Source organism: Spirillospora sp. NPDC029432 (genome assembly GCF_040703975.1).
In the GTDB taxonomy this organism is placed as follows: domain Bacteria; phylum Actinomycetota; class Actinomycetes; order Streptosporangiales; family Streptosporangiaceae; genus Spirillospora.
In genome coordinates this window covers 1-57367 of sequence record NZ_JBEZWH010000002.1, presented here as the reverse complement: position 1 = coordinate 57367, position 57367 = coordinate 1, and the positions used below count along the sequence as shown (strand labels likewise).

General features: G+C 73.0%; 51 protein-coding genes and 2 pseudogenes (1 of these 53 cut by a window edge). 18 read left to right on the top strand and 35 right to left on the bottom strand.

The window, feature by feature from the left end; genetic code table 11:
* On the top strand, positions 1-710 hold the end of the coding sequence (locus AB0881_RS01710) for an LLM class flavin-dependent oxidoreductase (RefSeq protein ID WP_366613514.1). It extends 997 nt beyond the left edge of the window; only the last 710 of its 1707 coding nucleotides appear in the window; its start codon lies beyond the left edge, outside the window; its stop codon occupies positions 708-710.
* Here AB0881_RS01710 and AB0881_RS01705 read toward each other — a convergent pair.
* Positions 707-1219 carry a pyridoxamine 5'-phosphate oxidase family protein gene (locus tag AB0881_RS01705; RefSeq protein ID WP_366613513.1) on the bottom strand — a complete coding sequence of 171 codons (513 nt, stop codon included), beginning with the start codon at positions 1217-1219 and terminating at the stop codon, positions 707-709. The genes AB0881_RS01710 and AB0881_RS01705 overlap by 4 nt on opposite strands.
* A gap of 190 nt (positions 1220-1409) precedes the next feature.
* On the opposite strand from AB0881_RS01705, the gene AB0881_RS01700 reads away from it, so the two are divergent.
* The 6 genes from AB0881_RS01700 (at position 1410) to AB0881_RS01675 (ending at position 7129) form a co-directional block, all read left to right on the top strand.
* Entirely contained in the window at positions 1410-2345 is a 936-nt protein-coding gene (locus AB0881_RS01700; RefSeq protein WP_366613512.1) for a DUF1152 domain-containing protein, read from the top strand.
* A gap of 45 nt (positions 2346-2390) precedes the next feature.
* Positions 2391-3329, top strand: coding sequence for a deoxyribose-phosphate aldolase (gene deoC / locus AB0881_RS01695; protein ID WP_366613511.1), 939 nt, complete (start codon positions 2391-2393; stop codon positions 3327-3329).
* Positions 3330-3331: 2 nt separating this feature from the next.
* Positions 3332-4762, top strand: coding sequence for an aldehyde dehydrogenase family protein (locus AB0881_RS01690; RefSeq protein WP_366613509.1), 1431 nt, complete (start codon positions 3332-3334; stop codon positions 4760-4762).
* Positions 4755-5612, top strand: coding sequence for an aldehyde dehydrogenase family protein (locus tag AB0881_RS01685; RefSeq protein ID WP_366613507.1), 858 nt, complete (start codon positions 4755-4757; stop codon positions 5610-5612). Before AB0881_RS01690 ends, AB0881_RS01685 begins: the two co-directional genes overlap by 8 nt.
* Positions 5613-5695: 83 nt before the next feature.
* Positions 5696-6796 (top strand): hypothetical protein, encoded by a 1101-nt coding sequence (locus tag AB0881_RS01680; RefSeq protein WP_366613505.1) that lies wholly within the window; start codon positions 5696-5698, stop codon positions 6794-6796.
* Between the two features lie 87 nt (positions 6797-6883).
* Positions 6884-7129, top strand: coding sequence for a DUF2630 family protein (locus tag AB0881_RS01675; protein ID WP_366613503.1), 246 nt, complete (start codon positions 6884-6886; stop codon positions 7127-7129).
* Positions 7130-7145: 16 nt separating this feature from the next.
* On the opposite strand, the gene argS is transcribed toward AB0881_RS01675, so the two are convergent.
* The 6 genes and pseudogenes from argS to AB0881_RS01645 form a co-directional block, all read right to left on the bottom strand.
* Positions 7146-8891: an arginine--tRNA ligase gene (gene argS / locus AB0881_RS01670; protein ID WP_366613501.1), complete on the bottom strand. Its 1746-nt coding sequence runs from the start codon at positions 8889-8891 to the stop codon at positions 7146-7148.
* 217 nt (positions 8892-9108) lie between these two features.
* A pseudogene (gene plsX, locus AB0881_RS01665) lies at positions 9109-10164 on the bottom strand (phosphate acyltransferase PlsX); the annotation flags it as partial.
* 123 nt (positions 10165-10287) lie between these two features.
* Positions 10288-10695 carry a hypothetical protein gene (locus AB0881_RS01660; RefSeq protein ID WP_366613499.1) on the bottom strand — a complete coding sequence of 136 codons (408 nt, stop codon included), beginning with the start codon at positions 10693-10695 and terminating at the stop codon, positions 10288-10290.
* A 78-nt stretch (positions 10696-10773) separates the two neighbouring features.
* Positions 10774-11145, bottom strand: coding sequence for a hypothetical protein (locus AB0881_RS01655; protein WP_366613498.1), 372 nt, complete (start codon positions 11143-11145; stop codon positions 10774-10776).
* Positions 11142-12011 (bottom strand): alpha/beta hydrolase, encoded by an 870-nt coding sequence (locus AB0881_RS01650; protein ID WP_366613496.1) that lies wholly within the window; start codon positions 12009-12011, stop codon positions 11142-11144. Before AB0881_RS01650 ends, AB0881_RS01655 begins: the two co-directional genes overlap by 4 nt.
* Positions 12008-12736, bottom strand: a complete 729-nt coding sequence (locus AB0881_RS01645) for a DUF998 domain-containing protein (RefSeq protein ID WP_366613494.1) — start codon at positions 12734-12736, stop codon at positions 12008-12010. Before AB0881_RS01645 ends, AB0881_RS01650 begins: the two co-directional genes overlap by 4 nt.
* Positions 12737-13009: 273 nt before the next feature.
* Here AB0881_RS01645 and AB0881_RS01640 point away from each other — a divergent pair, with 273 nt between their 5' ends.
* Complete coding sequence (locus AB0881_RS01640) at positions 13010-14326, top strand: lysine 2,3-aminomutase (protein ID WP_366613492.1); 1317 nt, start codon at positions 13010-13012, stop codon at positions 14324-14326.
* Between the two features lie 93 nt (positions 14327-14419).
* Positions 14420-15028, top strand: a complete 609-nt coding sequence (locus AB0881_RS01635; RefSeq protein WP_366613491.1) for a YHS domain protein — start codon at positions 14420-14422, stop codon at positions 15026-15028.
* A 9-nt stretch (positions 15029-15037) separates the two neighbouring features.
* Here the strand turns inward: AB0881_RS01635 and AB0881_RS01630 are convergent, their stop codons facing one another.
* The 13 genes from AB0881_RS01630 to AB0881_RS01570 form a co-directional block, all read right to left on the bottom strand.
* The gene (locus AB0881_RS01630; RefSeq protein WP_366613489.1) at positions 15038-15832 is read right to left on the bottom strand and encodes a protein phosphatase 2C domain-containing protein; all 795 of its coding nucleotides are present in this window, start codon (positions 15830-15832) and stop codon (positions 15038-15040) included.
* Positions 15833-15903: 71 nt separating this feature from the next.
* Positions 15904-16269 carry a hypothetical protein gene (locus AB0881_RS01625; protein WP_366613487.1) on the bottom strand — a complete coding sequence of 122 codons (366 nt, stop codon included), beginning with the start codon at positions 16267-16269 and terminating at the stop codon, positions 15904-15906.
* A gap of 177 nt (positions 16270-16446) precedes the next feature.
* The gene (locus AB0881_RS01620; RefSeq protein ID WP_366613485.1) at positions 16447-18330 is read right to left on the bottom strand and encodes a cutinase family protein; all 1884 of its coding nucleotides are present in this window, start codon (positions 18328-18330) and stop codon (positions 16447-16449) included.
* Between the two features lie 135 nt (positions 18331-18465).
* Positions 18466-19638, bottom strand: coding sequence for a serine hydrolase domain-containing protein (locus tag AB0881_RS01615; protein ID WP_366613483.1), 1173 nt, complete (start codon positions 19636-19638; stop codon positions 18466-18468).
* Positions 19639-19850: 212 nt separating this feature from the next.
* Positions 19851-21785: a BTAD domain-containing putative transcriptional regulator gene (locus AB0881_RS01610; protein WP_366613481.1), complete on the bottom strand. Its 1935-nt coding sequence runs from the start codon at positions 21783-21785 to the stop codon at positions 19851-19853.
* A gap of 184 nt (positions 21786-21969) precedes the next feature.
* On the bottom strand, positions 21970-22698 hold the full coding sequence (locus tag AB0881_RS01605; protein ID WP_366613479.1) for a TetR/AcrR family transcriptional regulator: 729 nt from the start codon (positions 22696-22698) through the stop codon (positions 21970-21972).
* Between the two features lie 117 nt (positions 22699-22815).
* Positions 22816-23337 carry a YbhB/YbcL family Raf kinase inhibitor-like protein gene (locus AB0881_RS01600; RefSeq protein WP_366613477.1) on the bottom strand — a complete coding sequence of 174 codons (522 nt, stop codon included), beginning with the start codon at positions 23335-23337 and terminating at the stop codon, positions 22816-22818.
* Positions 23338-23399: 62 nt separating this feature from the next.
* Positions 23400-24275 carry a carbohydrate ABC transporter permease gene (locus tag AB0881_RS01595; protein WP_366613475.1) on the bottom strand — a complete coding sequence of 292 codons (876 nt, stop codon included), beginning with the start codon at positions 24273-24275 and terminating at the stop codon, positions 23400-23402.
* Complete coding sequence (locus AB0881_RS01590) at positions 24272-25183, bottom strand: sugar ABC transporter permease (protein WP_366613473.1); 912 nt, start codon at positions 25181-25183, stop codon at positions 24272-24274. The genes AB0881_RS01595 and AB0881_RS01590 overlap by 4 nt, the downstream gene beginning before the upstream one ends.
* Positions 25180-26241, bottom strand: coding sequence for an ABC transporter ATP-binding protein (locus AB0881_RS01585; protein WP_366613471.1), 1062 nt, complete (start codon positions 26239-26241; stop codon positions 25180-25182). The genes AB0881_RS01590 and AB0881_RS01585 overlap by 4 nt, the downstream gene beginning before the upstream one ends.
* An 8-nt stretch (positions 26242-26249) precedes the next feature.
* On the bottom strand, positions 26250-27650 hold the full coding sequence (locus AB0881_RS01580; protein ID WP_366613469.1) for an extracellular solute-binding protein: 1401 nt from the start codon (positions 27648-27650) through the stop codon (positions 26250-26252).
* Positions 27651-27795: 145 nt separating this feature from the next.
* Complete coding sequence (locus AB0881_RS01575) at positions 27796-28593, bottom strand: ABC transporter ATP-binding protein (protein WP_366613717.1); 798 nt, start codon at positions 28591-28593, stop codon at positions 27796-27798.
* A gap of 25 nt (positions 28594-28618) precedes the next feature.
* Positions 28619-29593, bottom strand: a complete 975-nt coding sequence (locus tag AB0881_RS01570) for an ABC transporter permease (protein ID WP_366613467.1) — start codon at positions 29591-29593, stop codon at positions 28619-28621.
* Positions 29594-29747: 154 nt separating this feature from the next.
* Here AB0881_RS01570 and AB0881_RS01565 point away from each other — a divergent pair, with 154 nt between their 5' ends.
* The 3 genes from AB0881_RS01565 to AB0881_RS01555 all read left to right on the top strand — a co-directional run bounded on the left by AB0881_RS01565 (position 29748) and on the right by AB0881_RS01555 (position 32205).
* Positions 29748-31331: a phosphatase PAP2 family protein gene (locus AB0881_RS01565; protein ID WP_366613465.1), complete on the top strand. Its 1584-nt coding sequence runs from the start codon at positions 29748-29750 to the stop codon at positions 31329-31331.
* Positions 31332-31399: 68 nt separating this feature from the next.
* Entirely contained in the window at positions 31400-31624 is a 225-nt protein-coding gene (locus AB0881_RS01560; protein WP_366613463.1) for a DUF6158 family protein, read from the top strand.
* A 32-nt stretch (positions 31625-31656) separates the two neighbouring features.
* Positions 31657-32205 (top strand): YceI family protein, encoded by a 549-nt coding sequence (locus tag AB0881_RS01555; RefSeq protein WP_366613461.1) that lies wholly within the window; start codon positions 31657-31659, stop codon positions 32203-32205.
* On the opposite strand, the gene AB0881_RS01550 is transcribed toward AB0881_RS01555, so the two are convergent.
* Entirely contained in the window at positions 32202-33818 is a 1617-nt protein-coding gene (locus AB0881_RS01550) for an ATP-binding cassette domain-containing protein (protein ID WP_366613459.1), read from the bottom strand. The two genes, AB0881_RS01555 and AB0881_RS01550, sit on opposite strands and share 4 nt — an antisense overlap.
* 133 nt (positions 33819-33951) lie before the next feature.
* Between AB0881_RS01550 and AB0881_RS01545 the strand changes: the two genes are divergently transcribed.
* Positions 33952-34686, top strand: coding sequence for a hypothetical protein (locus AB0881_RS01545; protein WP_366613457.1), 735 nt, complete (start codon positions 33952-33954; stop codon positions 34684-34686).
* A gap of 90 nt (positions 34687-34776) precedes the next feature.
* Positions 34777-36225, top strand: coding sequence for a proline--tRNA ligase (proS, locus tag AB0881_RS01540; protein WP_366613455.1), 1449 nt, complete (start codon positions 34777-34779; stop codon positions 36223-36225).
* A gap of 58 nt (positions 36226-36283) precedes the next feature.
* Here proS and AB0881_RS01535 read toward each other — a convergent pair whose 3' ends face one another.
* The 7 genes from AB0881_RS01535 to AB0881_RS01505 all read right to left on the bottom strand — a co-directional run bounded on the left by AB0881_RS01535 (position 36284) and on the right by AB0881_RS01505 (position 45439).
* The gene (locus AB0881_RS01535; protein WP_366613454.1) at positions 36284-36841 is read right to left on the bottom strand and encodes a DUF6328 family protein; all 558 of its coding nucleotides are present in this window, start codon (positions 36839-36841) and stop codon (positions 36284-36286) included.
* A gap of 62 nt (positions 36842-36903) precedes the next feature.
* On the bottom strand, positions 36904-38997 hold the full coding sequence (locus AB0881_RS01530) for a SpoIIE family protein phosphatase (RefSeq protein WP_366613452.1): 2094 nt from the start codon (positions 38995-38997) through the stop codon (positions 36904-36906).
* Positions 38998-39105: 108 nt separating this feature from the next.
* Positions 39106-39870: an ANTAR domain-containing protein gene (locus AB0881_RS01525; RefSeq protein ID WP_366613450.1), complete on the bottom strand. Its 765-nt coding sequence runs from the start codon at positions 39868-39870 to the stop codon at positions 39106-39108.
* 143 nt (positions 39871-40013) lie between these two features.
* The gene (locus AB0881_RS01520; RefSeq protein WP_366613448.1) at positions 40014-40424 is read right to left on the bottom strand and encodes a CBS domain-containing protein; all 411 of its coding nucleotides are present in this window, start codon (positions 40422-40424) and stop codon (positions 40014-40016) included.
* A 106-nt stretch (positions 40425-40530) separates the two neighbouring features.
* Positions 40531-40947, bottom strand: a complete 417-nt coding sequence (locus AB0881_RS01515) for an SSI family serine proteinase inhibitor (RefSeq protein WP_366613446.1) — start codon at positions 40945-40947, stop codon at positions 40531-40533.
* A gap of 171 nt (positions 40948-41118) precedes the next feature.
* On the bottom strand, positions 41119-41712 hold the full coding sequence (locus AB0881_RS01510) for a sigma-70 family RNA polymerase sigma factor (RefSeq protein WP_366613444.1): 594 nt from the start codon (positions 41710-41712) through the stop codon (positions 41119-41121).
* A gap of 544 nt (positions 41713-42256) precedes the next feature.
* Complete coding sequence (locus AB0881_RS01505) at positions 42257-45439, bottom strand: M14 family zinc carboxypeptidase (protein WP_366613442.1); 3183 nt, start codon at positions 45437-45439, stop codon at positions 42257-42259.
* A 304-nt stretch (positions 45440-45743) separates the two neighbouring features.
* Here AB0881_RS01505 and AB0881_RS01500 point away from each other — a divergent pair, with 304 nt between their 5' ends.
* On the top strand, positions 45744-46652 hold the full coding sequence (locus AB0881_RS01500; RefSeq protein WP_366613440.1) for a hypothetical protein: 909 nt from the start codon (positions 45744-45746) through the stop codon (positions 46650-46652).
* 70 nt (positions 46653-46722) lie between these two features.
* Positions 46723-48261: a hypothetical protein gene (locus AB0881_RS01495; protein WP_366613438.1), complete on the top strand. Its 1539-nt coding sequence runs from the start codon at positions 46723-46725 to the stop codon at positions 48259-48261.
* A 39-nt stretch (positions 48262-48300) separates the two neighbouring features.
* On the opposite strand, the gene AB0881_RS01490 is transcribed toward AB0881_RS01495, so the two are convergent.
* From AB0881_RS01490 to AB0881_RS01465, 6 genes are all read right to left on the bottom strand, one after another.
* Positions 48301-49233 (bottom strand): hypothetical protein, encoded by a 933-nt coding sequence (locus tag AB0881_RS01490; protein ID WP_366613436.1) that lies wholly within the window; start codon positions 49231-49233, stop codon positions 48301-48303.
* A gap of 104 nt (positions 49234-49337) precedes the next feature.
* Positions 49338-50936 carry a sporulation protein gene (locus tag AB0881_RS01485; RefSeq protein WP_366613434.1) on the bottom strand — a complete coding sequence of 533 codons (1599 nt, stop codon included), beginning with the start codon at positions 50934-50936 and terminating at the stop codon, positions 49338-49340.
* A 153-nt stretch (positions 50937-51089) separates the two neighbouring features.
* The gene (locus AB0881_RS01480; RefSeq protein WP_366613432.1) at positions 51090-52481 is read right to left on the bottom strand and encodes a pitrilysin family protein; all 1392 of its coding nucleotides are present in this window, start codon (positions 52479-52481) and stop codon (positions 51090-51092) included.
* Positions 52478-53737 carry a pitrilysin family protein gene (locus tag AB0881_RS01475; RefSeq protein ID WP_366613430.1) on the bottom strand — a complete coding sequence of 420 codons (1260 nt, stop codon included), beginning with the start codon at positions 53735-53737 and terminating at the stop codon, positions 52478-52480. The genes AB0881_RS01480 and AB0881_RS01475 overlap by 4 nt, the downstream gene beginning before the upstream one ends.
* Positions 53738-54006: 269 nt before the next feature.
* Positions 54007-54399, bottom strand: a complete 393-nt coding sequence (locus AB0881_RS01470) for an STAS domain-containing protein (protein WP_366613428.1) — start codon at positions 54397-54399, stop codon at positions 54007-54009.
* Positions 54400-54538: 139 nt separating this feature from the next.
* Positions 54539-55105 carry an ATP-binding protein gene (locus AB0881_RS01465; protein ID WP_366613426.1) on the bottom strand — a complete coding sequence of 189 codons (567 nt, stop codon included), beginning with the start codon at positions 55103-55105 and terminating at the stop codon, positions 54539-54541.
* A 387-nt stretch (positions 55106-55492) separates the two neighbouring features.
* Between AB0881_RS01465 and AB0881_RS01460 the strand changes: the two are divergent.
* Together AB0881_RS01460 and AB0881_RS01455 are read left to right on the top strand one after the other, a co-directional pair.
* Positions 55493-56308, top strand: a pseudogene (locus AB0881_RS01460) (helix-turn-helix transcriptional regulator); the annotation flags it as partial.
* Complete coding sequence (locus AB0881_RS01455) at positions 56309-56599, top strand: DUF397 domain-containing protein (RefSeq protein ID WP_366613716.1); 291 nt, start codon at positions 56309-56311, stop codon at positions 56597-56599.
* Between the two features lie 175 nt (positions 56600-56774).
* On the opposite strand, the gene AB0881_RS01450 is transcribed toward AB0881_RS01455, so the two are convergent.
* Positions 56775-57275 (bottom strand): hypothetical protein, encoded by a 501-nt coding sequence (locus AB0881_RS01450; RefSeq protein ID WP_366613424.1) that lies wholly within the window; start codon positions 57273-57275, stop codon positions 56775-56777.
* Positions 57276-57367 lie beyond the last annotated feature (92 nt).

Here is a 57367-nt window from a genome sequence, read left to right as displayed (position 1 = left end):
ACGAGTCGGTCGGCATCGACCAGATCTCGTTCGTCCTCCAGGCCGGCCCCAACCGGCACGAGCACATCTGCGAGTCGCTGGAACTCTTCGGCCGTGAAGTGCTCCCGCGTTTCACCGAAGGGCGCGAGGAAAGGGAGGCGGAGAAGGCCGAACGCCTGGCCCCGGCGATCGAGGCGGCCCTCGCCCGCCGCGCGGCGCCGCGTTCGCTGCCGCGCGGCTACCGGATCGACGAGGACGCCGAAGTGGCACGGGCCGAAAAGGGCTCCCGCCGCCGCGCGCCACTGGACGACGCCCGCGCCGCGGGCCGGCGCCGCATACGGCAGGGCCTCTACCGCCTGGTCGGCGACCGCCCGGACGCGCAGCTGGAACGCCGCTTCGGCGCGAACGCGCAGCGCGTCTTCTTCGCCGGAATGGCCCGCGCGTACGATCCGGACGCCGGAATCGAGGGCGAGCTGGAATTCCGGCTGTCCCGCCCCGGAATGGTCCACTACTGGACCATCGAGATCCGCGACGGCCGCGCCCGCGCCCGTACCGGACGGGCACGCAAGCCCGCCCTGACGGTCACCACGGGGACCGCCGACTTCCTCCGCATCCTTTCGGGCCGCGCGAATCCGGCCGTGCTCCTGATGGACGGCCGCCTGAAGCTCAGCGGCGACGTGGAACTGGCCCCGAAACTGAGCGAGATGTTCGGCGGCCCCTCCCCGTACTAGGGCACGTAGGCCGTCTGGCTGAAGGGCCCCTTGCCGAACGCGAGGATCTTGGTCGCCTCGACGGCGAAGACGTGCGCCACCCCTTCCCCGTCCGCGGGGCGGTGGGCGCGGCCGTCGTCGGTCACCTCGTACCGCCACTGGCCGTCCCACTTGCCCGCCCACGCGGCGGCGAGCCGTTCGAGCGTGGCGCGGTCGGTGACGCGCCTCGCCTCGCCCTCGACGCTCACGTCCAGGCCGTGCCGCCACTCGTCGGTGCCGGTGGTCAGGACGACGTGCGGATTACCGGCGATGTTCACCGCCTTCTGCTCCTCCGGGCCGGTGCTGAAGTGGAGGGCCCCGTCGAGCCAGACGGCCACCAGCGGCGTGACGTGGGGCCGCCCGTCGGCGCGGACGGTGGTGATCCAGAACATCTGCGCGGACTCCAGCACCGCGCGGGCGGCCGCCCAGGGCGTCGCCTCGGCGCCGGCCTCGCTGAACCGGCCGTCGAACCGTACTTTCGGATCCTGCATGGTCGCTCCCTGAGGTCAGGACGGCACGCGCCTTCATCCAGGCCCGTACCCACCGTCAGCCGCCCGGGACGCCCAGCGGCTCGGCATGCTCGGGGACGCTACCGGCCGGGTGTGACATTCCAGGGAAGCGCTGGCGGGCCGATCTTGGGGAACGTACGGTCGCGGGATGTTCTCCCTCCCGGAACCACCCTTGTTCGCGCGCCTGAAGAAGGCGGAACGGATCCTGATCGCCGGGGCCGGCGGCGGGTTCGACGTGTACGCGGGGCTGCCCCTCGCGCTGGCGCTGAGGGCGCAGGGCAAGGACGTCCATCTGGCGAACCTGTCGTTCAGCCACCTGGCCGGCCTGGACGCCGAGGTCTGGTGGGCGCCGGACGTCGCCAGGATCGGGCCCGGAACCCTGGGGCCCGAGTCGTACTTTCCGGAGGGGGTGCTGGCCCGCTGGCTGGAACGGCACGGGCAGCCCTCGACGGTCCACGCGCTCGGGTGGGTGGGCGTGCGGCCGCTCAGGGAGGCCTACCGCTTCCTCGTGGAACGGCTCGGCATCGACGCCATCGTGCTCGCGGACGGCGGTACCGACATCCTGATGCGCGGCGACGAGCAGGGCCTGGGAACGCCTGAGGAGGACATGTCGAGCCTTGCGGCCGTCCACGGGCTCGACGTACCGGAGAAACTCGTCGTGTGCCTGGGGTTCGGCGTGGACGCCTATCACGGTGTCAACCATTCGCACGTCCTGGAGAACCTCGCCGCGCTGGACAGGGAGGGCGCCTATCTGGGCGCGTTCTCCATTCCGCGCGACAGCAGGGAGGGCGCCCTGTACCTGGACGCGGTCGCGTACGCCCAGGAGCTGACCCCGGTCCGTCCGAGCATCGTGAACGGTTCGATAGCGGCGGCCCTGCGGGGCGAGTTCGGGGACGTGCGGTTCACCGCGCGCACGAGCAACAGCGAGCTGTTCATCAATCCGCTGATGTCGATGTACTTCGCGGTGGATCTGGACGGCCTGGCCCGCAGATCCCTGTATCTGGAGCGGATCGAAGAGACCGTCCAGATCCGCGAGGTCATCTCCATCATCGAGGGTTTCCGCCACGACCTGGGCGCCCCGCGTCCACCGCGCCAGTATCCGCACTGAACCGGTCGTTTGGTTCCGGGGGCGCGCGTGGGTGATGCTTAGCTCGTGTCAACGGAGACTCTGAACGCGGTTGGCGGAGCGGCTGAGCTGCGCGCCTTCCTGCACGGGCTGCCCGGGGTGGACCAGGTCGGCGCCGAGGAGCGGGCGGCGCGGCTGGCCACCCGGTCGATCAAGACCACGGCCAAGGCGCGGGCCATCGATCTGGCGATCTCCATGGTGGATCTGACCACCCTGGAGGGCGCCGACACGCCCGGGAAGGTGCGGGCGCTGTGCGCGAAGGGCGCCCAGCCGGACCCCGGCGATCCGGACGTGCCCAGGGTGGCGGCGATCTGCGTGTATCCGGACCTCGTGGGGGTCGCGGTGGAGGCGCTCAAGGGGACCGGGATCGGGGTGGCGAGCGTGGCCACGTCGTTCCCGTCCGGGCGGGCGCCGCTGGAGGCGAAGCTGGCCGACACCCGGGCCGCGGTGGCGGCCGGGGCGAGCGAGATCGACATGGTGATCGACCGCGGCGCGTTCCTGGCCGGCGACTACCTGAAGGTGTACGAGGAGATCGTCGCGGTCAAGGAGACCTGCGGCGACGCCCATCTGAAGGTCATCTTCGAGACCGGCGAGCTGGTCACCTACGACAACGTGCGGCGCGCGTCGTGGCTGGCGATGCGGGCCGGGGCCGACTTCATCAAGACGTCCACCGGCAAGGTGAGCCCGGCGGCGACGCTGCCGGTCACGCTGGTGATGCTGGAGGCGGTGCGCGACTTCCGCGACCGGACGGGGCGGCAGGTCGGCGTCAAGCCCGCCGGCGGCATCCGGACGACCAAGGACGCGATCAAGTACCTGGTGCTGGTGAACGAGACCGCCGGGCCCGACTGGCTCGGCCCGGAATGGTTCAGGCTCGGCGCGTCCAGCCTGCTGAACGACCTTCTGATGCAGCGCCGCAAGCTGGCCACCGGCGTCTACTCCGGTCCCGACTACTTCACGGTGGACTAGAAATGATCTTCGAGTACGCGCCGGCGCCCGAGTCCCGGGCGGTGGTGGACATCCGGCCCTCGTACGGGCTGTTCGTCGGCGGCGAGTTCACCGACGGCCACGGCGAGCCGTTCAAGAGCATCAACCCGGCGAGCGAGGAGACCCTGGCCGAGATCGCGACCGCGGACGCGGCGGACGTGGACCGCGCGGTGGCGGCCGCGCGCACCGCGTACGACAAGGTCTGGGGGCCGATGCCGGGCCGGGAGCGGGCCAAGTACCTGTACCGGATCGCCCGGATCGTCCAGGAGCGCTCGCGCGAGCTGGCCGTCCTGGAGTCGATCGACAACGGCAAGCCGATCCGCGAGTCGCGGGACGTGGACCTGCCGCTGGTCGCCGCCCACTTCTTCTACTACGCGGGCTGGGCCGACAAGCTCGGGTACGCGGGCTTCGGCCCGGATCCCAGGCCGGTCGGGGTGGCCGCGCAGGTCATCCCGTGGAACTTCCCGCTGCTGATGCTGGCCTGGAAGATCGCCCCGGCGCTGGCGGGCGGCAACACGGTGGTGCTCAAGCCCGCCGAGACGACCCCGCTGACCGCGCTGGCGTTCGCCGACATCTGCCGCCAGGCGGAGCTGCCGCCGGGCGTGGTCAACATCGTGACGGGCGCGGGCGAGACCGGCCGGCTGCTGGTGGAGCACGACGGCGTCGACAAGGTCGCGTTCACCGGCTCCACGGACGTGGGACGCCGGATCGCGCGGTCCGTCGCGGGCACCCGCAAGCGGGTCACGCTGGAGCTGGGCGGCAAGGCCGCGAACGTGATCTTCGATGACGCGCCGCTCGACCAGGCCGTCGAGGGCATCGTGAACGGGATCTTCTTCAACCAGGGCCACGTGTGCTGCGCCGGGTCCCGGCTCCTCGTCCAGGAATCGGTGGCCGAGGAGCTGCTCGACCGGCTCAAGACGCGCATGGCCACGCTGCGCGTCGGCGACCCGCTCGACAAGAACACCGACATCGGCGCGATCAACTCCGCCGAGCAGCTGGAACGGATCCGCACCCTCTCCGAGATCGGCGAGCGGGAGGGCGCGGTGCGCTGGTCGCCGGCCTGCGAGCTGCCGCAGCGCGGCTTCTGGTTCGCGCCGACGCTGTTCACGGACGTGGCGCAGTCGCACCGCATCGCCCGCGAGGAGATCTTCGGGCCGGTGCTGTCGGTGCTGACCTTCCGCACGCCCGCCGAGGCCGTCGAGAAGGCCAACAACACCCCGTACGGCCTGTCGGCCGGCGTCTGGACCGAGAAGGGCTCGCGCATCCTGTGGATGGCCGAGCGGCTGCGCGCGGGCGTGGTGTGGGCCAACACGTTCAACAAGTTCGACCCGGCGTCGCCGTTCGGCGGCTACAAGGAGTCCGGCTACGGCCGCGAGGGCGGCCGGCACGGTCTGGAGGCTTACCTCGATGTCTGAGTCCCGTTTGGCCGTGCGGAAGACGTACAAGCTGTTCATCGGGGGCGCGTTCCCCCGTTCCGAGTCCGGCAGGTCGTACATCGTGAACGACGCCAAGGGCCGCTTCCTGGCCAACGCCTCGCAGGCGTCCCGCAAGGACGTCCGGGACGCGGTCGGCGCCGCGCGCAAGGCCGCGGGCGGCTGGGCGGGCCGGACGCCGTACAACCGCGGCCAGATCCTCTACCGGATCGCCGAGATGCTGGAGGGGCGGAGCGCGCAGTTCGCGGACGAGTTGCGCGCCGCCGGGCTCGGCAAGAGCGCCGCGGCCGCCGAGGTGGACGCGGCGGTCGACCGGTGGGTCTGGTACGCGGGCTGGGCCGACAAGCTGGGCGCCGTGCTCGGCTCGGCCAACCCGGTCGCGGGGCCGTTCTTCAACTTCTCGACGCCGGAGCCGACCGGCGTCGTCGGGATCGTCGCGCCGGACTCGCCGCTGCTCGGGCTGGTGTCGGTGGTGGCGCCGGCGATCGTGTCCGGCAACGCGTGCGTGGTCGTCGCGTCCGAGCCGGCCCCGCTGCCCGCGATCACGCTCGCGGAGGTGCTGGCGACGTCCGACCTGCCGGGCGGTGTCGTGAACGTCCTCACCGGCCGCCGCGACGAGCTCGCGCCGTGGCTCGCGTCCCACATGGACGTGAACGCGCTCGACCTCGCCGGCGTGCGGGACGAGGCCGTGCGCGAGCTGGAGGAGGCCGCCGCGGAGAACCTGAAGCGAGTGTTCCGTCCCACTGGTGATGACTGGTCCCGGGAGCCCGGAACGGCGCGGATGACCGCGTTTCTGGAGACGAAAACCGTGTGGCATCCGGTGGGCGTCTGATCCCTCGATAGCCCGAGTGTGTGTAGACCGTCACTTTCTGTGGAATAGACCTCCCGAAGCTGATCATCACGGGGGGTAGATCAGTGCCTACCAAGACGACATCGCGTACGACGTCGAGCCGAGGTACGGCCGCGCGTACGAACGGCACGAAAAGCAAGCGGTCGACCACGTCCAAGAGCTCGCCGGCCAAGCGCACCAGCGCGGCGTCGCGGAGCACTTCGGGCCGGACCACGGCCACGGCCCGCCGGACCACCGGCACCGGGACGCGGTCCTCGACCACCGCCAAGCGCGGCACCACCGCGCGCAAGAGCACGACGGGAACGACCGCGCGGAAGAGCACGAGCGGCACGACCGCGCGGAAGAGCACGACCGGGACCACCGGCCGGACGAGCGCGGCGACCAGCCGTACCTCGAAGGCCGCGGCGACCAAGGTCACCAAGGCGGCGACCGAGGCCAAGACGGCGGCCACCAAGATGAAGTCGGTGGCCACCAAGGCGACGGCGTCGGCCAGGTCGATGACGGCCATGACCAAGGCCATGACCACGGCGACGAAGGCGATGACCGACGCGTCCAAGGCCATGAACCAGGCGGCCAAGGCCATCACCACGTCCGCCAAGGCCACGGCCAAGAGCACCGGCACGACTTCGCGGAGCACGACGTCGCGGAGCACGGGTTCCCGGAGCACGGGCACGCGGGCGGCCGGCTCGCGGAGCACCGGCACCAGGAGCACGACGTCCCGGAGCACGGCTTCGCGGAGCACGGGCGCCAAGAGCACGGGCGCGAAGAGCACGGGCACGCGCGGCACGGCCTCGCGGAGCACGGGCACCCGGAGCACGGGCACCCGCAAGACGTCACCGGCGACGAGCCGGTCGCGGTCCACGACCTCGCGGTCCACGACCACGTCCCGGACGACCCGGCCGCGGACCGCGGCGGCGCGCAAGACCGCCGGCGCGTCCACCGGTACGGCGCGCAGGTCGTCGTCGGCCGGAAGGAGGTCGTCGTCGTCCGCGACGTCCGGACCAGCCGCCCGGCCCGCGGCCGCGGCGTCCCGGGGGACGGCCGAACCGGCGGCCCGGCCGGCGGCGATGGTCGAGCCCAAGACCGACATGGCGCCGGCGGGACGTCCGATGAGGGCCGAAGGTCCTCTTTACTCGAGCGTCGGCCGGGGTACGAACGGCGGCTGAGGCCGGTTCCGGCGGCGAGGCCCCTTCCCGTAGCAGAATGGGGAGGGGGCTTCGCCTGGTACGCCCACGATTGCGCGGAGGTTCGGGATGGACGACAAGCAGATCCTGGCGCGGATCAGCGAGTACGTGACCGACGAGCAGGAGCTGCGCGAGCGGCACCGGCGCGGCGAGCTGGCCGGGGACGAGGAGCGCCGCCGGCTCCAGGAGCTCGAGGTGGCCCTCGACCAGTGCTGGGACCTGCTCCGGCAGCGCCGGGCCAGGATCGACGCGGGCGAGGACCCGGGCGAGGCCCGGGTCCGCCCGCCCGGCCAGGTCGAGGGCTACCTGCAGTAGCGGGCCCGCGCCCGGCCTACATGCGTTCGGGCGTCGGTACGCCCAGCAGCTCCAGGCCGGTGACCAGAGTGCGGAGCGTCGCCGCGCACAGCGCGAGGCGCGACGCCTTGGTCTCCTCGTCCGGGGCCTTCAGCACCGGGCAGTTCTCGTAGAAGGCCGTGTACGCCGAGGCCAGGTCGAAGATGTAGCTCGCCAGCCGGTGCGGCTCGGCCTTCGCGGCGGCCTGCTCCAGCGCCGCCCCGAAGCTCAGCAGGTGCAGGGCCAGCGCCCGCTCTGCCTCGTGCCCGATCACGATCGGGCCGGTGGCCGCCTCCGGGCTCAGCCCGCCGGTGCGGAAGATCGACCGGATCCGGGCCGTGGCGTACTGCAGGTACGGCCCGGTGTTGCCCTTGAAGGCGATCATCCGGTCGAAGTCGAAGATGTACTCGCTGTCGCGCGCCACCGACAGGTCGGCGTACTTGACCGCGCCGATCCCGACCATCTCGACGATCGAGGCGCGGGTGGCCTCGTCGAACGCCTCGTCGCGCTGGATCGCGTCGTACTCGACCCCGGCCCGCTCGACGGCCTCGTCCAGCAGTTCGGCCAGCTTGACCGTGCCGCCGGCCCGGGTCTTGAGGATCTTGCCGTCGGTGCCCAGCACGTTGCCGATCTCGGCGTGCTCGGCGACCGTCCGGTCGTCCAGCCAGCCCGCCATCCGGGCCACCGCGAACACCATCTGGAAGTGCAGCGACTGCGGCGTGCCCACCACGTAGACCATCCGGTCGACCCGCTCGGTGTCGACGCGGTACCGGACGGTGGCCAGGTCGCTGGTGGAGTAGTTGTAGCCGCCGTCGCTCTTGCGGATGATCACCGGCAGCGGCTCGCCCTCCCGGCCCTTGAACCCGGGCGGGAACGCGCACAGCGCGCCGTCGCTGACCGTCGCGATGCCCTTGTCCTCGAGCTCCTGGACGGTCGGGGCGAGCATGTCGTTGTAGAAGCTCTCGCCCTTGATGTCGTCGTCGGTGAGCGTGATGCCGAGCCGCTCGTACACGGTGTTGAAGTACCGCTTGGAGACGTCGACGAGCACCTGCCAGAGCCGCAGCGTCTCGGGGTCGCCGGCCTGGAGGTCGACCACCCGCCGCCGCGACCGGTCGGCGAACGCCTCGTCGGAGTCGAACTTCCGCCGCGCCGCCTGGTAGAAGGCGGTCAGGTCGCTGACCGAGGAGTCGTCCCGGGCGGCGGCCTCCTCGCCGAGGTCGAGCAGGTGCTCGATCAGCATGCCGAACGGGGTGCCCCAGTCGCCGACGTGGTTGTCGCGGACGACCTCGTGCCCGAGGAACTCCAGGATCCGGGCGATCGCGTCGCCGACGATCGTGGTCCGCAGGTGCCCGACGTGCATCTCCTTGGCCACGTTGGGCGAGGAGTACTCGACGACGACCTTCTGCCGGTCCTCGGTGACCGGGACGGCGAGCCGCGCGTCCGCCAGCACGGCCTGGGCCTGCGCGGCGATCCACTCGTCGTCGAAGGTCAGGTTGATGAAGCCCGGCCCGCTGACCTCGACACCGGAGGCCACGTCGGCCACGTCCAGCGCGGCCACGATCTCGGCGGCCACGTCTCGCGGCTTGCGGCCCAGCTTCTTGGCCAGCGGCAGTGCCACGTTGGCCTGAAGGTCGGCGAACTGCGACGGCCGGATGACCGGGTCGGTGTCCGCGTACGACGGTCCGAAGGCGGCGCTGAGCGCGGCCCGGACCCGGGCGGCGATGACGAGTTGCGGATCGGGCATGCCCCAAGGTTATCGGCGCGGTCGGGCAGCCCTGTAACGCTTAAACCTAAAGGTCGGTCTCCACCGGGGCGGCCTCTTCCCGCGCGGTCTCGGGCGCGGCGGCGGGCTCCGCTTCCTCCGGCGCCTTCTTCTCGACCTTTTCCGCCTTCTCCGGCTTCTCTGGCTTCTCGGCCTTCTCTGCCTTCTCTGCCTTCTCGGTGTCGCGGTCGCCGTGCATCAGCCGGCCCAGCCGGGACGGGGTGCGGGTCGCGGCGATCTGCTCCCGGATCCGCTCGACGATGCGGCCCGCCGCCAGGTCGTGGGCGAGCAGGCACGCCGAGGTGATCGCCCGCGCCCGGGCGGCGCCGTGCGCGATGACGACCGTCCCGTTCAGGCCGAGCAGGACGCCGCCGCCGTAGGTCTCCGAGTCGAGCCGGTCGCGCAGCTCCAGCAGCCGGCGCCGCTGGAGCAGGGAGCCGAACCGGGCCGTACGGGACGCCGACATCGCGTCCCGCAGCTCGCCGAGGGCCATCCGCACCGTGCCCTCCATGGTCTTCAGCGCGATGTTGCCGCTGAAGCCGTCGGTGACGACCACGTCCACGGTGCCCGCCAGCAGGTCGTGGCCCTCCACGTTCCCGGCGAACTCGATCCCGTGCTGGCCGCCGGACAGCAGCTCGTGCGCGCGCTTGGTGACCTTGTTGCCCTTGCCCGCCTCGGCGCCGATGTTGAGCAGCCCGACCCGGGGGCGGGGGAGGTCCAGCAGGATCTGGGCGTACGCGGTGCCGAGGGCGGCGAACTGCACCAGCGTCTCCGGCTTGACGTCGGCCGTGGCGCCCGAGTCCAGCAGCACGGTGGGGCGCGGCCGGGTCGGCAGCGTCACCGCGATCGCCGGGCGCATCACGCCCTGCTGCCCCTTCAGCCGCAGCCGGGAGGTCGCCACGACCCCGGCCGTGGTCCCGGCCGACACCAGCGCCGAGGCCCGGCCCTGCTTGATCAGGTGGCAGGCGATCGCGATCGACGAGCGCGGCTTGCGCCAGCTCGCCAGCGCGCCCTCGCCCATGTCCAGGGCCTCGTCGGCGTGCACGATCGGGATCTCGCCCATGATCCCGTACCGGTCCAGCTCGCGCCTGATCCGCGGCGCCTGGCCGACCAGCACCAGCCGCGCGCCGTGCTCGCGGACGGCCGCCACCGCGCCCGCGATGATCTCGTCCGGGGCATGGTCGCCGCCCATCGTGTCGACGGCGACCGGCGCGGGGCGGCCCGGCGCCGGGCGCGGCTCGCCCGTGCCGGTCATGGCGACTCCAGGAGGGTGAAAGGTCGGGGAGGGCCGCGGAAACGCAGCTCATCGCATCGTAGGCGGTCCCCGTCCCTGCTCCGTCAGGCGCCCTCGCCGTAGTCGCCGGAGTCGGTGGTGCCGCTATTCGGCCTTTTTGCCGCAGTCGGCGCCGAGGCAGCGGGCGTTCTCCACCACCGGCCGGCCGTCGACCAGGATCGTGTAGTGGTGCTCGCGGGTCTCGTCCTCGCCGGTGGCGATGACCTGGACGGTCTTCTTGTCGGCGGTGCTGCCCGAGCAGCCGGCGCGCAGCTTGAGCTTGGTCCAGCCGGGCAGGTCGTGGCAGCTCAGCGCCTTCTGCAGCTGGATCCCGCGGCCGCGCAGCTCGTCGGCGGCGGTCGTCCCGAGGGCGCCGCGCAGCGCCGACTGGGTCGGGTAGCGCAGCTCCTTGGAGTCGGTCAGCAGCACGTACACGATGGCGGCCGCGACCACGCCGAGGACGGCGAGGCCGGCGATGCCGAGGGCGGTGCCCTTCTTACGGGTGATCTCCACAGCCGTAACGTCGCCCCGAGCGCCGGGCGTATGCGCGGGACGGGCCAGGTTTTCCCTGGTCATGGCCCGTGATTGGGGTCAGCGGGCGGTACCGCAGGAGACGCCGAGGCAGCTCGTGCGGATGGGCGCGCGGCCGTCGACCCTGATCTCGTACGACTCCTCCGGCCGCCGGGTGGCGGCGCGCTCGGTCTCGCCGTACACGGCGACCCGGGCGCCGGCGCTGGTGTGGCCCGTGCAGCGGACCATGACGGTGGCGTCGGTGAGGGGCTCGTCGAGCCGGCAGTCGGGGCGGCGGTCCATCGCGATCCCGTGCCGGGCCAGCTCGGCGACCGTCCCGTCGGCGACGGCGTTGCGGTACGCGCCCTCGGAGATCCGCTGCATCATGTCGCACCCGGTCAGCGCGAGCGCGAGCAGGACGGCGACGGCGGCGGTACGCAGCGGGCGCCTCATGCCAGCACCTCCGCGACCGCGTCGGCGACGGCGTCGGGCCGGTCGAGCTGGACCATGTGCTTGGTGCGCGGCAGCACGGTCTGCCGCCCGCGCGGGCTCATCCCGGCGAGCGCGCGGTGCCCGCCGGTCCACTCGCCCGCCCGGCCGGTGTCGCGGAAGTCGCCGAGGGCGGTGAGGACGGCCAGCGGGACGTCGGGGAACGGCCGCCGCGCGCGCAGGGCCTTCAGGTCGGCGGCCATCTCCCGGTACGCGAGGTTCTCGGCGAGCACGGTGCCGATCACGGTGCCGCGCCCGTACACCCGCCGGACGGTCCGGTCCGGCACGGCGTCGCCGCGGTCGCTGGTGTAGCGGAGGATCAGCCGGCGCGCGGCGGGCCCGAGCGGCCGGGCGAGCCCGGTGGCGCCGAGGAACGCGCCGAACGCGGCGGCCACCGGGGCGAGCGCGGCGGAGATCCGCGGCCGGGACCGGGGGGCGCGCTCGTAGCTGGGGTCGACCAGGACCAGGCCGTTCAGCAGCCGGGGGTGGGCGCGGGCGAGGGCCTCGGCGTGGAAGCCGGCCACGGAGTGGGCCAGCACGGTGACCGGCGGACCGGCCCGTTCGGCGAGGGCGGCCAGGATCCGGACGTCGCGGCGCAGGCTCGGCGCCGTACGGGCGGCGGGGCTCAGGCCGAGGCCGGGACGGTCGAACGCGATCACGCGGTGCTCCTCGGCGAGCAGGCGGGCGGTGGGGTCCCAGTCGAACCAGGCGCCGCCGAGCCCGGTGCTGAGCAGCAGCCGGGGGCCGCAGGCCGGGCCGGACTCGACCACGTGGACCCGCTCGCCGGCCGCGGGCACGATCTCCGACACGGTCTCCGGGCGTGCCGTCACCGGTGCGCCTCCTCGGGTACGGCGGCGGCGCCGGGGGCGTCCGCCCGCGCCCGCCGCCGGTCGGCGTACAGGGCCCAGGCGATGGTCAGGAGGCCCAGGCACAGGATGGAGATCTGGAACCGCTGGACGATGCCCAGCCACCGGCCCAGCACCATCGCCAGCAGCGTGCCGAGCGCGGCGACGGTCTCGATCAGCGCCAGCAGCCAGCCCCAGCGGGCCAGCGCGGGCCACCAGCCGTACCGGCGGGCGGCGATCGACAGGCACAGCAGCGCCAGCACCCCGCAGACGATCACCAGGCTGCTGGTGACCGAGTGGAACGAGTGCGAGAAGCCGACGTTCCCGGCGCGTTCGAGGAGCGCGCAGCGGGTCTCCAGGCTGGGCGCGCACTCCAGCGGGAACACGGCGTCGCCGATGGCGCACGTCCCGAAGAGCGCGAGGAAGATCCAGCCCGCCACCGCCCAGCGCCGCCGCCGCAGCGTCAGCAGCGCGATCGCCGCGACCGTGATCGCCAGCGAGCCGGTGATGAAGTCGCCGCCGCTGTAGACCGAGTGGTACGGCTGGTTCGCCGCCGAGAGTTCGCTCACATAGCCGTTGACGCTGTCGAGATCGGTGCTCAGGAAGTGCTCGAGCAGGAACGTGCCGTACGTGATGGCCGCGATGACCAGCAGGATCGGTACGAAAGCGGGGGCCTGACCGGGGCCGTCCCGAAGCTCTGGCGCGTGCACCCGCCCCCCTTACGTGTGACCGGTTCCTCAGCATAGGACCCATCGCGGGCTTACTTCGAGTAATCGCCCGGGGGCGGGGGGCGTCCACAGCCCGGACCCCGTTTTGTCAGGTCTGTGGTTGACCAGCTTCTTTGTACCCTCTTGAGGGTAGATATTCGGCATGAGTATGGTTCAACCGCTTCAATGGGGTGGCCTGGGCCTGATTGATCACTGTCCGTGATGCCGCGCGCCCCCTAGGGCGCGCTCCCCGCCGACTTCAAGGAGACCCAACACGTGACACTGGTGAACGACGCGGCTCCCGCAGTGCGATCCACCGGTCGCAAGTTCCGCGCCTTCACGGCGAAGCACCTCGACGAGCTGACGCTCCGCGCCGGGCTGAGCCCCCAGGAACGGCTCGCCACCCGCGCGGTGGCCACCGTCCTGCCGTTCCGGACGAACAGCTACGTGCTCGAGGAGCTCATCGACTGGTCGGCGGCGCCCGACGATCCCATCTACCGGCTGGTCTTCCCGCTGCCGGACATGCTCCCCGCCGAGGACGTCGCCCGCCTCTCCGACCTCCTGAGCAGGGAGGCCCCGAAGGCCGAGATCGACGCCGCCGCCCACGCCGTCCGGATGAAGCTGAACCCCCATCCCGCCGGGCAGATGGAGCTCAACATCCCGAGCTTCGGCGACGGCAAGATCCCCGGGCTCCAGCACAAGTACGACGAGACCGTCCTGTACTTCCCGAAGCAGGGGCAGACGTGCCACGCGTACTGCACGTACTGCTTCCGCTGGGCCCAGTTCGTGGGCGAGCCGGACCTGAAGATGGCCGGCGACGACACCCAGCAGCTGCGGGACTACCTCGTGGCCCACCCCGAGGTGACCAGCGTCCTGTTCACCGGCGGCGACGCCATGATCATGGGCGAGCCGGTGCTGCGCCGCTACATCGAGCCGCTGCTGGAGCTGGACCAGCTGGAGTCGATCCGGATCGGCACCAAGTCGCTGGCCTACTGGCCGCAGAAGTTCGTCACCGACCCGGACGCCGACGCCATGCTGCGGCTGTTCGAGCAGGTCGTCGAGTCCGGCAAGAACCTCGCGTTCATGGCGCACTTCACCCACCCGCGCGAGCTGGAGCCACTGGTCGTCACCGAGGCGGTCCGCCGCATCCGCGACACCGGCGCGGTGATCCGCACCCAGGCGCCGCTGATCCGCACGATCAACGACGACCCCGCGGTCTGGAACTCCATGTGGCGGACCCAGACCCGGATGGGCATGGTCCCGTACTACATGTTCGTCGAGCGCGACACCGGGCCCCAGGACTACTTCGCGGTCCCCCTCGCCCAGGCGTACGACGTCTTCCGGAACGCGTACAAGGACGTCGCCGGGCTCTCCCGGACCGTCCGCGGCCCCTCCATGTCCGCCACGCCGGGCAAGGTCTGCGTGGACGGCGTCCTCGACCTGTTCGGGGAGAAGGTGTTCGCGCTGCACTTCATCCAGTGCAGGGACGCCGAGCTCGTCGGCAAGCCGTTCTTCGCCAAGTACGACCCCGAGGCCGTCTGGCTGGACGACCTCAAGCCGGCCTTCGCCGACTCCTTCCCCTGGCAGGCCTGACAGCGCGGGTCCTGGACGGCCGGCGTACGGCCGTCCAGGACCGTGACAGGCGCCTGCAAGGCCGCTGACAGGCCGCTCCCGCAGGCTGGGCGCATGCTGTTCATCGAGCTCTTCGTACCGCCCGGCCGGCTCGACCCCGCCCGGCGCCGCCAGATCGCCTCCTCGCTGCTCCGCAACATGACCGGCGACCCGGACGCCGACACGGCGCTCGACAGCCGTTCCGGCGCCGTCTTCGCGTCCCAGTTCCACGTCGTCGTCCACCGGCCGGAGACGTGGGTGGTCGGCGAGCAGGCGGTCGAGCCGGACGGCCCGGCCGCCCCGTACATGGTGCGGGTCCACGTGCCCGGGCCGTGGCGCAAGGACACCAGCGAGCATGTCATCACCACGTTCACCCAGAAGATCGTGGAGGTGGATCCGGAGGCGGCCGTCCAGGTGCACGTCCTGGGCGTCCCCGAAGGGAGCATGGGCGTACGCGGTGAGGCGAAGACCTCCGCCGCGCTCGTCGAGATGATGAACGAGCCCCTCCAGCAGGACTACGCGGAGGGCAAGGCGGTCAAGGACCCCATGTGCGACATGCTCGTCTCCCTGGACACCGCCCCGACCCTGGAGTGGGAGGGGACGCTGTACGGCTTCTGCTGCGAGGGCTGCCGCACCGAGTTCGTCGAGAAGCGGCGCAAGGAGCGCGAGAAGGCCCGCGCCTGAGGTCCCGGATCAGCCGGGCAGGATGTCCTCGCGTACGGGGATCACCAGGGCGGTGACGTTGTCGTGGCCGCCCGCGTCCAGCGCGTACGCGACCAGGGAGCGGGCGCCGTCCAGATCGGGGGACGGCAGCGCGGCGCGGAGCGAACCCGCGCCGGGCAGGTAGCGCCACAGCCCGTCCGTGCAGAGCAGGAGGGTCCCGGGGGTGCGCGGCCGGTGGCTGCGCACCCGGGGCTCCGGCTCGCCCGCGTCGGCGCCGAGCCAGGCGGCGAGGGCCTCGTGCTCGCCGGTGTCGTCCTCGGTGAGCGCCGTACCGGGGCCCTCGTCCGGCAGCCAGTAGGCGCGGCTGTCGCCGACCCAGCAGGCCCAGACGCCGTCCGGGCCGGCGATCCCCGCGACGTACGTGCAGGCCGGGGCGGCGTTCACGGACGGGGCCAGCGCGGCGACGGCACGGCCCGCCCGTACCGCGGCGTCCGCCAGCGCCGTCTCCGGAACGGCCCCCGCCCGCAGGAGGTCGCACAGCGCGGCGGCACCGGTGCCGGCGGCCACCTGGGCCGCGCGGTCCGCCCTCGGGGACATGGAGACGCCGTCGCAGACGACGCCGACCGTCCACGGGCCGGCCGCGACCAGGGCCATCGCGTCCGCGTTGACCCCGCGGCGCAGCCCGCGGTCGCTGACCCCCGCGGCACCGCGGACGCTCGCCTCGAACCGGGCGCGGAACGCCGGCTGCGCCGTACCGCAGTCCCAGCAGTGACCGTCGGGGGCGACGGTGCCGCTGCACTGGACGCAGGCCGCCGTCTCGATCACGACCTCAGAATAACCACCCCGAAACGACCACGATGGCGAGCCGCGAGGCGCGAGCCGTACACCGGCCAAGGTCAGTGATGGGACCGCCGGCGCCACCAGGGCAGGTCGGGGGCGGCGAACGGGTCGGGGCTGGTGCGGGCCAGGAAGATGTCGTCGAGCGGCCGGAGCAGGGAGCGCAGCTCCCTGGCGATGCGTACCGGGAGGACGTGCAGGGCGGTCTCCAGGATCTGGCGCTCGTCCTCCAGGTAGAACGGGTCGCACGCCGGGCAGCCGCATGGAGGCGACGAGTCCGAGCGCGCGTACTGCGCCCATCTGCGGAGTGCGAGAGCGATCGCTCCCGGCCAGAAGCGTTCGCGTTCGAGCCTGATGATCGCGGCGGCCAGGGCGTTCGAGCCGGACGGGAGGCCGCGGCGGCGGGTGCGGGAGGCGCCGGGCACGCGAGGACGTGCCGAGGCCCTCAAGCGGGACGGCCGTCTACGCGGCATCGTCCTTTCGTGTCGTCATGAGGGCATGGTGCCATATTCGTCCGCTTGCCGGCGGCCGGAGTTCCCTGCTGGAGCGGACCCGGGCGCCGGCCGTGGGAACGGCCGGCGCCCGGGTGGTTCGGACGGCGGTCAGGCGGTCTCGATGCGCTGGGCGAGCCAGTTCTCGAGGACGGCCAGGGCGGGGCGGCCGGTGCCGTCCACGGGGGCGGTGCCGTACATCTCGTGGCGCCGCGTTCCGTAGAAGACCGCGGCGTCGACGCCCTCCTGGACCAGGTGGCGCGGGTTGAGCCTGGTCTTCAGGAGCCGGTCGAGGGTGCCCTTGGGCAGCGGTACGCCGGCGACGTCGAGGCCGTGCTCGGCGAGGCTGGTGAGCTGCGGGGCGAGGGACAGCAGGTCGACGCCGAAGAAGGCGTTCAGCGACTTGGCCGGGTCGGCGCGGTCGATGACCGGGGGCCGCTTCGGGTCGAAGTCGTCGAGCTTGTCCTGGATGGTGCGCAGGTCGCGGGTGATCCGGACCCAGTCGACCCGGTCCAGGACGACGAGGGCCTCGCCGACGGCGCGCTCGGGGGAGCCGGGCGGCCACATCGCCAGGAGCGCGGCGAGCGGGGTCAGGTCGACCCGGTTGGCGGTCTTGGCCAGGGGCATCAGCCGGTCCTCGACGGCGACCAGCGAGCGGTAGAGCCCGCGGACGTCGCCGCGCTGGGCGTACACGGGGATGGCCTGCGCGGCGCGCCGGATGCCCCGGTAGTCGATCTTGGTGATGCCGTCGATGACGTTGCTCGCCTGGGCGAGCAGCGCGACCGGCTGGAGCCCCTGGATCACCTTGGTGACCTTGGCGACCTGGTCGGCGGGCAGGCCGGTCAGCGGCGCGGCCTTGGCGGCGGCGTCCAGCGCGGCCTTGGCCAGCCCGGCGGCGTCGCCCGACCGCGTCGCGGCCTGCACGGCCTTGAGGTCGGCGGTGAGCCCGACGAAGTCGGTCTTGGAGAGCGCCTGGAGCACCTGGCCCGCGGTGTGGTTCTGCGAGCCGGGCGGGGAGTTCAGGAGCGTGTTCACCAGGACGGGGTGGGCGACGGTCCGGGTGAGGGCCTGGAGCGGGCCGACGAGCTTCGTGAGGTCGTCGGCCGTCCGCGCCGCCCCGGCGGTGTCCTTGCCGCGCGCCTGGCCGGTCAGCGTACGGACCCCGTTGGGGACGGCGGCGAGGTCGGCGGGCCGGCCGCCGGTGGTGCCGAGGTCGGTCGCCAGCTCGCGCTGCGCCGAGCCCTGGAGGTTGGCGACGCCGACCCGGCTCAGCACGCTGCCGAGCGTGGCGGTGAGCTCGCTCTCCTGCGGCAGGGCGCAGTACAGGTCGCCCTTGAGGCACACGTTCGCGACCTTGCCGGACAGGGTGCCGAAGCCCTGCGGGCGCGGTCCGGCGATGCCCCTGGTGCCGGGCAGCGGGTCGCCGAGGTTCACCTCGCCCCGCGTGCCCCGGGCCGGGTCGGCCACGCTCCCGCCCGCGATGTACGAGGCGGCCGGCACGGGTCCCCGGCCGGCCCCGATCTGGGCGGCGACGTCACCGTTGACGTGCGCGCCCTGGCTGAAGCCGAGCCCGACGAACCGGGTGCCGGGGCAGTCCCGCGCGATCTCGGTCATCGCCTTGCGGGCCGCGTCGATCCCGGTCTGCTTGGAGTCGTTGTAGGTCTTGCCCTGGTCGAACGCGGTCGCGTGGTAGCCGACCCAGTACGAGGAGATCCGCGAGCCGAACCGCCGTTCCAGCGGCTCGGTGATCCCGCGGAGCATGCCGACGGCCGTGTCCGGGCCGGAGGCCTGCGTGGTCTCCCAGGTGCCGGGAACGACGATCAGCTTGATCGGCGTGCAGGCCCTGGACTGGGAGGTCCGCGCAGCGTCCGCCGCCGGGTCCTGGACCATCAGCGGCACCGCGGCGGCGGTGGCGACCGCTCCGGCGACCGCGACCGCGACGGCGGGCCTGCGGTACCTCTGTCTTCTGGTTTTGGCGTGCGCTCCGGAACTCACCGGTGGTTTCCTTCCATGGCGACGGCCGGCCGTTCGCGCGGCCGTTTCGGGGGGCGTCCGAGGAAGCCCTCACGGGTCCTCGGGTCTCTCAGGGAGCGTCCGGCCCGCCCTGCCGGGCGGCGCGGACGCGGCGCGTCACTTGCCCTTCACCGCGCAGTAGGCGTCCTTGGCCGCCTGGATGACCGCTTCGGTGGCCTTGCCGGGGGTCATGTTGTAGCGGTTGGTGGCCACGACGGACTGGTGCTCGCCGTCCGGGCTGGTGTACCAGTGGCTGAAGTAGCCGAGCGCCGCGCCGTTGTGCGTCAGCGCGGGGCCGCACGGGGTCGGCTGTACGGCCACGCCGAGGGCGTAGGGCTTCTCCTTGGTCCCCACCTCCAGCAGCTGCCGCTGCTGGGCGGGGGGCAGCAGCCGCCCGGACGCCAGCGCGCGGGTGAAGTCGGCCAGGTCCTCCTGCGTGGACACCATGGCTCCGGCGGCGCCCATGACCTGCACGTTCGAGAAGGAGATGTCGCGGATGGCGAAGTAGCCGTGCAGCCAGTTCCCGTACAGCTTGGGGTCGGACTCGGGGAACGTGGTGTCGGTGAGCTGGAGCGGCCCGATGATCCGGCTGGTCACCTCGGCCGCGGGATGCCGTCCCGTCACCGCCTGGATGATCATTCCGGCCAGCACGTAGTTGGTGTTGGAGTAGTTGTACTTCGTGCCGGGCGGTGACAGCGACTTCCTGGCGATGCCGGCCTTCACCAGCGTGCGCGGGTCCCACCGCTTGTAGGGGTTGATGTCGGCGACGTAGGACCCCGAGATGTACAGGTCGTTGGCGTAGTCGGGGAGCCCGCTCGTCTGGTTGAGCAATTGCCGAATGGTGATCCGGCGGCCGTCGTTGCCGTTCGCGTCGACCAGGCCGGGAAGCCACCGGTCGACGGTGTCGTTCAGGGACAGTCTGCGCTCGGCCTCCAGTTGCAGGACCACCGTGGAGACGAACGCCTTGGTGCTGCTGGCGATGCGGAATCTGGCCTTGGGATCGGCCGGCACCCGGCGGAACATGTCGCCGTATCCGGAACGGGCGTAGCGGACGTCGTCCCCGTCCCGCACCATGCCGATAACGCCGGGCAGCCTGTGGTCGGCGCGGGTCCTGTCCACCAGGCCCTGGAGGGCCGCCCCGGCCGGTCCCGCCTGGCTCGCCCCGTTCCGCGCGCCCGCCGGGGCGACCGCGGCCTCCTGGTCCTGGACGGCCACCGCCACACCCGTCACGGTGGCGGCCAGCACCGCCAGCGTCGCGCCGACGCGGACACCGAACTTCCGACTTCGCATTTCGGGTCTCCAAGAGATCGTCGATCTTGGCAAGCACGCTAGCGAGACCCGTTGAAATTCCGATGACATGCCAATATCAAGGGGACCTGGAATTCGCCCTATCGGATTATCGGAGTGCGGGCGCGCCGAAACGCGCCGCACGGACCCGGGGCCGTTCGGCGCGTTATTCGGTGGAAATATCTAAAAGCGGGGACCGGATTACTGAGAAAGTTCTAGAACCGCGCGGACGTGCCCGCGACGGCGACCAGGCCGAGGCCGCCCTGCGGCCGGTGCTCCTCGGCGGCCAGGCGCCGCGCGTACAGCGCGAGCAGCCCCTCCAGCCGGTACCGGTGCGCGGACGGCTGCTGCGCGAGGCTCGCGTCCACCAGGTTCTCCAGGGCCTGCTCGGCCTGGTACGGACCCCAGTCGAGGGCGGCGGCCAGCGCCCGGTGCCCGGTCTCGGTGGCCGGTGCCATGCCCAGGGCGCGGAACGCGTGCCGCTCGGCGGGCGGGAGCCGGTCGTAGGAGAGCCGGAACGCCGCCTCCACGCTGCGGTCCTCGGCCCTGAGCTCGGCCAGCCGCCGCTCGTCGTCGGCCATCCGGCGGGCCAGCGCGGCGATCGTCCAGGAGGGGCGGCTCTGGATCCGCGCGCCCGCGATGCGCAGCGCCAGCGGCAGCCGGTCGCACAGGTGGGCCAGCTCCCTCAGCGCGGCCCGCTCGCCCGCGGCGCGCGGCGCACCCACGATCCGGTCCAGCAGCGCCTCCGCGGCCTCCGGCGCGAGCGGCCCCAGCGTGACCCGGCGGTCGGCGTCCAGCCCCACCAGCCGGTGGCGGCTCGTCACCAGCACCCGGCTGTCCGGCCCCGCGGGCAGGAGCGGGCGCACCTGGTCGGCGCCGGACGCGTCGTCGAGGACCAGCAGCAGGCGCAGCCCCGCCGTCGCGCTCCGCCAGAACGCGGCCAGCTCGTCCAGGTCGTCGGAGCCGTCCGGGACGTCCCGGACCCCGATCGACCGCAGCTGCCTGAGCAGCGCGCGCTCCGGCGGCAGCGGGCCCCGCCGCTCGCTGTGCCCGTGCAGGTTCACGAACAGGCAGCCGTCCGGATAGAGCGGGCACAGCGACCGCGCCGCGCGTACCGCCAGCGCGGTCTTGCCCGCGCCCGCCACACCGTCCACGGCCATGACGGTCACCCCGGCACCGGCCGCCCCGGCCGTGAGCAGCGCCAGCTCCTCGTCCCGCCCGGCCAGCTCCCCGACATCGGCCGGAAGCTCGTCGGGCACGCGCCGCGCCGGCGGGGCCGCGGCGGCGCGCGGTGCCCGGACGCGCCCGGCGCCGCCCGCCCGCGGACCGCCCGCCTCCGGGCCCGCGGCCTCGGGCCGGAGGACGATCCCGAGCGCCTCCTTGTCGCCGCGCAGCACCGCCTGATGCGCGCGCCGTACCTGGTCGCCGGGCTCCACTCCCAGGTCCTCCACCAGGCGGCGGCGGAGCTGCGAGTACACGGCCAGCGCGTCGGCCTGCCGGCCGCTGCCGTACAGCGCGCGCATCAGCAGCACCGCCAGCGGCTCGCTGTGCGGGTGCTTCGCGGCCAGCGCGTGCAGCTCGCCCGCGGCGTCCAGGTACCTGCCGAGCCGCAGCCGGCATTCGGCCTTCTCCTGGAGGAGGGCGGTCCTGCGCTCCTCCAGCCGCACCCGCTCCGCCTCGGCGAACGGCCCGGGGAGGCCGGCCAGCGGCTCGCCGCGGAACAGGTCGAGCGCGCGGGCGTACGCGCTCACCGCGGCGGTCAGGTCGCCGGACCTCCGGGCGGCGGCGGCCTCGTCCGCGATCTCGTCCAGCCACCTGACGTCGATCAGGGTCCCGTCGCCGACGAAGCGGTAGCCGCCGCGGTCCCGGGCGATCACCGAGCCGTCCGGGCCGTCGCCGTCCGCTCCGAGGCAGCGGCGCAGCCGGTGCACGTACACGGGCACGATCTTGCCGCCGGAGCCGGGCGGCTCGGTGCCCCACACCCCGTCGAGCAGCTCGCGGCGGCTGACGCACAGGTCCGGGCGCAGCAGCAGGGCCGCCAGCAGCGCCTGCTGCCGGACCGGGCCGAGGTCCAGCTGGGTCCCGTCGCGCCAGGCCCGCACCGGGCCCAGCACGCTGAACCGGAGCGGGCGGGGGGCGTGTTCCGTCATCGTGCCCGGGTGCATCGCCATCATCAGACCGATCTCTTCGAACTGCTGATCAGGGCCGGTCCGCGCGGAAGGGGAGCCCGCGGACCAGGGCATAACGTTGTGATGGGCAGGTTATAACATTGTCATTGACGCGTGCGGCGTTTCCCCGTCACGTGCCCGGCCGGCACGAGTGGTGATCGTCACGTCACCGTGCGGGGCGCGCCCGCCGCCCGCGCCGCGGCGCCGCCTCCGGTACGACGACGCCGGCCGTCTCGACGCCCAGCAGCGACCGTCCGGCGGACCGCTCCGCGGCCTCGCGCTCGTCGCCCAGCCCGACCAGCAGGTTGATCGCGTGCGGGCCGAGGATGTGCAGCACGCCGCGGCCCTCGGCCCCGAACACCCCGGTCGTCTCCAGCAGCACGTAGCCGTGGACCATGCTCCAGAACTGCCCGGCCACGGTGATCGGGTCGTCCCGCCGGAGCCGCCCGGCGTCCATGGCCCGCCGCACCTGCCGCGGCAGCAGCGCGAAGGCGGCGTTCATCTCGGCCACCGTCGTCGGGGTGCCCTCGGTGGTGACATCGTGCCCGAACGACGGCAGCGTCCCGGCCAGGGCGATGCCGAACATCAGCCGGTACCGGTGCGGGCTGGTGACCGCGAACTCGCGGTAGTGCAGCCCGAGGAGCAGCAGGTCGGCCACCGGGTCGTCGGTGTCGGGCGTGCGCCGCAGGAAGCGCTCGAACCGCGCGAACGCGTCCCGGGCGAGCGCCTCGTACAGCCCGGCCATGCCGCCGAAGTGCGTGTAGACGGCCATGGTGGACGCGCCGATCTCGGTGGCGAGCCGGCGGGCGTTCAGCGCCTCCGGGCCGTGCTCGTCGAGCAGCCGCGCCCCGGCCTCGATCAGCTTCTCGCGCGAGCCCGCCGGCCTCTTCGGCATGACAATGTTATATCTCTGGCCGGGGCGAGAAATGTCACTCGAACAAATGTGTTCTTCAGAGCGTCCGCGCGGAACGGCCCGGGCCGCCCCGGCGTGCGCGGGCGGCCCGGGCGCGGATCAGGAGCCGTAGAGCGGGGTGATGACGGCGCGGGCCAGGGTGTGGGCGGTGATGTTGAAGCCGACGACGGCCGGGGAGGTGCCGGCGTCCAGCCCGAGGGACTCCACGTCCAGGGCGTGGACGGCGAAGACGTAGCGGTGCGGGTCGCCGGGCGGCGGGGCCGCGCCGCCGAACGCGTTCACGCCGTAGTCGTTGCGGGCCTGCACGCCGACCTTGAGGTCCGCGGTCCCCGCGCCCGTGGGCAGCTGGGTCACCTCGGTCGGCACGTCGAACAGGACCCAGTGCCAGAAACCGCTCCCGGTGGGCGCGTCCGGGTCGAAGCACGTGACCGCGAAGCTCCTGGTCTCCGGCGGGTACCCGGACCAGGCGAGATGCGGGGACCTGTTCTCGCCGCTGAAGCCCCAGTCGTCGAAGACGTGCGTGTCCGAGAGCCGCTCGCCCTCGGCCACGTCGTCGCTGGTGACGGTGAACGACGGCACCTCGGGCAGGTAGTCGTACGGCATCGGCGCCTTGCCGGGCATGGCGACCTCCTCGTCAGTGGATCTGCGTGCCCTCCATACCTATCAGTGACCAATCCGTGCGGTCAGGTCTTGACGGCGCCCATGGTGAAGCCGGTGACGAACCGGTCGAGGAACAGGTTGAACAGCACGGCGATCGGCACCGCCATGATCACGGTGGACGCCTGGAGGGACTGCCAGAAGAAGACGTCCCCGCGGATGAGCTGGGTCGGGACGCCGGTGCTGACGACCATCGTCGGGCTGGACGAGACGAACGCCAGCGCGTACACGAACTCGCTCGCCGTCAGCGTGAACGTGAAGACGACCACCGCCACGATCCCCGGGAACACCAGCGGCAGCACGGCCCGCCGGAACGCCCCCAGGCGCGAGTGGCCGTCCACCATCGCCTGCTCCTCGATGTCCTTCGGCACGGCCTTCAGGAAGCCGATCAGCAGCCAGACCGACACCGGGACGGTGATCGACGGATAGACGACGATCATCGACCAGAGCGTGTCCTCCAGCCCCAGCCCCACCACGACCCGGGTCAGGGACAGGAAGAGCAGCGACGGCGGCACCAGGTAGACCAGGAAGATCGCGATGCCCATCGGGGTGCCCCACGGGCGGTTCAGCCGGGCCAGGCTGTACGCGGCGGGCAGCGACAGCGCGAGCGTCAGCCCGACGACCGCCAGGCCGACCAGGAGCGTGTTCCACACGAACGTCAGGAACGGCGTGTCGTTCAGCAGGTAGGTCACGTGGTCCGGCGTCGCCGGCTCGTTGAACAGGAACGGGCTGCTCTCGGGGTTGTACAGGTCCCGGTTCTGCTTGAACGCGCTGACCAGGCTCCAGAGGAACGGGAGCGCGCAGACCAGCGCGGCCAGGACGGCGGCCCCGTACACGCCGCAGCGCGCGGCCACATGGCGCCGGGCGTACCTGCGGCGCAGTGCGGCGTTGTCGGTGGTCATTCCGCCCCCAGCCGGCGAACGGCGCGCAGGATCGCGATGGCGCCCGCGAGCAGGATCGGGAAGAGGAACAGCGCGATCGCCGCGCCCTGGCCGACGTCGCCGCCCTCGATCCCGCGGAAGTACGCCCAGGACGCCAGCGTGTCGGTGGCGTGCGTGGGGCCGCCGCGGGTGAGCACGTACGAGACGGTCATGTCGGTGAACGTCATGATCGCGCCGAACAGCCCGGCCACCGCGATCACCGGCAGCGCCAGCGGGACGGTGATCTCGAACATCCGGCGCCAGAAGCCCGCCCCGTCGATCCGGGCGGCCTCGTCGATGTCGCGCGGGATCGCGATCAGGCCGGCCATCACGATCACGGCGGCCAGCGGGGTGAGCCGCCACACGTGCACGGCGATGACCGAGGCCATCGCGGTGCCGGGGCCGCCCAGCCAGACGACGTTCTCCTCGATCATCCCGAGATGCCGCAGCACCCAGTCGATCGGGGAGTAGATCGAGTCCAGGAACCACAGCCACGAGATCGTGGACAGCGCCACCGGGGTCGTCCACGGGAGCAGCACCAGGAAGCGGACGAACCACTTGCCGCGGAAGTCCGCGATCAGGATGTTGGCCAGGACCTTGCTGAGCACCACGATCAGCACCATCGACACGACCGTGAACACCAGCGTGTTGCGCAGCGACCGCCAGAACACCCGGTCGCCGAAGATCGCGTCGAAGTTGCCGAGGCCGACCCAGTCGAACGACGGGTCGCCGGTGGTCACGTCCGAGAACGCGAACGCGATCGCCAGCACGAACGGCACCCCGACCAGCGCGAGGATGTACACGACCGACGGGAGCAGCATCGCCCAGGCCAGGAACCCGTCCCGGTCCGCGAGCGTGACCCGCCGCCGCCCCTTCTCCGCCGCGCTCACGGCCCGATCCGTACGGGATCGGTCCGGGTGCCCGCCTCGGCGTCGAAGAACCGCAGCCGGTCCTCCGCCACCGAGAACCCGTGCGTCTCGCCCGGCTCCAGCGGAACGGTCACCGTCGCCGGCAGCCGGGCGATCACCCGGGTCTCCGCGCCGATGCCGGTGACGGTCCCGTACACGTGCCGGTCGCCCGACAGGTACTCCATCCGGTCCACCCGCAGCGGCATCGTCACCCGCTCCCCGGAGACGATCTCCGCGGGCAGCAGGTGCTCGGGCCGGAAGCCGACCAGCGCGCCGCCGTTCCGGACCAGGTTCATCGGCGGCGAGCCGATGAACGTCGCCACGAACGTGTCGGCCGGGTCGTCGTACACCTCGACCGGCGTCCCCACCTGGCGGACCCGGCCGCGCTCCAGCACCGCGATCCGGTCGCCGAGCCCCATCGCCTCGGCCTGGTCGTGCGTCACGTAGATCGTCGTGGTGCCGATCCGCTCCTGGAAGCGGCGCAGCTCGTCCCGGGCGCTCGCGCGCATCTTGGCGTCCAGGTTGGACAGCGGCTCGTCCAGCAGGAACACCGCCGGGTCCCGGACGAGCGCCCGCGCCAGCGCCACCCGCTGCCGCTCGCCGCCCGACAGCTGCCGCGGCTTGCGGCCCAGCAGCGGCTCGATCCCGAGCAGCCCGGCCGACCAGCGCGCCTTCTTCTCCCGCTCCGCCTTCGGCGTCTTCTCCGCCTTGAGCGGGAACACGATGTTGTCCAGGACGGTCTTGTGCGGATACAGGGCGTACGACTGGAACACCATCGCGACCTGCCGCACCCGCGGCGGCAGCCCGTTCACCACCTGGTCGCCGATCAGCACCTCGCCGCCGGTCGGCTGCTCCAGCCCGGCGATCGTGCGCAGCAGCGTCGTCTTGCCGCAGCCGGACGGCCCCAGCAGCACCAGGTACTCGCCCGCCGCGGCGGCCAGGTCGACCCCGTCCAGCGCCCGCACCTGATCACCCGAGCCCCGCCGCCGCACATGCCCGTCAAAAGTCTTGACGAGACCCCTGACCTCGACAGCACTCATCGGGGCGCTCAGCCCCCCACCAGGCCGCGGTCGCGCCACCTCTGGAAGATCTTGTTGATCTGGCCCTCGGCCTCCGCCACCGCCTGCTTGGCGGTGACCTGGCCGCGGGCGGCGCGGCCGAACATGGTGGGCAGCACGTTCGTGCTGAAGATCTCGCCGATCGCCGGGTTGGACGGCCCCGGGTAGCCGATGTTGGCGCTCCAGGACGTCGCGTTCTTCAGCAGGCTCAGCTTGTTGGCCGGCTTGGCGCCGTACGGGTCGTTGTCGAGCCAGCCGTTCAGCTGCGGGACCAGCGAGGGCCAGCCGGGCAGGTCGTACAGCTCCGAGTGGAACGTGACCGCCGGGAAGTTGGCCGTGTAGTGGAGCAGGAACTCCTTGGCCGCGTCCGGGTTCCCGGCGTGCTTCGGCACGATCCACTGCTGGATGACGTGCTGGGCGGCCAGCGCGGCGCGCGGCCCGCGCAGCGCCGGGGTGAAGAAGATGTCGTCGCCGATCTGCCGGTTGGTGCCCATCGCGGTGCGCCAGGCGGAGATCGAGTTGAGGATGTACGACGACTTGCCCGCGATCAGGGCCTGGTTGTTGGACGCCGGCACCCAGGAGAAGACCTCCTCGGTCTCGGCCTCCTTGAACAGCCGGGTCATGAACTCCACGGCCGCGACGGCGGCGTCCGAGTTGATCGTGACGCGCTCGTCGGCGTCCTGCTCGGCCGCCCCGTACGACCACAGCAGCGCCCGCGCGGCCATGTTCGAGTCGGTCTCGGGGGACAGCCCGATCCCGCACGGGACGCCGGTGGTCCGCTTGATCTCGGACGCGCCGCGCAGCAGCTCGTCCCAGCTGCCCGGCCCGTTCGGCAGGCCGACCTTCTGCCACATCGACCGGCGGTAGTCGCCCGGGTCGGGCGACCAGCCGGGGGTGTAGCAGTAGAACCGCTTGGTGTTGGGGTTGTAGCTGGACTTGCGGCACAGCTCAAGCTGCTGCCCCCAGCGCCGGTTGGCCTCCTGGACGACGTCGGACATGTCCAGCACCGACGGCTCGTACTGGGAGAACGGCGCGATGTGCTGGATCAGGTCGTGGCCCTTGCCGGCCTGGATCTCCGACGCGGCCCGGCGCGGGACGTCCACGGTGTTGATGTGGTCGACCCGGACGGTGACGCCGACGCGCTTGCCCCAGTCGGCGGCGAACTTGTCGAACCACTTGTCGTGGCGGGGGACGAAGTGGCTCCACATCAGCACGCTGAGGGAGCCGCCGAGTTTCCTGCCGGGGGCGGTGAAGACCTCCTTGGGAGCGCCGCCGGTGTTCTTCGCCTGGGGCCCGCTGGTCTCGCTCGCGCAGCCGGCGGCGAGACCGTACGCGCCCGCCGCGAGCGCCGTGGAGGACAGGAAGCCGCGCCTGCTGAGCCGATCCGTCATGGGAGTGCTCCTCGCGCCGAAGGTCTCCCCCGAAGGTCTTCACCTTCGAAAGTAGATCGGCAAGGACGCCTCATCCAGAGACGAATCGGTAACTCTGCGTAACTCCTGTCACTGGGTGCTCAGGAGCCCCAGCAGGCGCGCGGGCCTACTTCCCGGTGGCCTCGGTGTAGGCGCGGAGGACTTCCTTGGGGTCGCCGTCCATCTTCATCCGGCCGTCGTCGAGCCAGATGACGCGGTTGCAGGTCTCCTCGATGACGTCCAGGTTGTGCGCCACCAGGAAGACCGCGCCGGCGTCCCGCCGCAGCTCGTCGATCTTGTCCTTGCTGCGCTTCTTGAACTTGGCGTCGCCGGTGGCCAGCGCCTCGTCGATCAGCATCACGTCGTGCGTGCGGGCCGCCGCGATGGCGAACCGCAGGCGGGCGCCCATCCCCGACGAGTAGGTCGACATCGGGTAGTCGATGAAGCCCTTCTTCAGGTCGGCGAACTTGACGATCGACTCGTACTTGGCCCTGGTCTCCTCCTGCGTGAGGCCCATGGCCAGGCAGCCGAGGATGATGTTGCGGGAGCCCGACAGGTCGCGCATCAGCGCGGCGTTCACGCCCAGCAGCGACGGCTGGCCCTGCGTGTAGACGGCGCCGCGGGCCGGCGGCAGCAGGCCCGCGATGGCCTTGAGCAGCGTCGACTTGCCCGACCCGTTGGTGCCGATGACGCCGATCGCGTCGCCGCGGTACGCGACGAACGAGACGCCCTTGACCGCGTGCACCTCGGTCATCTGCGGCCGGTTCTGCCGCCGCACGATGCGCAGCAGCGCGCTCGCGGCCGTGCCCTTGCCGCCGCCCCCGCTGTAGACGCGGTAGACGATGTGCAGGCCGTCCACGACCACGATCGGCTCCCGGGCGGGGTCGAGGACCACCTCGGGCTGCTGTGACGCGGAACCGGACACCCGTGCCTTCTCCTTCAGCGACGCCTTAGCCACGGCCGTACCTCTCCTCCGCACGGTAGAAGTACCAGAAACCCCCGAGGAAGGCGATCAAGGCCCAGACGACGGCGTACAGCCAGAGCCTGGTGTAGTCGACGTCGTACGGGGCCAGGTCCTCGCGGAAGCTCTTCATCAGCGAGGTCCGCATGAGCTCGATGTAGACCGCGCCCGGGTTGGCCTCCAGGATCGGTCCCACCCAGGCGTACCCCTTGTCGGCGAACTTCTGCCCCATCTGCGGGATCAGGAAGAACACGCCGGAGAAGTAGAGCCATGACCGGGTGATGAACGGCAGCAGCTGCTGGATGTCGCGGACGAACGCGCCCGCGCGGGCGATCGCCAGGCTGATCCCGACGTTGAACAGCAGCTGGAGCAGCAGCACCGGCACCATCAGCAGCCAGTGCACCGTGATCGGCTCGCCGGTGGCCAGCACGATCACCAGCAGCACGGCCATGGAGATCAGCAGCTGCTGCAGCTCCATCAGCACGTGCGCGAACGGGAGCGACGCGCGCGGGAAGTGCAGGGCCCGGATCAGCGACAGGTTGTTGCCGATCGACTTGGCCCCCGCGGTCAGCGAGCGCTGGGTGAACGTGAAGACGAACACACCGGTGATGAGGAACGCCGTGTAGTTGTCGATCCCGCGGTTGGTGCCGATCAGCACACCGAAGATCAGGTAGTAGACGGCGGCGTTCAGGAGGGGGGTGAGGACCTGCCACAGCTGGCCCAGCCGGGAGCTGGTGTACGTGGAGGCGGTCTTGGCGGAGGCGAAGTTCCAGATGAACGTGCGCCGCTGCCACAGCGAGCGCACGTACTTGCGCGGCGAGGGGCGCGCCGCGCTCTGGGTCAGACCGTGCCGGGCGGCGAATTCGGCCAGCGACTCGCTACTGCGTCCGTTCATGTGAGGATGCTCCGCGATAGCGCCGACCGGCTCGCCACCCGAGGTGCTGAGCCGTTCCGGGTGACTCATGCGGGAAGCCTATTGCAGTCCACACTATGTGAGGGACGTTCGCCCATATGTGACCCCCGTTTTGAGATCTTTGGGGAATCATGTCCGACCTCCTGGGGATACCCCCGACATGCAGGCCCATCACCATCCGCACCCGAACCGGTCACGGCGCGTAATGTTGGCATCTCGTTACGCGTCGCCCGACCGGCACCGCCGGCGGACTCCGTCGATCTACCGCAAGGGCCCGCTGCGCCGCCTCGGCCGCCTGGACCGCTGGGCGTTCGACCGGGTCGCGGCGGCCCACCTGCCCGGCCTGGAGTACGTGCTGCCGCGGGTGTCGCGGCTGGCCGACCACGGCGTGCTGTGGTTCACCACGGCCGGCGCGATGAGCCTCACCGGCCGGGCCCGGCTCCGGCGGGCGGCGCTGCGCGGCTCGATCGCGGTCGCGGTGGCCAGCCCGGTGGTGAACGTGCTGGGCAAGCAGGCGTTCCGGCGGGCCCGCCCGGTCGTGGACCTGGTGCCGCCGATCCGGATCCGGTGGAAGCTGCCGACCTCGCACGCGTTCCCGTCCGGGCACTCGGCGTCGGCGGCCGCGTTCGCCACGGGGGTGGCGATGGAGGCGCCGCGCGCGGTCGCGGCGCCGGTCGCCGTGACGGCCGGGGCGGTCGCGTTCGCGCGGATCTACACCGGCGCCCACTACCCGGGGGACGTGCTCGCGGGCCTCGGGATCGGCGCCGCCGCGGCGCTGGGCACCCGGCTGGTGTGGCCGGCCCGGCCGCCGGTGGCGCGGGTCACCCGGACCACCACCGAGAAGGTCACGATCACCGGTGACGGGCAGGGCGTGGTCGTGGTGATCAACGCCGGGGCGGGCGCCACCGCGGGCTCGGCGGGCGTCCCGCTGCTGCCGAGCACCGCCGAGAGCGCCGTCGCCGTCCTCCAGCGGGAGCTGCCCGCCGCGCGGATCATCTGGCCGGGCCCGGACGAGGACCTGGACAAGGTCGTCGACGAGGCCGCCGGGCAGGCCGAGATCCTCGCCGTGATCGGCGGCGACGGCACGGTGAACACCGCCGCCCGCGCCGCGATGCGGCACGGCGTCCCGCTGCTGCCCGTCCCCGGCGGCACCTTCGACCACTTCGCCCGCGCGCTGGGCATCGAGACCGTCACCGACGCGGTCGAGGCGTACCGGGGCGGCCGGCTGGGCCGCGTCGACCTCGGCATGATCTCTCCGGGTGATGAGGCGGGCGGCGACGCCGAGGGCATGGTGTTCCTGAACACCGTCGGCTTCGGCGCGTACACCGAGCTCGTCGAACGGCGCGAGCGGCTGGAGGGGCGGCTCGGCAAGTGGCCCGCCCTCATGGTGGCGGCGCTGCGCACGTTCCGGCACTCCGAGCCGGTGCCGATGCTCGTGAACGGCCGCAGGCGCCGGGTCTGGCTGGCGTTCGTGGGCAACTGCGCGTACGGCTCGCGCGGCCCGGCCCCGACCTGGCGCGACCACCTGGACGACGGGCAGCTCGACATCCGCCTCGTCACGACCGGCGCGCGCGTGCCGCGCCTGCGCGCCCTGGCCGCCGTCCTGGCCGGCCACCTGCACGTGACGCCCGGCTACCGGGCGTGGCACAGCGCCACGCTGGAGCTGGTCTCCCGGGACGGCGACCTCAGCCTGGCCCGCGACGGCGAGCTGACGGCGCTGTCCCCGGCCGTCCACATCACCAAGCGCCCCGGCTCCCTGGCCGTCTTCTGCCCGCCCGGCACCTGTTGACCAAGGTCCCGGTTCGCGGGCGCGCGGCCGGGTACGAGGCGACCATGGTGGCTTCGGAGAGGGGAACGATGACGACCGACGGAGTCGAGCCGGCCGTGCTCAGCGACGAGGACCTGCTGCGGGAGCTGCGCCATCTCGGCGAGACGCGCCTGGACGCCCTGCGCCACGCGTCCGACCAGGCGCTGGAGGAGCACACGCACCGGACCAGGCAGCTGGAGGCCGAGTACCTGCGCCGGATGCCGGAGCGCGAGATCGATCCGGAGCGGCTGCGCGAGGGCGCGCGGAGCCGTTGACCACGGCGCGTTCCGGACGGGAGGCTGGCCGCATGGCGACGATCGAGCTGGGCCCCGGTGACGGGCGGCTGCTGGTCAGGACCGGGCGGAGCGGGCTGGGCCGCCGGGCCGGGCACGACCTCGTGATCGAGGCCGCGCGCTGGTCCGGCACCGTGACGCTGGCCGGGGACGACCTGGCCGGCGCCGCCGCCGAGGGCTCCTCCGTGCGGATCACGGTGCCGGTGGACGGCCTGGAGGTACGGGAGGGGACCGGCGGGGTCCTGCCGCTGTCCGACCAGGACCGCGCCGAGATCACCGCCAACCTCCGCAAGGTGCTCCAGGCCGACCGGTTCCCGGAGATCACCTTCCGGTCGACGGGCATCCGGGGCACGGCGGCGGAGTTCACCGTCGAGGGGGAGCTGACGGTCATGGGCCGTACCGAACCCCTGTCCGTGCGGGCCGCGGGCGGCGACCGGGTCACGGGCGAGGCGACGGTCAAGCAGACGCGCTGGGGCATCAAGCCGTACTCGGCGTTCTTCGGCGCGCTCAAGCTGGCCGACGACGTCCGGGTGACGTTCGACCTGGACGTCCGCCCCGGCTAGCGGGCTCGGGCGACGCGGGTCTCGTCCCAGACCGGCTCCGGCGCCTCGTACACCGAGCCGTCGGAGCCGAACACCAGGAACCGGTCGAACGACCGCGCGAACCAGCGGTCGTGCGTCACCGCCAGGACGGTGCCCTCGTACGACTCCAGCCCTTCCTGGAGGGCCTCCGCGCTCGCCAGGTCGAGGTTGTCGGTGGGCTCGTCCAGGAGGAGCAGCGTGGCCCCGCCCAGCTCCAGCAGGAGGATCTGCAACCGCGCCTGCTGGCCGCCCGACAGCGTCTCGAACGGCTGCTCGGCGCACACCTGCAGCTCGTAGCGGGCCAGGGCGTTCATCGCCTCGTTCCGCAGCCGCGCGTGCTCGGTCATGACGATCTCGCAGGGCGTGCGGCCCTCCAGGTCGGGCCGCGCATGGGTCTGCGCGAACAGCCCCGGCACGACCCGCGCGCCCAGCCGCGCCACCCCGGTGTGCGCGACGCCGTTCCCGTCGGGCCCCGCCAGCAGCCGCAGGAAGTGGGACTTGCCGGACCCGTTGGAGCCGAGGACGGCGACGCGCTCGCCGTACCAGACCTCCGTGCCGAACGGCCGCATCAGCCCGGTCAGCTCCAGGTCCTCGCAGATCACCGCGCGCTTGCCGGTACGGCCGCCGCGCAGCCGCATCTTGAGGTTCTGGTCGCGCGGCGGGACCTCCGGCGGCCCCGCCTCCTCGAACCTGCGCAGCCGTGTCTGGGCCGCCTGGTAGCGGGACGCCATCGAGTCGTTGTAGGACGCCTTCTGCTTGAGCATGTTGACCAGCTCCTTGAGCTTGGCGTGCTCCTCGTCCCAGCGCCGCCGCAGCTCTTCGAGCCGCTCGTTCCGGTCCCTGCGGGCCTGCGCGTACGTGGCGAAACCGCCGCCGTGCACCCACGCCTTCCCGGCCTCCACCGTGATGATCCGCCGGGCGGCGCGGTCGAGCAGCTCCCGGTCGTGCGAGATCAGCAGGACGGTCTTGGCCGTCTCCCGGAGCCGCTCCTCCAGCCACCGCTTGCCCGGCACGTCCAGGTAGTTGTCGGGCTCGTCCAGCAGGAGGACCTCGTCGGGGCCTCTCAGCAGGGCCTCCAGGACCAGCCGCTTCTGCTCGCCGCCCGACAGCGTCCGCACCTCGCGGTAGCGGCACCGGTCGTACGGCATGCCCAGCGCGGCCACGCAGCAGGCGTCCCACAGCACCTCGGCCTCGTAGCCGCCCGCGTCGCCCCACGTGGCGAGGGCGCCGGCGTACCGCATCTGCGTGGGCTCGTCGTCGCGCTCCATCATGGCCAGCTCGGCGGCCTCCAGTACCGCGGCCGCCTCCCGCACGCGCGGCGGCGCGACCGAGACCAGCAGGTCGGTCACGGACGTCTCGTCGCGTACGTTCCCGACGAACTGCCGCATCACGCCGAGCCCGCCGCTGTGCGAGACCGTCCCGGCCTGCGGCGTCAGATCCCCGGCGATCATCCGTACCAGCGTGGTCTTCCCGGCGCCGTTCGGGCCGACCAGCGCGGCGGTGTCGCCCTCGCCGACCCGGAACGACACGTCGTCCAGCAGAACCCGCCCGTCGGGCAGCACGAACTCGACATGCCCGACCTCGACGTGCCCCACGTTCTTCCCCTCTCGCGTACGACCTTCGAGTCTGTGGAGACCGGCCGTCCGAAGGCAAGCGGTTTTCCGTCGCGGCAGGTCAGCGCCGGATTAACGAGTCGCCGCCAAGATTCGCAAATGGGATCATAGGGACATGGCCCACGTCTCCCTGTCCTGGTTCCTCCGCAGCAGGGTGATGTCCGCCCTCATCCTCCTGGGCGCCCTCGCCGCCTCGGTAGGGGTCGCCTTCCTCGCCGTGACGGAGGCGCCCGACGGAGACCGCGACCTGCGCGCGTACAAGGCGGCGGCGCCCTGCCCGAGCGCGCCGACGGGACCGGCCGAATGCCGCTGGCAGCAGCCGTTCACCGTTTCCAGCATCCACCTGACCAGCAAGCGGGGCGAACTGGACCGCACGATCCTGGCGGACGCGCGGGGCGCGAGGTGGGAGACGGCCTTCACCTCGAACAAGCCCGTCCTGCGGCTCCTCAGCGAGGGCGACCGGGTCACCGGCACCCTCTGGCGCGGCCGCCTGGTCGAGGTCGCGGCCGAGGGCGAATCGCAGCGGACCGACGCCGCCCCGGCCGACATGCGCGCGCGGCTGCTCATCGCCGCCCTGATCGCCATTCCCCCGTGCCTGGTCGCGGCGGCCGCCTGCGCCTGGCGCCTGGCCCGCCGCGCCGCCCCGACGCGCGGCATGGTCGCCGCCTTCGGGCTCGCCGTCGCCCTCGCCTTCGGCGGCCTCTTCTGCCCCCTCGTCCTCGCCGGGAGCGGCGAGGAGAGATTCTGGCCGGTGGCGGTGGCCTGGGTCCCCATGGCCGCGATCATGACCATCGCCGCCCGCGCCTACGTCCTCCACGAGCGCGACACCGCCCCCGAGCCCGCGCCGTGACGTGGGCGGGAGCCCGGGTACGGTGGATGACCTTGGTGTCCGGCGGGAAATGCGTCCTGGCGGGGTGTCGGTAGTTAGTACGCTCGGAGGGTGAGTCGAGAAGGTGTGACGCCGCAGAGCGAGGATTTCTCCGCATGGTACAACGAGCTGGTCATCAAGGCCCAGCTGGTGGACCGCGGACCGGTGCGCGGCACGATGGTGATCCGGCCGTACGGCTACCGGGTCTGGGAGCTGCTCCAGGCCGACCTGGACCGGCGGATCAAGGACGCCGGGCACGACAACGCGGTGTTCCCGCTGTTCATCCCGGAGTCCTACCTCAAGCGCGAGGCCGAGCACGTCGAGGGCTTCTCGCCGGAGCTGGCCGTGGTCACGATCGCGGGCGGCAAGGAGCTGGAGGAGCCGCTGGTCGTGCGGCCCACCTCCGAGACGGTCATCGGCGAGTACATGGCCAAGTGGATCGACTCGCACCGCGACCTGCCGCTGCTGCTGAACCAGTGGGCCAACGTGGTCCGGTGGGAGATGCGGCCGCGGATGTTCCTGCGGACGACCGAGTTCCTCTGGCAGGAGGGCCACACCGCGCACATCGACGAGGCCGACGCGATGCGCGAGACGATGTGGGCGCTGGACGCCTACACGGCGGTGGCGCGCGAGCTGGGCGCGATCCCGGTCGTGCCGGGGGAGAAGACGCCGGGCGAGCGGTTCGCCGGCGCGGTCCGCACGTACACGATCGAGGGCATGATGCGGGACGGCCGGGCGCTCCAGTCCGGCACCTCGCACTACCTGGGCACCAACTTCGCCAAGGCGTTCGAGATCCAGTACCAGGACGAGGCGGGCAAGCTGCAGCTGGCCCACACCACGTCGTGGGGGCTGAGCACCCGCATGATCGGCGGCGTGATCATGACGCACGGCGACGACAAGGGCCTGGTGCTGCCGCCGCGGCTGGCGCCGTACCAGGTCGTGGTGGTGCCGATCGGGCGCAAGGAGCAGGGCGAGCAGGCCGCCGCCGAGGCCCGCCGGCTCGGCGACGCGATCAAGATGATGGGCATCCGGGTCCACGTGGACGACAACCGGCCGCAGCTCTCCCCGGGCTTCAAGTTCAACGAGTGGGAGATGCGCGGCGTCCCGGTCCGGATCGAGCTGGGCAAGCGCGACCTGGAGAACGGCGTCGCGACCGTCGTCCGCCGCCTCCCCACCGAGGAGGGCCAGGGCAAGGAGCAGATCCCGCTGGAGAAGGTGCCCGAGCTGCTGCCCGGGATCCTGGCCGACTTCCAGTCGTTCCTGCTGGCCCGCGCCGAGGCGTTCCGGGACGAGCACACCGCCGTGGTCGACGGCTTCGAGGCGTTCAAGGGGCAGGTCGAGGGCGGCTGGGCGACGGCCTTCCACTGCGGCCGGCCCGAGTGCGAGGACGAGATCAAGGCCGACACCGCCGCGACCCCGCGGGTCATCCCGGCCGACGCGGCGGAGGAGACCGGCGAGTGCGTCAAGTGCGGGCGGCCGTCCGCGTACGGCAAGCGCGTGATCTTCGGCAAGGCCTACTGAGAAGGCCCGCCGCGAACGGCGCCCCCGGACGGTCCCGTCCGGGGGCGCCGCCGTCCGGTCACCGGTAGTGCGGGCTGGACGCGCCGTCGCCGCCGGCGGTCCGCTTCTCGGTCTGCGGGTCCTCGCCGCCGTCATGGGGCTCGCGGGCCGCCTTCCGGCGGCTGAGCAGCGGCTGCACGAACCACGCCCACGCGCAGAACAGCGCCACCATGAAGGCCGTGACGGTGGCGGCGGTGTCGGACACCAGGGTGTGGATGATCAGCGTGGTCGAGGAGCTGATCGACACCGCGAGCGCCACCGCGCCGAAGATCCCGAACCGGTTGGCCCGCCGGATCAGCAGCGGCTTCTGGTTCAGCTGGAACAGCACCCGGTGCTGGATCACCGGGGCGATGAAGGAGATCGAGGCGATCGCCGCCCCGAACAGCGCCACGTAGAACAGCCGCCGGCCGGCCGCGTTCACGTCGTCGAAGCCCGGCGCGTACGGCACCGTCAGCAGGAAGGCGAACAGCACCTGGACGCCCGTGACCGCGACCCGGAACCCCTGCAGCAGCTCCATCAGCTGCCGGTCGAGGCGCTCGTGCTCGGTCTCGTTACGGGCGTTGTTGCTGGGCCTCATGAGCGCGACATACCCCCCGAAAGGGGTTCTAGTCGGTGTAAGGCGTGTAAGGCCCGGTCCGGTCAGGCAAGCTCGCGGGGCAGAACCCGCAAAGCCAGCATCGACACGTCGTCGCGCAGATCGCCGTCGCAGAACTCCAGCAGCGCCCGCTCCACGGCGTCCAGCATCTCCTGGACGGAGGCGGTCGCGGTCCCGGCCAGGATCTCCAGCAGCCGTTCCTGGCCGAACTCCCGCCGGTTCAGGTCGCACGCCTCCAGCACCCCGTCCGAGTGCAGGAACAGCGTGTCGCCGGGGCCGAGGTCGAGGGTGTCCAGCCCGGCCTCGAAGTCGTCGAACAGGCCCAGCGGGAGCCCGCCGCGGGACGCGGTGCGGATCACGCCGTCCGCGCGCACCACCAGGGCCGGCGGGTGGCCCGCCGTGCCCACCGTGATCGTGACCCGGTCCCCGCCCGGCTTCAGCGCCGCCATCACGGCGGTCACGAAGCGGTCCTCGTCCAGCAGCGCGTGGTTCACCGCGGCCAGCACCTCGGTGGGGTCGTCCCGCCAGCGCGACATCAGCCGCACGCCGTGCCGCGCCGTCGCGGTGACCGCCGCCGCGTCCTCGCCCTTGCCGCAGACGTCGCCGAGGACCAGGCCCCAGCCCGTCCCGGTACGGAACACGTCGTAGAAGTCGCCGCCGACCTCCGCGCCGTGGGTGGCCGCCGTGTAGTGGGCGGCCACCTCGACGCCCGGGATCGCCGGCAGCCGCCTGGGCAGCAGGCTCGACTGGAGCGTCTCGGCCACCTCGGCGCGCCGCCGGTACAGCCGCGCGGCCCGGATGACCAGCGCCAGGTACCGGCCCAGCCGCTGCACGACCGCGAGGTCCATCAGGTCGAACGGGCCGTGCTCGCCGCTGCTCGCCAGCGTGATCGTGCCGAGGCAGCGGTCGCCCTCCTCGATCGGCACGCACATCGTGGTGGTGGCGCCGATGGTGCCGCAGACCGGCTGCCCGTCGGGGCCGGTGCCGAGCAGTTCGAGGTCCTCGATGTGCGGGCGCAGCGCGCTCTGCCGGGTGGTGAAGACCGAGGCGGGCAGCGTCCCGGGGGACGGGTCCAGCTTCTCGATCATCTGGGTGGCGTGCACCGAACGCTCGTCGTCCGGGCCCATCACCACCTGCCGCTGCAGCCGGCCGCCGCCCACCCCGGCCGGGTCCGGCGGGCCGGCGTCGCCGGGCTGCCACGGCACCGCGGCGGCCTGCGGCGAGGTGTCCGCGCCGACCAGGTCGACGATCGCCCAGTCGGCCAGCTCGGCGGCCAGCAGCCGGGCGCAGCGGCGCACCGCCACGGTCTCGTTGAACACCGGCTCGTCCAGCAGCAGCTCGGCGGCATTGGCCAGCACGTCCATCCGGTGCACGAGCGTCGCCACGGCCGCGTCCTCGTCACCGCGCGCGGTGGCGGCGGGCGGCGCGGCCGACAGCGGGCCGGAGGGCGCGGACGACCCGCCCGGCGCGGCGGGCTCGCGAGGCGCGGCCTTCGCCGGGGCCTCCCGCTTCGCGGAGGCCCCCTGCGCGGCGGTGTCGTTCCGCTCCCGCCGGCCCTCCTCGCCGCCGTTCCCGGCACCCGCGGCGGCACCGGCCACCGCGACGACCATCGGGTCGGGCTCGCCGCGGATCCACACCCGGGCCAGCGTCACCACCGCGTCCACCGGCCGCTCGCGGCCCAGCAGCCGGACCGGCACCCGGCGCCGCCGTCCCGTGCGGACGACCCCGGCCAGCTGCGAGCGCAGCGCGGCGCGGGTCGCCAGGTCGCAGAACGCGGTGAACTGCTTGCCGGAGACGTAGCCGGGGGAGGTGCCCAGCAGCGCGGCGGCCTGCCGGTTGACGCGGCGCACGCTGGTGTCCCGGTCGATCAGGAACAGCGGTACGGGGGCGTCCTGGAAGACGGTCCGCAGCACCCGCCGCTCGGTCTCCGCGGCCGCCGAGCGGCCGGCCGAGCTGGACTGGTCGGCGCCCAGCGTCCGCAGTGCTTCGAGGGCCAGCTCCAGCTCCACCAGGGCAGCGTCCAGGGTCGCCCGGAGGTCGGGCGCGGGCATCCCGGCGGCCTGCCGGAGCTCACCGATCCGGTCCTCCAGATCGGTGATCTCGCGCAGGATGCTGTCGGGTTCGAGCTGGTCGGGCATAAAGGGAGCTCCCTACGGTCCCAGGGCACGGCGACACCCGGCCGTGCTGGTCAGCGGGTCCAGGGTGCGACCGCCGTGCGCAGCTTATGCCGGTTTTTCGCGGTCGGCCTAGTCGATCGTCTGATCGGGCTTTTCAGGGGTTTCATGGAGTCCCTGATCCCCCACGATGCGCTGTGCCAGCGCGGTGAGCTTCACGTGGCGGGTCTGTGAAATCCGCCGCATCTCGGCGAACGCGTCGTCGGCGTCGCAGCCGAGCTCGTGCATCAGGATGCCCTTGGCCTGGTCCACCACCGCCCGCGCCTCGACGGCCTCCTGGAGCTGGACGGCGGTGCGGTGCACGCTGTCGTACTGCAGCGTGTTGGACATCGCGGCGCTGCCCTGCGCGACGAGCAGCGAGGCGATGGCGTGCTGGCTGCGCGCCAGCGCGCCCGCGGCCACCCCGTACAGGGTCAGCGTGACCAGGACGGGCGCGCGGACGTGCGGGGTCGTGGAGAAGCAGCGCACCCCGCGGCCCAGCATGTCGTTCATGGCCTCGGGCCAGCGGGGCTCGGCGAGGATGTCGTCGGAGCTCACCGCGCGGCGCAGCCGGACGACGTCGAAGACCGGGCCGTGCCGGCGGGCGAGCTGCCGGTCGACCAGCTGCGCCAGGTCGGGGTGGCTGGCGGCCGACGCCAGCGGCTCGGGCGGCTCGTCCCCGTCGGCGGCGGGGACCGACCAGCGGATGCACGTGGCGCCCGCGCATCCGGGGACGGCCTGCGCCGCCAGTTCGGTGGTGCGGTGCAGGGTGCCGATGTCGGACGACTCGCCGACGATGCCCAGCCGGGCGATCTCCACGGCCAGCTGGTCGGTGAGGACGGACGGGGTGTGCTGCACGGCTCGACCGTATCCCTTTTGTCGGGATACCGGGACCGTCCGGCGGAGCCGGACGGGGCCGAGCGGAGCCGGGATGAGTCGGTCAGAGCCCGTCAGAGCCCGTCGGAGCCCGTCAGAGCCCGTCGGAGCCCGGTCAGCGCCCGTCAGAGGTTCGGTGGTGCCTTGCTGATCTCCCAGAGGGCGTCGGCGCTCGCCGCGGCCGTCCCGTCCGACATGGCCAGGTCGCCGATCGTGACGATCCCCACCGGGCGGTTCTGGTCGTCCACCACCGGTACCCGGCGGACGGCCTCGTCCCGCATCAGCCGCAGCGCGGTGCCGACGTCGTCGTCGGGCGTGACGGTGACGGGCTGGGCGGTGCAGACGTCGCTGAGCGGGGTGTGCGCGGCGTCCCGGCTCTCGGCGACCCCGCGCACGACGATGTCCCGGTCGGTGACCATGCCGCACAGCCGGCCGGAGAGTGTCACCAGCACGCCGCCGATGCCCAGGTCGCGCATCACGCGGGCGGCCTCGTAGAGGGTGGCGTCCAGGGGCAGCGCCCGGGGGCTGACGGTCATGACGTCGCTGATCCTTCGCGACATGGGTGGGTCGACCTCCCATCCGGTGCGCGGTGGCCCGTGGACGCGCTCTACCCGGAGTGCACGCGCCTATGCGGACGGCGGCCTAGAAACGGAAGATTGCCCCCGTACGGGCACCTAGCACGCAGTCGTTGGCATATTCGGCCCTGAACGATACCGGCCGCCCCCGCCAGTGCCCGCGCGCCTCCGCGATCACCGGAGCGTAGATCATCGTGCACGCGGTGTCGCCGGCGGGCTCCCGCTCGATCTCGCCGCCGGACCGGGCGAGGTCGGCGCACGCCTGGGCGGCCCTGGGGTGGGTGCCGCCGAGCGGATCGCACTGGAGGGTGACGCTGCGCGCCCCCGACGCGCCCTCGCCGGGGTGCGACAGGGTGAGCCGGAGGGACGTGGCGGGCGCGGCGGCGGGCGGCCGGTCCGCCGGCGGCGCCGGGGCGGCGGCCGCCTCGGCGGGCAGCAGGGCGAGGGCGGCGCCGGTGAGCGCGGTCGCGACGAGATGCGGCATCGATACTCCTGGACGTCTCGGGCCGAGGCGGGTCATCGCTCAATGTAGCGGCACGGTGACAAAAAGTATCGATGGAACGAGTGATCCCGCGGTCACGGGGCAACCGCGGGATCTCAGGGGGCGGGGCTGCTGCGGGCTGGAACGGCCCCGGTCCGGGGGCGGCGGGACGGGTCAGGCCGCCAGGACGTGGGCGCGGCGATGGTCGGAGAGGGCCTCGCGGAGCTGCTTGCGGCCGCGGTGCAGGCGGGACATCACCGTTCCGATGGGGGTGCCCATCATCTCGGCGATCTCCTTGTAGTGGTAGCCCTCCACGTCGGCGAGGTAGACGGCGTCGCGGAAGTCCTTGGGGAGCGCGCGCAGGGCGTCCACCACCCGGCCGTCGGCGATGCGGTCCAGCGCCTCGGACTCGGCGGAGCGGAAGCCGGCCGCCTCCGCCTCGGCCTGCGCGATCTGCCACTGCTCCAGTTCCTCGGAGCCGGCGCGCTGGGGCTCGCGCTGCCGCTTGCGGTAGGTGTTGATGAAGTTGTTGGTCAGGATCCGGTGCAGCCAGGCCTTGAGGTTCGTGCCCTCCTGGAACTGGTGGAAGTTCACGTAGGCCTTGGTCAGGGTCTCCTGGACGAGGTCCTCGGCGTCGGCGCTGTTGCGGGTCATGCGCACGGCGCTGGCGTACAGCGGGTCGGCCAGCGGCAGCACGTCGCGCTCGTAGCGCTCCGTGGCGGCGGCAGGGGCAGGGGTCTTTTCTCGCGGCATGCTGACAGCGGTCATCGTCGCTCCCCGAAAGGTCGTGACCCGGGTGGGCCGGTTCGTTCGCGCGCGCCGGCGGGCGCGGGCTACCGGGCGGATCGGGCCGCCCCCCGTTGTGGGGTACGTTCCACCGATTCCGGCGGTTCGGCGCCGGTCACGGGCCGATGCCGTGGACGGTCATCGCCGTGCCGGGCCGCCGGGCCGTTGCGGGTTCTCCCGGCCGCGCATGGAGGGTGGGCCGGGGGCGGTGCGCGGATCGCCGCCGCCAGGGCGACCCCGTTCTCCGGGACGTCGCGGGCTCTGAACGATCGGGCGCTGGAACGCGTCGGTGGTGTTCCCTGACAAGTAAGACGCCTGATGGCTCCTTACGGGTTGCGAGCGGTGCACGTGGCCTCCATCACATGTCGGCGATTCTGGATCATTCACCACAAGTGCCCCGATATAGGGCCGGTATGCGGTCCCCCACGCCACGGAACGGGCACCGCCCGGCAAGCCGGAGGCCAGGACGCACGCCAGGGCCCCGGCCGGTGGAGGCGGCCGGGGCCCTGGCGGTCCGGTAGATCTTCTAGTCGAGCAGGTGGTCCAGCGCCCGGCGCATCAGCGCCTCCTGCTCACCGCGGGTCTTGCCCTGCTCGATCCCGAATCCGAGCGTGATCGTGTCCCTGGTCGCCACGGCCGAGACCGTGTCCACCAGCGCCTGGTCGCGCACGAACTCGCTCGTGTTCCCGGGGCTCCCGGGCGGGGCGCCCTGGACGCTCCAGGGGCCGAGGCCGGACTCGAAGCCCTCGGCGTCCACCTCGCCGGCGGACGTGGTCACCCTGGTGTCGTCCACGAACAGGCCCGGACCGCCGGTGAACGGGTCGCTCACGTACGCGATCGAGACCTCGACCCGCTTCCCGGCGTACGCCGACAGGTCGAACGCCGCCGGGACCCAGCCCTGCGAGTCACCGGTGAACGAGTTCCACTGACCGCTCGTACCGGTGTTCCGGCACGGGTTCCCGCCGGTCAGGTAGTGCCCCAGATGCGGGTGCATGGCCATGAAGTAGCCCGCCTCGCACTCGGTCGGGACGGTGTTGCGGGTCCGTCCGTTCCGGTCCGGCAGCGTCGTCCAGTCCTCGCCGCCGGCCGTCCGGGCCTCCACGATCACGTGGTCGAAGCCGCCCTCGGTGCTGTACGACAGCATGGCCTGCAGCGCCGGCGCCTGGGCGGCGGTGACCGAGGACAGGTCGATCGTCCGGGTCAGCCGCCGGTACGTGCTGTCGGCGTGCTGGCTCGCCATGTACCACTCGCCCTCGAACGGCTCGAACGGCCCGGCCGCGCCCAGGTAGTCGCCCGCCTTCCAGCTCCTGAACTGCGGGAACCTGTCCGGCGGCAGCACCGTGGACGTCACCTGGTAGCCGCCCGCCTCGTTCAGCGGGTTGGTGGGCGTTCCGGCGAGATCGGCGTTCATGCCGCCGAACGGGCGTCCCTCACCCGTGAACCGCGTCGGCGCGCCCACCCGGGCCCGGTCGTACCCGCCCAGGTAGTACTGCATGAAGTCGTCCGACAGCAGCTCGCAGTCGTCGCGGAAGTTGCCGCTCACCACGCACGGCCGTTCGGGATGGCCCTTCAGGCCGTAGTAGATCCCGCCGCCGTTCAGCCGGTTGAGCGGGCCGTGGTAGCCGGTCGTCTCGCCGGTGTAGAGCAGCTTGCCGCCCTCGTTGAGGTACGACCGCACCGACAGCAGCGTGTCCTTGGCCCGGTCGGCGACCTGGCTGTCGGGCACGTTCCCCAGGTACGTGCGGACCGGGTCGTCCGCCGCGTCCTGGGTGAGCCGGTTGTCGCCCAGGTACCAGACCACGGCGTCGAAGTGCTTGAGCACGCCGAGGTCGTGCGGGACGCCGTCCTTGTCGATGTCCCAGACCTGCGCCCGGTGCCCGGCCGCCTTGATCAGGTCGGTGTACTGCTTCGCGTACCGCGGCGCGTTCGTGCCCGCCGGATACGACGGGTTGATCCCCGTGTAGTCCTCGTCGGCGACCACCAGCACGTCCGCGCGGCCCGCGTCCCGCACGGTGTACGAGAACCTCTCGCTGGCGACGCGCTTGCCCTTCTTGTAGCCGGTGAACCACGCCTCGACCCGGTCGCCCGGACGCTGCCCGGTGATCTTGCCCCGGTACTCGGCGTAGTAGTGGTCGTTCTCGTCGCCGAACCGCTCGCCGCCGCGCCACTCGCGCACGCCGGTGCTGCGGACCCGGCCGCCGTTGACCCGGTACTCCAGCCGCTTCGCGTGCAGCGACCGCCTGATCACCGACGCCGCCTCCTGGGACTTCCCGTACGAGGCGTTGATCTTGTCGACCTCGAAGTCGGGGGCGGTGCGGCCGACCGGCGAGACCGGCTCGTCCGGATGGTGCGCGGACTTGCCGACCGCCAGCGCCAGATTGACGTTCTTGCGGAACTCGGCCTCGATCAGCGCCTCGTCGTCCGGGAATTCGAACACGCTGCCGCAGTCCTCCGGCCGCCACTCGTCGTCCGGGTCGGACCGGGCGGCGGAGACGCAGGTCGCCATCTCGGGCGTGATCGACAGCGCGCCGTACCGGTTGTCGGCCTCGCCGTCGGTGTCGCCGTTGGTGGTGTAGAGCTGCGCGCCCAGCTGCGGCGTGTAGCCCGGAACGGCCGGGTTGTCGATGTCGCCCAGGATCGCGTCGTGGATCACGTCGTCCGGGCTGCGGGTCAGCGACTGCCAGCCGACGCCGTGCAGCAGCAGCTCGGCCGCCGAGTGCCAGTTCAGGACGTACTTGGGCTTGGCCCGCTTGAACAGCCCCGTCTGCGCCTTCGTCTCCGGCTCGGAGGCCGGGCCGGGGCCGCGGTAGGTGCCGCTGGTGGGCTGGTCGGAGGAGCCCTCGTTGTCGTAGCCCCACTTGTAGGAGAAGTTCCGGTTCAGGTCCACGCCGTCGGCGCCGGTGATCTGGCCGTCGCCGTCGTTGTCGCGGACGTTCTTGCGCCAGAGCCGGAAGCCCTCCTGGAACGTCAGGTCGTAGCCGTCGACGTTCACCACGGGCACGAACCACAGGTCCGTGGTGTCGACGATCTTCGTGAGCTCGGCGTCCTTGCCGTACCCGTTCACGTAGTGGTGCAGCAGCCGGCGCACCATCTCCGGGGTGATCCACTCCCGGGCGTGCTGGGTCGCCTGGTAGATCACGGCCGGGCGCTTGCCGTCCTTCAGCCGCGCCACGTCCTTGCTCACTCGGATCGCCGTGATCGGCTTGCCCTGGTGGGACCGGCCGATGTCGACCGCCGTGGCGATGCCCGGATGGTCGGTGGCGACCTTCAGGATCTCCTCGCGGATGTTGCCGGGGCCGCTGTACGGGCGGAACACGTTGTCCGGCTGGGCCCGCGCGGCCTTGGCGCGCTGCGACGCGTCCTTGCCGCCGACCTTCTTGACCTCCAGCCGGATGCCCTGCTTGGCCAGGGCGCCCGCCTGGACGCCGTTCATCACCACTTCGACGCGGGTCTTGCCGTTCTGGGAACGGCCGAACGAGACCTCCTCATGGTCCAGGCCGACCCCGTTCAGCCTCTTGAGCTGCTCGGGGGTCAGATCACCGGCGTAGACCTCGACGCCGCCGGACGGGGCGGCGGGTTCGGGCTCCGCCTGTGCGGGGGCCGCCACCAGCGTTCCGGTCAGGAGCGCCGCGGCGGCCAGGATGGAAACGGCCACCGGTCGGCGCCGCACCGCGCGGCGCCGGTCGTGCCTGTCATGCCTGCGCGTCATCGCGCCTCCCTGGCAGGGGATCACAACGGGGCGGCGTGATCGTCTGCCCGGACGCCAGGGGTGTCAATGTGCCTTTAGTGCTGTTTGCCGCATTCGGTCAGTTCGGGCTCCGTGTGCACCGGAGGGCCCCCGGAGGCGTCGGGAGGCGCCCCCGGCCGCCGCCGCGGGCCGGGTGCACGGCTTCCTGCCCTGGCGGCAACAGATTGTCGCCCCGGCGACAGCAAGTTTCCGGCGGCGCGTTCTGCATGATCGATAGGCGGGACCGAACGGGTCGAGCGACCCTTCCCAGGGCGGGGGTTAGGTGTTGGGTGCGAGTCTGACGCTGCCGGTACCGGAGACGCTGGAGGCCACCTACGCGGTCGCCCTCGCCGTACCGCCGCCCGATCCGCTCGCCGCGGCCCGCGACCGCGTCGCGGCCCGCCCTGGCGGCCCGCTGCGCGACCTGGTCCTGCGGATGCTCGGCAGCCCGCTGCTGACCCTCGACCTGCGCCCCGCCGCCGGGTTCCCGCCGCTGCCGGCCGACCTGCTCGCCGCGTACGGCGCCACCCGCCGCGACCTGGCCGGCATCGCCGCCGCCTCGCACGTGCTGGCCGTGCGCGCCACGTACCGGCCCGGCTGGCCGCCCGCCCACGAATGGGCCGCGCGCACCGTCGCCGCCGCGGTCGCCGGGGCCCCGGACGGCGAGCACGCGGCGCCGGTCGTCGACGTCTTCACCCCGCAGGTGCTGGACGCCGGGCGGATCGAGGCGTCGCTGCCCGGCCCCGACGGCACCGTCCGGCTCACGGACTGGATCCTGCTGCCGCACGCCCCCGCACCGGACGGCTTCTGGTTCACCACCAGCGGCCTGGCCCGGTTCGGGCTGCCGGAACTTCAGGCGCGGAACGTGCCGCCGCGGCTCGTCGAACCCTGGGGGCTGCTGCTGAACGGGCTGGCCTCCCGCCTGCTCGGCCTGTGGCTGGACGAGCTCCCGGCCGGCGAGCAGCCGGTGTTCGTCGAGCTGCCGGAGACCGTCTCGGTGGGGCTCCAGGACGTCGCCGCCGCGCAGGGCGCCGGCGAGCCGCCGCACGGCGACGGCGAGGTCGAGGTCCGGCTGCGGCTCGACCCCGGCGGCGCCGGCGGCGGGCCGCTGCTCACCGTGCTCCCCGCCGCCGGCGGCCCGGACGGCCCGGAGGCGCTCTGCGCCGCCCTCTTCGGCTCGTCCCGCCCGGCCTGATGGGGCCGCGCGCGCCGCGCCCGCCCGGACGCGCTTGCCGGGATCACCGCGAGGGCCGAGGATCGGGAACGTGAGAATCGGTCCGCGCGACAGCCCCCAGCCGCCCGAGCCGGGCGACGAGTCCCCCGAGCCCGCGACGCCCCGTCCCGTACCGCACGACGGCGACGTCCACGTGGCGGGCTCCCCGACCCCCAGGCCACCGGAGGAGCCCCCCGGCGACCGGCCGCCGCCGCCCGCCCCCGGCGAGTGGGTCCCCGTCCAGGGGACGCCCGCGCCCGGGGAGCGGGCCGGCGCGGCGGGCACCGGCCGGGACCCCGCCGTCGAGCGGCGCGAGCAGCGCGAGCGCGAGCTGGCCGAGCTGTACGAGCGGCGCAGCCGCGAGGTGCGGGAGCAGCGCGCCGCGCGGGACGCCGCCGAGCGCCGCGAGCGCGGCGAGCCGGAACGCCCGGCCCCCGAGCCGCCCCGCCCGCCCCAGCAGCCACCGACCTTCGAGCCACCCTCCCAGCAGCCGCCACCTTCCCAGCAGCCGCAGCCGTCTCAGCAGCCGCCACCTTCCTCGCAGCCGCCGTCCTCCCAGCGGCCGCCGTCCGAGCAGCCGCATTCTCAGCAGCAGCCGCCGTCCCAGCTGCCGCCGTCCTCCCGGCAGCGGCCGCCTTCTCAGCAGCCGCCGTCCTCCCGGCAGCGGCCGCCTTCTCAGCAGCCGCCGTCCTCCCAGCCGCCGCCTTCCCCGGAGCGGCCGTCGTCCCAGCAGCGGCCGCCGTCCGGGCGCCCGGCTGCGCCGCCGTCCGGGCCGTCGGCCGTGGCGTCGCCCGCGGACACCGTTCACGACGTCCCGGCCTGGACCGCGCCCGAGCCGCGGGCCGCCGCCGGTCCGATGGACGACCCGGACCGGCGCCGCACGATGGTGGACACGTTCGTGGCGGAGTTCGTCGCCAGCGCGACGTGGCGGGCGACGCTGACCGTCCTGGAGGGCTCGTTCCCCGGCCTCGGGATGGCGGCCACGCTGTCGCGCCGCACGGACGAGCTGTGGCGCACGATCGGCACGCTGGACGAGGTCGGCGCCGCCAAGCTCGGCGTGCCGGTCTGGCTGGACGCCGGCGGCATGGCGTTCGACCTCAGCGCCCGGCTGCGCACCCGCACGGTGGCGGCGGGCACGGCGGGCGCCGGGCCGGCGGTGCGGCCGCGGGCCTCGTGGCCGTACGCGGGCGCGTTCGTCATCGACACCCTCGACCCGCTGCGCTACCACCGCGCCGTCGGCGGCCCGGCCGCCCCGGGCGCGCCCGCCGCGCCGCCGCCCGGCGAGGAGGACGACAGCGGCGTGGTGATCGTCGCCGATCTGGCCGCGGCCGGCGTCCGGGTGCTGGACGCGGCGGCGCTGTGGCGCTACGCGGGCCGTGTCGTGGTCGCGACCCTGCACGACCCGCTGCGTCCGGAGACGCGGGCGGTGGCGCGCCGTGCCCTGCGCGCCCTGCAGCGCGTCGTGTTCGTGGATCCGGGCCTGGGCCTCGGCCTGTGCCTGCGGATCGACGTCAGCCGGACGCCGCGCTGCCTGCTGGCGTTCGCCGTGGACCGCGCCGACGAGCAGACCCCGCATTTCGTCCGTCCGTAGGCGCCGCGCACGTGCATGGGCGGAGGGCGCGCCCCGGGGTCACTCCGGGGCGCGCAGCCAGCTCAGGTCCGCCTGGAGGTCGGCGGGCAGCTCGCGGATCCGGGTGGCCGGCTCCCACGGCTCGGCCGACTCCGGCACGTCGTCGGGCAGCAGCCCGCAGACCAGCGCGGTCGAGGTGCGCACGGCGGTGAACGCGCCGATCCGGGCGATCCCGCCGCCGGCCAGGTGGGCCAGCTCGGCCAGCAGCGCGGCCAGCGCCGACGGGTCGTGCGGGTCGCGCAGGTCGCGGACGTAGGTGAACAGCTCCTCCGCGAGCGCGTCCGCGCGCCGCCCCGACAGGTGGTACGAGGTGCCCAGGAACGCGCCGCCCGGCGTCTGCACCGAGCGCTGGTCGCGGATGCGGACGCGCAGGCCGTACTCGGCGGAGCAGCGCTCGTACGCGTCGGCCAGCAGCGCCTCCGCCTCGCCCTCCTCGCTGAGCAGCAGCCCGGAGACGACGCCCTCCTCGCGGCCGAGACGCTCCAGCATCTCCCGCCGCAGCTCCCCGACGACCTGCTCGGCCGCGTCCAGCGAGCGGGCCAGCGCGTGCCGGGCGGCGCGGTCGAGCTCGGCCCCGGACAGCTCGGCCGAGACGGCGCCGAGCCGCTCCTCCATCCGGTCGACCCGGCGGGCGAGCTCGGTGACCTCCGCCGGCGGCCGGTCGGCCGCGTACAGCGACCCGGGCGGCGGCTGCGCCGGCGGCGGCGCGGGCTCCTCGGCGCGCGCCGCCGGCTGCGGGATCGTGATCGCCGGGGCGTCCCGCAGCTCGGTCAGCTCGGCCTGCAGCGCGTCGTGGCGCTTGCCGAGCTCGTGGATCTGCGACCGGAGCTCGCGCAGTTCCGCCTGCGCGCGGGGGAGACGCTTGTCGGAGGCGAGATAGAGCTCGCGCCCGGCGATCGCCAGGCACAGCAGGACCAGGACGACGGTGGTCATGAAGCTCCTCGGGGGGCGGCTGCCCTCCGACCCTAACCGGCCCGCCGCGCCCCGGCCGAGAGCGCGGCCGATCTCCGTCCAAATCCCCCGAAAATTCGGGGTTGTCAGCCGAAGAGGCCGCCCAGGAGGCCGCCGAGGATCTCGCCGACGGCGCCGGCCGCCTCCTCCGCCACCGCGTTGCCGGCCTCGCTCGCGACGGCGTTGGCCGCCTCGTTCGCCGCGTACCCCGCGACGTGCCCGGCCGCGTCCGCGGCGACGTTCCCGGCGTAGCCCGCGACCGCGTCGCCGAACTGGCCCATCGGGACGCCCGCCGCGTAGCCCGCGACGTTGGCCGCGCCGCCGACCACGTTCCCGAAGGCGTCGACGGCCGCGCCCGCGGCCATCCCGCCCGCGACACCGGCGGCGGCCACGCCGCCGACCGCGGCGGCCGCGCCCCAGCCGGCCCCGTGGTGGGGCCGCCCGTGATGCGAAGGCCCGTAGCCGGGTGGCGGCGGGTAGTGCGGTGCGCCGTGGCCGGGAGGCGGCGGGTACGACGGGGAGTGGGCCGGGGGCGGCGGGTACGGCTGCCCGCCGCCCGGCGGGGGCGGCGGCGGGGGAGCCTGCCCCGGGTACGGGGCGGGTGCGGGCCCGCCGGGGCCGGGAGGCGCGGGCGGTACGGGCGCGTTCGGCGCCATGGGGCCGTGTGCGGGGCCCTGGCCCGGTCCGGGCGCGGGCGGTGGGAACTGCCCGCCGGGCTGCCCGTACTGGCCGGGACCGCCGTACGAGGCGGCCGCCGGAGCCGGGACGCCGTGCTGGCCGGGCGGTGGCGGCGGGAACGTGGCCGGGCCGCCGGGCGGCGGCAGCGGCGCCCCGCCGGGAGGCGTGTGGTGGCCCTGGCCGGGCCCGGGGGCGGGCGGCGGGGGCGCTCCGGGCGAGTGGAACGATCCCTGCGCGCGGGGCCGGGACGCGGCCTCGCCGAGCCACCGCTCGATCTTCGCGCCCCAGTCGGTCTCGGCGGCCTCGGGGTGCTCGACCTGGAAGCGGCCGAACGACTCGTCCCCGCCGCCCCCCTCGCGCCGGTCGGCCTCCAGCACGAACGCCATGTGCCGGGGCGAGGCCACGAAGGTCAGCCCGATCTCCCCGAACCTGCCCTGGTACCGCGGCGGCGGCGCGAGCCGGATCTCCTGGAAGAACGGCAGCTGCTGCGGCACGCCGCGCAGCTTCGACTGCTCGAACGCCACGTTCTGGATCTTGAAGCCGAGCCGGGCGATGGCGGCCAGCACCCACTGCTGCGACTTGAGCGGCTCCACCGAGATCGGGTCGACGTCGCCGGGGTCGGCCGCGCCCTTGACGTCCACCTCGGTGCACAGCCCGATCGTGAAGCCGGGCAGCTCGCGGCCCAGCACCGTGGTGAACGGCAGCTCGTACGGCAGCGGGATCGAGAACGCCAGGTCGCGCCGCTGCCCCGGGTCGAGCCGGAACGAGCGGGTGAGCGCGCCCCGGTAGACCTCCGGGCCGGCGCTCTCGCCGCCGTAGCCGTTCTGCATGCGCGGCATCAGCGCCAGCGTCACATGCCGGATCTCCGCGGGCTGCGGGCCGGCGACGACGTGCACCTTCCCGGCCACGACGCCGCCGGGACGGCAGTTCGGCTCGGACAGGATCGTCTCGACCGAGACGCCGGGCGCCCCGCCGCCGTACCCGCCCGCCATCTGCCCATAGGCCACTGGCCGTTCCCCTCTCGCGACACCGGGGCCCGATCCCGTCGACGCGGGCCCGCTTGGTCAGACGGAATCCACCATGCCATCGGTTCACTCCGGCAGGCGACGCTTCATCCCCAAAACATCACCGAAGCGCCTTATTTCGGAATCCCGGACGGGCTAGCCGTTCTCGGCCGGGGCCTCCGTCGCCGAGACGGTGACCGGCGCGTACCCGAGCTTCTCCAGCGGCTCCACGATCTGCCCCGCGTCGCCGACCGCGATGACCGTTAGCTTCTCCGGGTCGACGTGCTCGGCGTACGCCCGCGCCACCTCGTCCGGCGTGGCGGCGCGCACCGCCTCCAGGTAGCGGCGCGGGTAGTCCGCGCCCAGGTGGTTGGCGGCGGCGTCGGCGAGCTCCGCGGCGACCGAGCGGGCCGTCTCGTACTCGGCGGGCGCCCGGTCGGCCAGCGCCCGCACCGACGCGCCGCACTCCTCGGCGTCGATGCCGCGCGTCACCACGCCGCGCAGCTCGGTGAGCGCGTCCGCGACGGCGTCGGCGGTGACCTCGGTGTGCACCGCGCCCTGCGTGATGAACAGGCCGCAGTGCCGCAGCCGCAGCAGCCCGGCGCGCACGCCGTACGTGTAGCCCTTCTCCTCCCGCAGCACGCTGTTGAGCCGCGAGGTGAGGCCGCCGCCCAGCACGTGCGACACGACCGTCAGCAGCGGCCAGTCGGGGTGCGCGCGGTTGGGCACGCCGTGCCCGATGCTCAGGTACGTCTGCACGGAGCCGGGACGGTCCACCACGACGATCCGCGGCCCGGACGTGGGCGGCACCGCGTCGGGCGTGCGGAAGACGCCGGCGGACGTCGTCCAGCCCTCCAGCGCCGCGTCCAGCGCGCCTGTCGCGTCCACGCCGGACAGGTCCCCCGCGACGACCGCGGTCGCCTCGGCCGGGACCACCGAGCCGTAGAAGTCGCGCACGGCGTCGCCGCGGAGCGCCTCGACGGAGGCGGGCGTGCCGCCGGTCGGGCGGGACGCCCGAGCCTCGGCGGGGAACATCACCGCGCGCAGCTCGCGCATCGCCCGCGAGCCCGGGTCGGCGTCCTCCTGCGCGATCTCCTCCAGCCGCTCGCGGACGAGCCGGCGCACGTCGGAGTCGGCCAGCGCCGGCTCCCGCACCACCGAGGAGAACAGCTCCAGCGCCGCGCCGAGCCGGGTCACCGGCACGTCCAGCGCGATCCGCAGCGCGGTCAGGTCGGCGGAGGCGTACAGGCTGGCGCCCAGCCGCTCGAACGCGGCGGTCAGCGCGGTGCCGCCGCCGGGCTCGGTGCCCTCCAGCAGCGCCCGCGCGGCCAGCGTCGCGACGCCGTCCAGGCCCTCGGGCTCGCGGCCGGCGCCCGCGTTCAGCACCAGCCGGACGGCCGCCAGCCGGCGGCCCGGCAGGTCGCAGCGCAGCGTGGCGGGGCCGCCGCCGGGCACCGCGCCCTCCGTACCGGCCGGGAACGCCCACGCGGGGACGGGCCCGGGGGTCGGCCGCGGTGCCAGCGCCAGGCCGGGCGAATCGGTGCTCACGACGCCGTACCTCCGTAGGTCAGGACGGAGCGGGCGCCGGGCTTGAGCCACTCGCCCGCCATCTCCTTGATCTGGCTCGCGGTGACCGCCGCCGCGCGGCCCGGCGCGGTGAACACCCGGGCCGGGTCGCCGAACTGCGTGGCGTTCTGCGACAGCGCGTTCGCCAGGCCGGTCACCGTCTCGGTCTGCTCCAGGAAGCCGCGCTCGGCCTGCGCGGTCGCGCGCGCGGTCTCGTCGGCGTCCGGGCCGTGCTCGGCGAAGCGGGCCAGCTCCTCGTCCAGCACCGCGGCGATCTTCTCCGGGTCGGGGCCGATCGCGTCCACGATCGCCAGCGAGGGCCCGCCGGCCAGCCGGGTCACGCCCGCCCACACCTCGGTCGCGATCTCCTCGCGGCGCACCATGCGGTCGTACAGCCGGGAGCCGGAGCCGCCGCCGAGGATCTCCACGGCCAGCTCGGCCGCCTCGACGTCGTCGCCGCCGTCCGACGGCAGCGGGAACATCGCGAAGTACGCGGGGGACGGCACCTCCTCGTCCACCGCCTCCCCGTTGATCCGGCCCAGCGGGCCGAGGCCGCCGGGCCGCGACGGCGGCGCCTGCGGGCCCGCCGGGATGCCGCTGAAGTAGCGCTCCACGGCGGCCAGCGTCTCGTCCGGGTCGACGTCGCCGACGATCGACAGCACCGCGTTGCCCGGCGCGTACCAGGTGCCGAAGAAGTCGGTGCAGTCCTCCAGCGTGGTCGCGTCCAGGTCCTCCATCGAGCCGATGGGGGTGTGGTGGTACGGATGCCCCGCCGGGAACGTCAGCGCGCACAGCCGCTCGAACGCGGTGCCGTACGGCTGGTTGTCGTAGCGCTGGCGGCGCTCGTTCTTCACCACGTCGCGCTGGTTGTCGAGGTTGGTCTGGGTGAGCGCGGCGGGCAGCGTGCCCATCCGGTCGGCCTCCAGCCACAGCGCCAGCTCCAGATGGCTGACGGGGACCGTCTCGTAGTAGTTGGTGCGCTCGAACGACGTGCTGGCGTTGAACGTGGCGCCGGCGCTCTCCAGCAGCGCGGCGTGCTCGCCCTCGGCGACGTTGGCCGAGCCCTGGAACATGAGGTGCTCGAAGAGGTGGGCCAGCCCGGTACGGCCGGCCCGCTCGTGCCGCGAGCCCACCCCGTACCAGATGTTGACGGCGGCCAGCGGTACGACATGGTCCTCGCAGACCACCACGCGCAGGCCATTGCCGAGCGTGTGCTCGTGCAGCGGCTGTTCTGCCACGGAGCGCTCCCGTCCGATCGGAGGTCGGTTCAGCGAACAGCACCGCGCGCGTCGGCGGGACGGCGCCACCCTGGCGGCGGGCTTGATCTCTGTCTCACGGTACCGGTTCGCGGGGCCGCCGGGTGTCGTACGGGGGCGGGGAGCGGCGATGAGCGGCGATGAGCGAGGAGGGAAGGGAGACGAGAGGCGGAGGGCGGGAGGAGCGAGGAGGAGAGAAGAGAGGAGAGAAGAGAGGTGCGGAAGGCAGGAAGGGGCCGTGAGGGGGCGGGTCAGCCCCCGGTGCGGGAGTTGCCGGTCCCGCCGCCGCTCTGCGCGGCCGCGGCCTCGTGGGCGGCGATCGCGTCCTCCAGGGAGTGGTGCAGCACGAAGATCTTGGTGAGCTGGGTGACGTGGAAGACGCGGCGCACCCGGTCGTTCACCCCCACGAACGACATGGAGCCGTCGCGGGCGCGCAGCCGGTGGTAGATGCCGACCAGCACGCCCAGCCCGGTGGAGTCCAGGAAGGTGACCTCGCCGAGGTCCACCACCAGGTGCGCGGCGCCGGTGTCGATGATCTCCAGCAGCAGCTCGCGCAGGCGAGGGCTGGTGAAGACGTCGATCTCACCGCTGATCGTTACGACGGTGAGCCCTTGCTCTTCCCGGTGCGCGACGGCGAATTCCACCGAAACTCCCTCTCCGCTCGATTTGTGGATGGGCGTATACCCGCGTGGAGCTGCCGTTACCCTCTCCGGCGGTTGCGACCTCGGCCACAGCCGCGTCCAAAGGGGGTTCAAGGGCGTCTGGAGGGCGTCCAGGAGGCTTCTACGGGGCGCGGAACAGCGCCCAGACGATCTTGCCCTGCGGCAGCCCGCACCAGCCCCACCGGACGCTGAACGACTCCACCAGGTGCAGCCCGCGGCCGGTCTCGGCGATGTAGTCGGGCTCCTTGCGGCGCGGCGCCTCGGGGCTGGCGTCCATGATCCCGCACAGCAGCCAGGGCGCCTGGTGCAGCAGCCGCAGCCGGATGGCCGCGGGCGCGGAGCCCAGCGGGTCGGCGGACCCGTGGGGGGCGCGGTCGGCGCGGTTCCGGCGGTCGGCCTGGTCGTCGCAGGGGTGTACCGGGTGGACGGGGTGCGGGGCGGGCCGGGCGAAGGCGGGCGCGCCGCTGTGCCGCAGCGCGTTGGTGACGAGTTCGGAGACCACCAGCCCGACGTCGTCGGCCAGCGCGGCGCCGCCCCAGCCGTCCAGCCGGGAGAGCGCGAAGTGCCGCGCCTCGGTGACCGATTCCGGTTCGGGGAGCACGGTGAACGAGACGGTCGGGCCGGTCAGCCCGACCAGGGCGCGCAGGGCGAGGTCGAGCCGGTGCGGCAGGTCACGCGATTCGGGCACCGGAACCGAATGACCGGCACAGTCCTGTGTGCCCGCCGGCCCCGTGCTGGAGGCGGCCCCCCAGCGCGTGTCGTCGTGCGCGTGGCGTGACGTCATTCCCCGGACCCCGCAGAGTGATCTCGTTGTGCAGCCGTGGCTCGGAAGTCTCGTGCGTTATCCTGCGCATCGTAGCGTGCGAATGCAAGGCCCAATGCACGTGCATCCGAACCCGGGAGTAAAGATCGGTAGGGTGCCCGCGCGGGGGATCGGAGGTATCCGCAGGACAGGGAGCGCAGTGGCACACTTGGCTCTCCGGCTCCGCCGGGGAAGATCGCTGTCCGCCGATGAGCCGGGAGGTTGGGCGTGACTCCAGAGACGCCGGGAACTGGGTCGACGGTACGTCGGATCCTGCTCGGCTCGCAGCTCCGTCGCCTGCGCGAGGCGAAGGGCGTGAGCCGCCAGGACGCCGGTTACGTCATCCGCGCGTCGGAGTCCAAGATCAGCCGCCTGGAGCTGGGGCGCGTCAGCTTCAAAGAGCGAGACGTCGACGATCTGCTCACGCTGTACGGCGTCGTCGAGGAGACCGAGCGCGAGGCGCTGCTCCAGCTGGCCCGGGAGGCCAACACCCCGGGCTGGTGGCACCGCTACAACGACGTCCTCCCCGGCTGGTTCCAGACCTATGTGGGACTGGAGGAGTCGGCGGCGCTGATCCGGACCTACGAACTCCAGTTCGTCCCGGGCCTGCTCCAGTCGGAGGGCTACGCGCGGGCGGTCATCCGCCTGGGCAACGCCGGTGCGGCCGAGCACGAGATCGACCAGCGCGTCGGGCTGCGGATGCAGCGGCAGGAGCGGCTGACGGGCCCGGAGGCCCCGAGGCTGTGGGCCGTTCTGGACGAGGGGGCGCTGCGCCGTCCGATCGGCGGGCCGGAAGTGATGCGGGGCCAGTTCGAGCATCTCATCGAGATGTCCAAGCTGCCCAACGTCACCATCCAGGTCATGCCGTTCCGGTTCGGCGGCCACGCCGCCGAGGGCGGTGCGTTCTCCATCCTGCGCTTCCCCGAACAGGACCTGCCGGACGTGGTGTACGTCGAGAACCTCACCGGCGCGATGTACCTGGACAAGCGCGACGACGTCGACACCTATTTGCAGGCGATGGAACGCCTGTGCGTCGACAGTGCGACACCGGAGCGCACCGTCGAGCTTCTCGGTGATTACCTCAGAGACATGATGCTCGGAATCGACAAGGGACAGAACACCCCACGACGGACTAACGCCTACGACAACGGCATGCCGGCGACCGGACTCCAGGGAGCCCGCTGGCTGAAGTCGCGGCGCAGCAACTCCCAGGGGAACTGCGTGGAGATCGCGGAACTGCCCGGCGGGCGGATCGCGATGCGCAACTCCCGGCACCCGGAGGGCCCCGCCCTCATCTACACGCGGCCCGAGATCGAGGCGCTCATCCTGGGCGCCAAGGACGGCGACTTCGACCACCTGATCACGGCCCCGTCCAACTGACCGGACGCGTACCCGTTTCCGGTCCGACCTGATCGACCTGATCGATCCGACCGGCCCGACCGATCCCGATCCAGATCCGACCTTCGACCGCCGGGCGCCCCGCTCCCGTAGCCGCGCCCGGCTCTCCATCCGGCCCCTCGGCCCGGCCCCTGAACCGGGCCCCTGAACCGGTCCCTCAGCCGCAGTTGCCGTACGGTGCGGCCACCGAGCCGGCGCCGAACCGGACGCACTTGCCGGGCGCGCTGACGAACACCGGTCCCGCGTACCAGGCGAACGACCCGCCGTCGCCGATCCTGCTCCCGCCCTGCGCCTGGATCCAGACCGACACCGCCGACGGCTTGCCGACGTTCTTCGTCTTCATCGTCACGGCGCAGTTGTTGCGGGACGAGTTGCTGTAGAGCAGGTACGCCCGGCCGCCCGGAACCGCGATGGAGCGCTGCAGGTAGTAACCGCTGCCCTTGCCGCCGGTGTTGCAGGCGCTCTGGGGCGTGTACTTGTTCGGCGGCTCCTTGGCGGGCGCGCCGCCGCCGCCTCCGCCGGCCGGGGGAGCGGTCGTCCCGGGACCGCCGCCGGGCTTGCCGGGGGTCTTCGATCCGCCCGGCTTCGCGCCGGGGCTCTCGGAGTTCTGCGGCTTCGCCTCGCCGCCCTTGGGGTCCTGGGCGCTGCCGCCGGCCATCGCTACCGGTCAGGCCTTCCCCACCAGATGCCCCCACCCGGACCGGATGAAGTCGGTACACAGCACTCGAACTCGTCGAACTCGTCATCGCT

Excerpts from the sequence above, each read along its gene's own strand:
- AB0881_RS01490 (WP_366613436.1), bottom strand. The coding sequence starts at position 49,233 with ATGACCACCGTCGTCCTGGTCCTGCTGTGCCTGGCGATCGCCGGGCGC.
- AB0881_RS01515 (WP_366613446.1), bottom strand. The coding sequence starts at position 40,947 with ATGCCGCATCTCGTCGCGACCGCGCTCACCGGCGCCGCCCTCGCCCTG.
- AB0881_RS01655 (WP_366613498.1), bottom strand. The coding sequence starts at position 11,145 with ATGAGGCGCCCGCTGCGTACCGCCGCCGTCGCCGTCCTGCTCGCGCTC.
- AB0881_RS01560 (WP_366613463.1), top strand. The coding sequence starts at position 31,400 with ATGACGACCGACGGAGTCGAGCCGGCCGTGCTCAGCGACGAGGACCTG.
- AB0881_RS01565 (WP_366613465.1), top strand. The coding sequence starts at position 29,748 with ATGTTGGCATCTCGTTACGCGTCGCCCGACCGGCACCGCCGGCGGACT.
- AB0881_RS01595 (WP_366613475.1), bottom strand. The coding sequence starts at position 24,275 with ATGACCACCGACAACGCCGCACTGCGCCGCAGGTACGCCCGGCGCCAT.
- AB0881_RS01705 (WP_366613513.1), bottom strand. The coding sequence starts at position 1,219 with ATGCAGGATCCGAAAGTACGGTTCGACGGCCGGTTCAGCGAGGCCGGC.
- AB0881_RS01675 (WP_366613503.1), top strand. The coding sequence starts at position 6,884 with ATGGACGACAAGCAGATCCTGGCGCGGATCAGCGAGTACGTGACCGAC.
- AB0881_RS01450 (WP_366613424.1), bottom strand. The coding sequence starts at position 57,275 with ATGGCCGGCGGCAGCGCCCAGGACCCCAAGGGCGGCGAGGCGAAGCCG.
- argS (WP_366613501.1), bottom strand. The coding sequence starts at position 8,891 with ATGCCCGATCCGCAACTCGTCATCGCCGCCCGGGTCCGGGCCGCGCTC.
- AB0881_RS01455 (WP_366613716.1), top strand. The coding sequence starts at position 56,309 with ATGATGCTCGGAATCGACAAGGGACAGAACACCCCACGACGGACTAAC.
- AB0881_RS01580 (WP_366613469.1), bottom strand. The coding sequence starts at position 27,650 with ATGACGGATCGGCTCAGCAGGCGCGGCTTCCTGTCCTCCACGGCGCTC.
- AB0881_RS01690 (WP_366613509.1), top strand. The coding sequence starts at position 3,332 with ATGATCTTCGAGTACGCGCCGGCGCCCGAGTCCCGGGCGGTGGTGGAC.
- AB0881_RS01555 (WP_366613461.1), top strand. The coding sequence starts at position 31,657 with ATGGCGACGATCGAGCTGGGCCCCGGTGACGGGCGGCTGCTGGTCAGG.
- AB0881_RS01530 (WP_366613452.1), bottom strand. The coding sequence starts at position 38,997 with ATGCCCGACCAGCTCGAACCCGACAGCATCCTGCGCGAGATCACCGAT.
- AB0881_RS01545 (WP_366613457.1), top strand. The coding sequence starts at position 33,952 with ATGGCCCACGTCTCCCTGTCCTGGTTCCTCCGCAGCAGGGTGATGTCC.
- AB0881_RS01535 (WP_366613454.1), bottom strand. The coding sequence starts at position 36,841 with ATGAGGCCCAGCAACAACGCCCGTAACGAGACCGAGCACGAGCGCCTC.
- AB0881_RS01615 (WP_366613483.1), bottom strand. The coding sequence starts at position 19,638 with ATGCGAAGTCGGAAGTTCGGTGTCCGCGTCGGCGCGACGCTGGCGGTG.
- AB0881_RS01685 (WP_366613507.1), top strand. The coding sequence starts at position 4,755 with ATGTCTGAGTCCCGTTTGGCCGTGCGGAAGACGTACAAGCTGTTCATC.
- AB0881_RS01505 (WP_366613442.1), bottom strand. The coding sequence starts at position 45,439 with ATGACGCGCAGGCATGACAGGCACGACCGGCGCCGCGCGGTGCGGCGC.
- AB0881_RS01520 (WP_366613448.1), bottom strand. The coding sequence starts at position 40,424 with ATGACCGTCAGCCCCCGGGCGCTGCCCCTGGACGCCACCCTCTACGAG.
- AB0881_RS01610 (WP_366613481.1), bottom strand. The coding sequence starts at position 21,785 with ATGACGGAACACGCCCCCCGCCCGCTCCGGTTCAGCGTGCTGGGCCCG.
- AB0881_RS01585 (WP_366613471.1), bottom strand. The coding sequence starts at position 26,241 with ATGAGTGCTGTCGAGGTCAGGGGTCTCGTCAAGACTTTTGACGGGCAT.
- AB0881_RS01635 (WP_366613491.1), top strand. The coding sequence starts at position 14,420 with ATGCTGTTCATCGAGCTCTTCGTACCGCCCGGCCGGCTCGACCCCGCC.
- AB0881_RS01510 (WP_366613444.1), bottom strand. The coding sequence starts at position 41,712 with ATGACCGCTGTCAGCATGCCGCGAGAAAAGACCCCTGCCCCTGCCGCC.
- AB0881_RS01570 (WP_366613467.1), bottom strand. The coding sequence starts at position 29,593 with ATGAGTCACCCGGAACGGCTCAGCACCTCGGGTGGCGAGCCGGTCGGC.
- AB0881_RS01605 (WP_366613479.1), bottom strand. The coding sequence starts at position 22,698 with ATGCCGAAGAGGCCGGCGGGCTCGCGCGAGAAGCTGATCGAGGCCGGG.
- AB0881_RS01600 (WP_366613477.1), bottom strand. The coding sequence starts at position 23,337 with ATGCCCGGCAAGGCGCCGATGCCGTACGACTACCTGCCCGAGGTGCCG.